Source organism: Pseudomonas sp. ok266 (assembly GCF_900110195.1).
In the GTDB taxonomy this organism is placed as follows: Bacteria; Pseudomonadota; Gammaproteobacteria; order Pseudomonadales; family Pseudomonadaceae; genus Aquipseudomonas; species Aquipseudomonas neuropathica.
The window spans coordinates 459,528-517,198 of the sequence record NZ_FOCU01000004.1 but is presented as its reverse complement, the minus strand read 5'-3'; the positions used below and the strand labels follow the sequence as shown (position 1 = coordinate 517,198).

At 59.0% G+C, this 57,671-nt stretch carries 48 protein-coding genes (2 of these 48 cut by a window edge); 22 read left to right on the top strand and 26 right to left on the bottom strand.

The genetic code is table 11. The annotated features are described in order from the left end of the window. Positions 1–98: the 3' end of a chloride channel protein gene (locus BMY54_RS10150; RefSeq protein ID WP_093431709.1), read on the top strand. 1,225 nt of this gene lie to the left of the window's left edge; the window shows 98 of its 1,323 coding nt (coding positions 1,226–1,323); its start codon lies beyond the left edge, outside the window; it ends in the stop codon at positions 96–98. Positions 99–346: 248 nt separating this feature from the next. Here BMY54_RS10150 and BMY54_RS10145 read toward each other — a convergent pair whose 3' ends face one another. After that, positions 347–991, bottom strand: a complete 645-nt coding sequence (locus tag BMY54_RS10145) for a dTMP kinase (protein WP_093431658.1) — start codon at positions 989–991, stop codon at positions 347–349. 57 nt (positions 992–1,048) lie between these two features. After that, positions 1,049–2,230, bottom strand: a complete 1,182-nt coding sequence (locus BMY54_RS10140) for a XylR family transcriptional regulator (RefSeq protein WP_093431655.1) — start codon at positions 2,228–2,230, stop codon at positions 1,049–1,051. Between the two features lie 175 nt (positions 2,231–2,405). Here BMY54_RS10140 and xylA point away from each other — a divergent pair, with 175 nt between their 5' ends. The 4 genes from xylA to BMY54_RS10120 all read left to right on the top strand — a co-directional run bounded on the left by xylA (position 2,406) and on the right by BMY54_RS10120 (position 7,726). Next, positions 2,406–3,722, top strand: a complete 1,317-nt coding sequence (xylA, locus tag BMY54_RS10135; RefSeq protein WP_093431652.1) for a xylose isomerase — start codon at positions 2,406–2,408, stop codon at positions 3,720–3,722. 155 nt (positions 3,723–3,877) lie between these two features. Continuing rightward, positions 3,878–4,879, top strand: a complete 1,002-nt coding sequence (gene xylF / locus BMY54_RS10130; protein WP_016986083.1) for a D-xylose ABC transporter substrate-binding protein — start codon at positions 3,878–3,880, stop codon at positions 4,877–4,879. A 153-nt stretch (positions 4,880–5,032) separates the two neighbouring features. Beyond that, positions 5,033–6,589: a D-xylose ABC transporter ATP-binding protein gene (gene xylG / locus BMY54_RS10125; RefSeq protein ID WP_093431648.1), complete on the top strand. Its 1,557-nt coding sequence runs from the start codon at positions 5,033–5,035 to the stop codon at positions 6,587–6,589. Continuing rightward, complete coding sequence (locus BMY54_RS10120) at positions 6,590–7,726, top strand: sugar ABC transporter permease (protein WP_093431645.1); 1,137 nt, start codon at positions 6,590–6,592, stop codon at positions 7,724–7,726. 10 nt (positions 7,727–7,736) lie between these two features. Here BMY54_RS10120 and BMY54_RS10115 read toward each other — a convergent pair whose 3' ends face one another. Continuing rightward, positions 7,737–8,660 (bottom strand): LysR family transcriptional regulator, encoded by a 924-nt coding sequence (locus BMY54_RS10115; RefSeq protein ID WP_093431642.1) that lies wholly within the window; start codon positions 8,658–8,660, stop codon positions 7,737–7,739. A 94-nt stretch (positions 8,661–8,754) separates the two neighbouring features. Beyond that, a complete protein-coding gene (locus BMY54_RS10110) occupies positions 8,755–9,954 on the bottom strand; it encodes an MFS transporter (protein ID WP_093431639.1) in 1,200 nt (399 codons plus the stop codon). 307 nt (positions 9,955–10,261) lie between these two features. Between BMY54_RS10110 and BMY54_RS10105 the strand changes: the two genes are divergently transcribed. From BMY54_RS10105 to BMY54_RS10080, 6 genes are all read left to right on the top strand, one after another. Beyond that, complete coding sequence (locus tag BMY54_RS10105; RefSeq protein WP_371914433.1) at positions 10,262–11,530, top strand: c-type cytochrome; 1,269 nt, start codon at positions 10,262–10,264, stop codon at positions 11,528–11,530. Next, positions 11,527–12,000, top strand: a complete 474-nt coding sequence (locus BMY54_RS10100) for a (2Fe-2S)-binding protein (RefSeq protein ID WP_093431633.1) — start codon at positions 11,527–11,529, stop codon at positions 11,998–12,000. The genes BMY54_RS10105 and BMY54_RS10100 overlap by 4 nt, the downstream gene beginning before the upstream one ends. Next, positions 11,997–14,231: a xanthine dehydrogenase family protein molybdopterin-binding subunit gene (locus BMY54_RS10095; protein WP_093431630.1), complete on the top strand. Its 2,235-nt coding sequence runs from the start codon at positions 11,997–11,999 to the stop codon at positions 14,229–14,231. The genes BMY54_RS10100 and BMY54_RS10095 overlap by 4 nt, the downstream gene beginning before the upstream one ends. Before the next feature lie 170 nt (positions 14,232–14,401). Beyond that, positions 14,402–15,514 carry an alkene reductase gene (locus BMY54_RS10090; protein ID WP_093431628.1) on the top strand — a complete coding sequence of 371 codons (1,113 nt, stop codon included), beginning with the start codon at positions 14,402–14,404 and terminating at the stop codon, positions 15,512–15,514. Between the two features lie 256 nt (positions 15,515–15,770). Next, complete coding sequence (locus tag BMY54_RS10085) at positions 15,771–16,730, top strand: EamA family transporter (RefSeq protein ID WP_093431625.1); 960 nt, start codon at positions 15,771–15,773, stop codon at positions 16,728–16,730. A 232-nt stretch (positions 16,731–16,962) separates the two neighbouring features. Next, positions 16,963–18,261 carry an MFS transporter gene (locus tag BMY54_RS10080; protein ID WP_093431622.1) on the top strand — a complete coding sequence of 433 codons (1,299 nt, stop codon included), beginning with the start codon at positions 16,963–16,965 and terminating at the stop codon, positions 18,259–18,261. Positions 18,262–18,303: 42 nt separating this feature from the next. Here the strand turns inward: BMY54_RS10080 and BMY54_RS10075 are convergent, their stop codons facing one another. Then, a complete protein-coding gene (locus BMY54_RS10075) occupies positions 18,304–19,419 on the bottom strand; it encodes an aromatic ring-hydroxylating dioxygenase subunit alpha (protein ID WP_093431619.1) in 1,116 nt (371 codons plus the stop codon). Positions 19,420–19,590: 171 nt separating this feature from the next. On the opposite strand from BMY54_RS10075, the gene BMY54_RS10070 reads away from it, so the two are divergent. Beyond that, positions 19,591–20,718, top strand: a complete 1,128-nt coding sequence (locus BMY54_RS10070; protein ID WP_093431616.1) for a pyridoxal-phosphate-dependent aminotransferase family protein — start codon at positions 19,591–19,593, stop codon at positions 20,716–20,718. 40 nt (positions 20,719–20,758) lie between these two features. On the opposite strand, the gene ppk2 is transcribed toward BMY54_RS10070, so the two are convergent. Next, positions 20,759–21,676, bottom strand: coding sequence for a polyphosphate kinase 2 (ppk2, locus tag BMY54_RS10065; protein WP_093431613.1), 918 nt, complete (start codon positions 21,674–21,676; stop codon positions 20,759–20,761). Positions 21,677–21,917: 241 nt separating this feature from the next. Between ppk2 and BMY54_RS10060 the strand changes: the two genes are divergently transcribed. Both BMY54_RS10060 and BMY54_RS10055 read left to right on the top strand, forming a co-directional pair. Continuing rightward, a complete protein-coding gene (locus tag BMY54_RS10060) occupies positions 21,918–23,015 on the top strand; it encodes a carboxynorspermidine decarboxylase (protein ID WP_093431610.1) in 1,098 nt (365 codons plus the stop codon). 29 nt (positions 23,016–23,044) lie between these two features. Further along, on the top strand, positions 23,045–24,289 hold the full coding sequence (locus BMY54_RS10055) for a saccharopine dehydrogenase family protein (RefSeq protein ID WP_093431607.1): 1,245 nt from the start codon (positions 23,045–23,047) through the stop codon (positions 24,287–24,289). An 81-nt stretch (positions 24,290–24,370) separates the two neighbouring features. Here BMY54_RS10055 and BMY54_RS10050 read toward each other — a convergent pair whose 3' ends face one another. The 6 genes from BMY54_RS10050 to pstS all read right to left on the bottom strand — a co-directional run bounded on the left by BMY54_RS10050 (position 24,371) and on the right by pstS (position 29,600). Beyond that, on the bottom strand, positions 24,371–25,003 hold the full coding sequence (locus BMY54_RS10050; RefSeq protein WP_371914432.1) for a hypothetical protein: 633 nt from the start codon (positions 25,001–25,003) through the stop codon (positions 24,371–24,373). After that, complete coding sequence (locus tag BMY54_RS10045) at positions 25,003–25,701, bottom strand: hypothetical protein (protein ID WP_093431604.1); 699 nt, start codon at positions 25,699–25,701, stop codon at positions 25,003–25,005. Before BMY54_RS10045 ends, BMY54_RS10050 begins: the two co-directional genes overlap by 1 nt. A gap of 100 nt (positions 25,702–25,801) precedes the next feature. Next, complete coding sequence (pstB, locus tag BMY54_RS10040; protein WP_217827632.1) at positions 25,802–26,563, bottom strand: phosphate ABC transporter ATP-binding protein PstB; 762 nt, start codon at positions 26,561–26,563, stop codon at positions 25,802–25,804. Positions 26,564–26,638: 75 nt separating this feature from the next. Beyond that, entirely contained in the window at positions 26,639–27,532 is an 894-nt protein-coding gene (pstA, locus tag BMY54_RS10035) for a phosphate ABC transporter permease PstA (RefSeq protein WP_093431597.1), read from the bottom strand. After that, the gene (pstC, locus tag BMY54_RS10030; RefSeq protein WP_093431594.1) at positions 27,532–28,497 is read right to left on the bottom strand and encodes a phosphate ABC transporter permease subunit PstC; all 966 of its coding nucleotides are present in this window, start codon (positions 28,495–28,497) and stop codon (positions 27,532–27,534) included. Before pstC ends, pstA begins: the two co-directional genes overlap by 1 nt. Positions 28,498–28,568: 71 nt before the next feature. Continuing rightward, a complete protein-coding gene (gene pstS / locus BMY54_RS10025; RefSeq protein WP_093431591.1) occupies positions 28,569–29,600 on the bottom strand; it encodes a phosphate ABC transporter substrate-binding protein PstS in 1,032 nt (343 codons plus the stop codon). A gap of 531 nt (positions 29,601–30,131) precedes the next feature. On the opposite strand from pstS, the gene BMY54_RS10020 reads away from it, so the two are divergent. Together BMY54_RS10020 and BMY54_RS10015 are read left to right on the top strand one after the other, a co-directional pair. After that, positions 30,132–31,571 carry an ATPase domain-containing protein gene (locus BMY54_RS10020; RefSeq protein ID WP_093431588.1) on the top strand — a complete coding sequence of 480 codons (1,440 nt, stop codon included), beginning with the start codon at positions 30,132–30,134 and terminating at the stop codon, positions 31,569–31,571. A 23-nt stretch (positions 31,572–31,594) separates the two neighbouring features. Further along, positions 31,595–31,957, top strand: a complete 363-nt coding sequence (locus BMY54_RS10015; protein ID WP_093431585.1) for a response regulator — start codon at positions 31,595–31,597, stop codon at positions 31,955–31,957. On the opposite strand, the gene BMY54_RS10010 is transcribed toward BMY54_RS10015, so the two are convergent. Beyond that, positions 31,952–32,815, bottom strand: a complete 864-nt coding sequence (locus BMY54_RS10010) for a fimbrial protein (RefSeq protein ID WP_371914435.1) — start codon at positions 32,813–32,815, stop codon at positions 31,952–31,954. The genes BMY54_RS10015 and BMY54_RS10010 overlap by 6 nt on opposite strands. Positions 32,816–33,234: 419 nt before the next feature. On the opposite strand from BMY54_RS10010, the gene BMY54_RS10005 reads away from it, so the two are divergent. Next, positions 33,235–33,774 (top strand): hypothetical protein, encoded by a 540-nt coding sequence (locus tag BMY54_RS10005; RefSeq protein WP_093431579.1) that lies wholly within the window; start codon positions 33,235–33,237, stop codon positions 33,772–33,774. 75 nt (positions 33,775–33,849) lie between these two features. On the opposite strand, the gene BMY54_RS10000 is transcribed toward BMY54_RS10005, so the two are convergent. The 6 genes from BMY54_RS10000 to BMY54_RS09975 all read right to left on the bottom strand — a co-directional run bounded on the left by BMY54_RS10000 (position 33,850) and on the right by BMY54_RS09975 (position 42,596). Continuing rightward, on the bottom strand, positions 33,850–35,478 hold the full coding sequence (locus BMY54_RS10000) for a methyl-accepting chemotaxis protein (protein ID WP_093431577.1): 1,629 nt from the start codon (positions 35,476–35,478) through the stop codon (positions 33,850–33,852). 115 nt (positions 35,479–35,593) lie between these two features. After that, positions 35,594–36,055 carry a hypothetical protein gene (locus BMY54_RS09995; RefSeq protein ID WP_093431574.1) on the bottom strand — a complete coding sequence of 154 codons (462 nt, stop codon included), beginning with the start codon at positions 36,053–36,055 and terminating at the stop codon, positions 35,594–35,596. A gap of 310 nt (positions 36,056–36,365) precedes the next feature. Beyond that, positions 36,366–36,749, bottom strand: a complete 384-nt coding sequence (locus BMY54_RS09990) for a hypothetical protein (RefSeq protein WP_093431571.1) — start codon at positions 36,747–36,749, stop codon at positions 36,366–36,368. 104 nt (positions 36,750–36,853) lie between these two features. Continuing rightward, complete coding sequence (locus tag BMY54_RS09985; protein WP_093431568.1) at positions 36,854–40,486, bottom strand: transporter substrate-binding domain-containing protein; 3,633 nt, start codon at positions 40,484–40,486, stop codon at positions 36,854–36,856. A gap of 7 nt (positions 40,487–40,493) precedes the next feature. Next, entirely contained in the window at positions 40,494–41,201 is a 708-nt protein-coding gene (locus BMY54_RS09980) for a response regulator transcription factor (RefSeq protein WP_093431564.1), read from the bottom strand. Between the two features lie 174 nt (positions 41,202–41,375). After that, positions 41,376–42,596, bottom strand: coding sequence for an EAL domain-containing response regulator (locus BMY54_RS09975; protein ID WP_093431561.1), 1,221 nt, complete (start codon positions 42,594–42,596; stop codon positions 41,376–41,378). A gap of 319 nt (positions 42,597–42,915) precedes the next feature. On the opposite strand from BMY54_RS09975, the gene BMY54_RS09970 reads away from it, so the two are divergent. From BMY54_RS09970 to BMY54_RS09960, 3 genes are all read left to right on the top strand, one after another. Continuing rightward, a complete protein-coding gene (locus BMY54_RS09970; protein ID WP_093431558.1) occupies positions 42,916–43,521 on the top strand; it encodes a fimbrial protein in 606 nt (201 codons plus the stop codon). 68 nt (positions 43,522–43,589) lie between these two features. Further along, positions 43,590–44,339, top strand: a complete 750-nt coding sequence (locus BMY54_RS09965; RefSeq protein ID WP_093431555.1) for a fimbrial biogenesis chaperone — start codon at positions 43,590–43,592, stop codon at positions 44,337–44,339. A gap of 197 nt (positions 44,340–44,536) precedes the next feature. After that, complete coding sequence (locus BMY54_RS09960) at positions 44,537–47,005, top strand: fimbria/pilus outer membrane usher protein (RefSeq protein WP_371914434.1); 2,469 nt, start codon at positions 44,537–44,539, stop codon at positions 47,003–47,005. Between the two features lie 73 nt (positions 47,006–47,078). On the opposite strand, the gene BMY54_RS09955 is transcribed toward BMY54_RS09960, so the two are convergent. Beyond that, positions 47,079–47,588, bottom strand: coding sequence for a nucleoside deaminase (locus BMY54_RS09955; RefSeq protein WP_008077533.1), 510 nt, complete (start codon positions 47,586–47,588; stop codon positions 47,079–47,081). Between the two features lie 31 nt (positions 47,589–47,619). Then, positions 47,620–48,951 (bottom strand): nucleobase:cation symporter-2 family protein, encoded by a 1,332-nt coding sequence (locus tag BMY54_RS09950; RefSeq protein WP_093431549.1) that lies wholly within the window; start codon positions 48,949–48,951, stop codon positions 47,620–47,622. Between the two features lie 214 nt (positions 48,952–49,165). On the opposite strand from BMY54_RS09950, the gene BMY54_RS09945 reads away from it, so the two are divergent. Continuing rightward, positions 49,166–50,080: a LysR family transcriptional regulator gene (locus tag BMY54_RS09945; RefSeq protein ID WP_093431546.1), complete on the top strand. Its 915-nt coding sequence runs from the start codon at positions 49,166–49,168 to the stop codon at positions 50,078–50,080. 52 nt (positions 50,081–50,132) lie between these two features. On the opposite strand, the gene BMY54_RS09940 is transcribed toward BMY54_RS09945, so the two are convergent. From BMY54_RS09940 to BMY54_RS09925, 4 genes are all read right to left on the bottom strand, one after another. Continuing rightward, positions 50,133–53,222 (bottom strand): efflux RND transporter permease subunit, encoded by a 3,090-nt coding sequence (locus tag BMY54_RS09940; protein WP_093431544.1) that lies wholly within the window; start codon positions 53,220–53,222, stop codon positions 50,133–50,135. Then, positions 53,219–54,328: an efflux RND transporter periplasmic adaptor subunit gene (locus BMY54_RS09935; RefSeq protein WP_093431541.1), complete on the bottom strand. Its 1,110-nt coding sequence runs from the start codon at positions 54,326–54,328 to the stop codon at positions 53,219–53,221. The genes BMY54_RS09940 and BMY54_RS09935 overlap by 4 nt, the downstream gene beginning before the upstream one ends. 326 nt (positions 54,329–54,654) lie before the next feature. Next, positions 54,655–55,281 (bottom strand): TetR/AcrR family transcriptional regulator, encoded by a 627-nt coding sequence (locus BMY54_RS09930; RefSeq protein ID WP_093431538.1) that lies wholly within the window; start codon positions 55,279–55,281, stop codon positions 54,655–54,657. 58 nt (positions 55,282–55,339) lie between these two features. After that, entirely contained in the window at positions 55,340–56,506 is a 1,167-nt protein-coding gene (locus BMY54_RS09925) for an MFS transporter (RefSeq protein ID WP_093431536.1), read from the bottom strand. Positions 56,507–56,600: 94 nt separating this feature from the next. Between BMY54_RS09925 and BMY54_RS09920 the strand changes: the two genes are divergently transcribed. Further along, the gene (locus BMY54_RS09920) at positions 56,601–57,506 is read left to right on the top strand and encodes a LysR substrate-binding domain-containing protein (RefSeq protein ID WP_093431533.1); all 906 of its coding nucleotides are present in this window, start codon (positions 56,601–56,603) and stop codon (positions 57,504–57,506) included. Positions 57,507–57,567: 61 nt separating this feature from the next. Here BMY54_RS09920 and BMY54_RS09915 read toward each other — a convergent pair whose 3' ends face one another. Beyond that, positions 57,568–57,671, bottom strand: the 3' end of a protein-coding gene (locus BMY54_RS09915) for a hypothetical protein (RefSeq protein ID WP_093431531.1). 226 nt of this gene lie beyond the right edge of the window; 104 of the gene's 330 nt are visible here — the last part of the coding sequence; its start codon lies off the right edge, out of view; its stop codon occupies positions 57,568–57,570.

The window sequence follows — 57,671 nt, the reverse complement described above, 5'->3', positions numbered from 1 at the left end:
TCAGTTCAAGAATGGGCCCTGAGTTGTACCAGCAATTGGCGCGAGGCTTTCTCGAGAATGCAGAAGCTGCCACTAAACCGAAGAATCCAACTCAATAAGCCTACCGTGTGATTCTGCTAGCCAGTGAGGTCAGTTGATCCTTTTCATGTTGCAGCGCCAACGAGCGATCATGTGCAATCCTTCAATGACTACGTCAATTGAGCACCGGGCGGCGCAGAAGTTTATTCGTAATGCCGAGAGTAGTTTGCGACCAAGCTATCAACTACAGCCTCTGGCCTTCCTGTGAATCGCACGTGGCGGCTGCCAGCGACACGGCGAACAAACTGTTCAAGGTCTATGCGATACCCTAAGCGCCAAGCCTGGCATCCACTTCGACGTTCAACCCAAGCACCTCATAGATCCGAGAAACCACCAGCATCGTCGCCTGCTCAACCGTTCCTTCATTACGGCACAACATCCAGCCGTGATCCTTGACCGCTTGCTCGAACATTTCCGTACACGCCACATGCTCTGCGTGCTTCTGGATCACAGTGCCGCCCAGTCCTCGTGATCGGTTAGCAGCCCTGGCCCATGAAATATCCGGATCGGTGACGACGCCGACATGCAGATCTGGCACCCGCACGTCTCGCTCCATATTCAATTGAAGAATCTCGGCAAACGGGATGGTTTGGCGAAACGCGGCATCCGAGGGATACCAGCGATCGATCAGGATGATGCTGTCCAGCGGCTGCTTCGTCAGAACGTTCTGGGAGATCCAGCGACGGCTATCCGCGAGGCGCTGACACACAGCCCACTCGAGATCCCGGCAAGGATTTCTCGCCAGAGTGTTAATCAAGGCCATGGTTTCACCCCTGAACGGATCGCTTTTTCTCTCGCAAAGCCGGATGACTTTCTGGTTGCCCGCCCTCAGTACTTGCGTAACGGCCTCCAACAGTGTGGTTTTGCCGGTGCCTTTGGGCCCATCCAGAGAAACGAACAGCGGACGATTCATTGTTCACGCAACAATCAAGACATTGATGCCCACTCTAACCTCATTTCCGGTATTCCATCAGCGCATCCCTGCCCCTTGCTGATACTCCCGCGGCGTACAGCCAAACTCCCGGCGAAACACCGTGTGCAGATACTGCGCAGATTTAAACCCGCAACTGCGCGCCACGTCGGCGATCACCGAGTCAGTATTTTTCAATCCGCTGGTGGCCGCTGCCAGTTTGAAACGCAGGATCTCGTCATGCACGCTGCAGCCTCGTTCGGCGCGGAAATGCGCCTCGAGTGACGAACGCGACACACCGACATACGCCGCCACCTGCGCCGTTTTGATGCCTTGGCAAGCGTATTGACGGATGAACAGCAGCGCTTGCATGACGTAGGGATTGCCCAAAGGCTGGTGCAAGCTCGACACCTGCACGTTGACCGCATCGGGAGGAATCAGGATTTGTGTACCGGTGGACGGCATGCCATGGAGCATCTGATGGAGTAATTGCGCGGCGGTGCGGCCCATGGTTTCGGTGCCCTGGATGACTGAACTCAGCGGCACGCGGGTCAGGCTGCGGGTCAGCGGGTCATTGTCGATGCCGATCAATGCCACCTGTTCCGGCACGGCGATACCGGCAGTCAGGCAGGCTTGCAGCAACTGGCGCGCACGGGCGTCGCTGACGGCGATGATGCCGATGGGTTTGGGCAGGCTTTGCAACCAGGCGATCAGTTGTTCGACGGCGCTGTCCCACAGCGGTGCGCTGGTGCCCATGCCGCGATAGATTTCGCCGTGCAGACCATCGCGCTTCATCAATTTGCGGAAGGCTTTTTCGCGCTCTTGCGCCCAGCGATTGGCTTGCGCTTCAGGCAGGCTGAAACAGGCGAAACGCTGCAGTCCCGCCTCGATCAAGTGCGTGTAGGCCAGCGTTATCAGTGCGTTGTTATCGGTGGCGACGTAGGGAATCGCTTTCGGATAGGCGCGCTTATCCTCGTACGAGCCCCCTACTGCCACCACCGGCAACTGAATGTCGGCCAACGCCTCGCCAATCAGCGGATCGTCGAAGTCGGCGATGATCCCGTCACCCTGCCAGCGCTCGATGCCTTTCAAACGACAGAGAAAATCCTCTTCCAGAAACAGGTCCCAGGAGGCCCGAGTGCTGCTCAGGTAGTTGCCGATGCCGCTGATGATGCCACGGTCGTAGATCTTGCTGCCGTTGAACAACAGAGCGATGCGGTGAACAGGCGGTACGGTTTTCATTGTTTTTATGCTTGTCCCGAGCCCCTTGTCACAGAGGCGATTGACACAGACTAGGCGCCTGGCCGAAGAAGCTCAATACGCAAAATCGCACCCCGTGTTGATGCTTTTCATAATCAGCGGGGTCGGGGCCGTTGCTAGTATCGAGACACCGCCAAGAACAACAAGGACAAGGTCCATGCAGTATTTCCCTGATGTCGAGCCGATTCGCTACGAAGGCCCAAACAGCGATTCCCCCCTCTCCTTCCGTCACTACGACGCCGACAAACTCATCCTCGGCAAACCCATGCGCGAACACCTGCGCATGGCCGCCTGTTACTGGCACACGTTCGTCTGGCCGGGTTCCGATGTGTTCGGTGCGGGGACGTTCAAGCGCCCTTGGCAACACGCCGGCGATCCCATGGAATTGGCGATCGGCAAAGCAGCCGCGGCCTTCGAATTCTTCTCCAAACTGGGTATCGACTATTACTGCTTCCATGACACGGACGTCGCCCCGGAAGGCCAGTCACTGAAGGAGTACCGCAACCATTTCGCACAGATGGTTGATCACCTCGAGCGACATCAGGAACAAAGCGGGATCAAGCTGTTGTGGGGCACCGCCAATTGCTTCAGCAACCCGCGTTTCGCTGCCGGCGCCGCGAGCAACCCCGATCCGGAAGTGTTCGCCTGCGCCGCTGCCCAGGTGTTCAGCGCCATGAACGCGACCCATCGCCTGAAAGGCGCCAACTACGTGTTGTGGGGCGGCCGCGAAGGCTATGAAACCTTGCTCAACACGGACTTGAAGCGTGAACGCGAACAGCTGGGCCGCTTTATGCGCATGGTGGTCGAGCACAAGCACAAGATCGGTTTCACCGGCGACCTGCTGATCGAACCTAAGCCGCAGGAGCCGACCAAGCACCAATACGATTACGACAGCGCCACCGTGTTCGGCTTTCTTCAGCAGTTCGGGCTGGAACACGAAATCAAGGTCAACATCGAAGCCAACCACGCGACCCTGGCCGGGCATAGCTTTCATCACGAAATTGCGACGGCCGTTTCCTTGGGGATTTTCGGCAGCATCGACGCCAACCGTGGCGATCCGCAAAACGGCTGGGACACCGACCAATTCCCTAACAGCGTCGAAGAGATGACCCTGGCCACCTATGAAATTCTCAAGGCCGGCGGCTTCAAGAATGGCGGTTTCAACTTCGACTCCAAGGTTCGCCGCCAGAGCCTCGATCAGATCGATCTGTTCCATGGCCACGTCGGCGCCATGGACGTTCTCGCCCTGTCGCTAGAACGCGCAGCGGCCATGGTGCAGAACGACGAACTGCAACGGCTCAAGGACCAACGCTACGCCGGTTGGCAGCAGCCGTTCGGGCAGGCGCTGATGGCGGGCGATTTCAACCTTGAGTCGTTGGCCGAGCACGCGTTCACCAACGAGTTGAACCCGCAAGCCGTCAGCGGCCGCCAGGAAATGCTCGAGAACATCGTCAACCGCTACCTCTATCGCTGATCGCTGATCGCTACGAGAATCTGCCGGCGCTTCGACGCTGTGACAATTGCACGACAATTCTGTGCCTGCGGCGTCTGCGGATTCTCTACAGTTTTACCAGCCCGATACTCATCATCAGGCCGTGTCTTTCCAACAACAATAAAAGGACGCCCCACATGAAGAACGTAAAACGCACGTTATTGGCCACTGCTCTGGCCTTGCTGTCGCTGCCGGTGCTGGCTGACGCAGCCCACCCGAAAATCGGTTTCTCCATTGATGATCTGCGTCTGGAACGTTGGTCGCGTGACCGTGACTACTTCGTTGCGGCGGCAGAAAAAATGGACGCCAAGGTCTTCGTGCAATCGGCGGATGCCAACGAGCAGAAGCAGATTTCCCAGATCGAAAACCTGATTTCCCGGGGCGTCGATGTCATCGTCATCGTGCCGTTCAACGCCACGGTGCTGACCAATGCGGTGGCCGAAGCGAAGAAGGCCGGGATCAAGGTCGTGTCCTATGATCGCCTGATCCTCAACGCCGATGTCGACGCCTATATTTCCTTCGATAACGAAAAGGTCGGTGAGATGCAGGCCAGCGGCGTGCTGAAAGCGGCGCCCAAGGGCAATTACTTTTTGCTCGGTGGTGCGCCCACCGATAACAACGCCAAGATCCTCCGTGAAGGCCAGATGAAAGTGCTGCAACCGGCCATCGACAAGGGTGATATCAAGATCGTCGGCCAGCAGTGGGTGAAGGAATGGAACCCGACCGAAGCGTTGAGCATTGTTGAAAACGCCCTGACCCGCAACGACAACAAAATCGACGGCATCGTCGCCTCCAACGACGCCACGGCCGGCGGCGCCATTCAGGCACTGGCGGCGCAGCAACTGGCCGGCAAGGTGCCGATTTCCGGGCAGGACGCCGACCTTGCCGCAGTCAAGCGCGTGATCGCCGGCACGCAAACCATGACCGTGTACAAACCATTGAAACTGATCGCCAGCGAAGCCGCCAAGCTCTCGGTACAACTGGCGCGCAACGAAAAACCCGCCTTCAGCTCGCAGTACGACAACGGCAGCAAAAAAGTCGACACCATCCTGCTCACGCCAACCCCGCTGACCAAGGACAACATCGACCTGCTCGAACAGGACGGCTTCTACACCAAGGCGCAAATTGCCGGGAAGTGATCTCCGGTAATGCGAAAAACCCTTGTGGGGGCGAGCCTGCTCGCGAATGCGGTGTGTCAGTCAACGAAGCATTGTCTGAACTGACGCTTTCGCGAGCAGGCTCGCTCCCACAGGCTTCGTGGTGTGTGAGTCTTTGATATACGAGCCCTCTCCATGTCCGACTATCTGCTGCAAATGAACGGCATCGTCAAAACCTTCGGCGGTGTCAAAGCGCTGAACGGCATCGACATCAAGGTCAGGCCCGGCGAGTGCGTTGGCCTGTGCGGCGAGAATGGCGCCGGCAAGTCGACGCTGATGAAGATCCTTTCGGCGGTCTACCCGCACGGCACCTGGGACGGTGAAATCCTCTGGGACGGGCAACCGCTCAGGGCGCAATCGATCAGCGAAACGGAAGCTGCCGGCATCGTCATCATTCACCAGGAACTGACGCTGGTGCCCGACCTATCGGTGGCCGAAAACATTTTCATGGGCCACGAGCTGACACTGCCCGGCGGACGCATGAATTACCCGGCGATGATTCACCGCGCCGAAGCGCTGATGCGCGAATTGAAAGTCCCCGACATGAACGTATCGCTGCCGGTTTCGCAGTACGGCGGCGGCTATCAGCAACTGGTGGAAATCGCCAAGGCCCTGAACAAGAAGGCCCGCCTGCTGATCCTCGACGAGCCTTCATCAGCCTTGAGCCGTTCGGAAATCGAGGTGTTGCTGGACATCATTCGCGACCTCAAAGCCAAAGGCGTGGCCTGCGTCTACATCTCGCACAAGCTCGATGAAGTCGCCGCCGTGTGCGACACCATTTCGGTGATCCGCGACGGAAAACACATCGCTACCACCGCCATGGCCGACATGGATATTGCGCAGATCATCACCCAGATGGTCGGCCGCGAAATGAGCAACCTCTACCCCTCCGAGCCGCACGCTATTGGCGAGGTGATTTTCGAGGCCCGGCATATCACCTGCTACGACATCGACAACCCCAAGCGCAAACGGGTCGACGATGTTTCCTTCGTGCTCAAACGCGGCGAGATCCTTGGTATCGCCGGGCTGGTCGGCGCAGGCCGCACCGAACTGGTGACCGCGCTGTTCGGCGCTTACCCCGGGCGCCACGAGGGCGAAGTCTGGCTGGACGGGCAAGCCATCGACACGCGCACGCCGCTCAAGTCCATCCGTGCCGGCCTGTGCCTGGTGCCGGAGGATCGCAAGCGCCAAGGCATTATTCCTGACCTGGGCGTTGGCCAGAACATCACCCTCGCCGTGCTGGACAACTACTCAAAACTGACCCGCATCGATGCCGAAGCCGAACTGGGCTGCATTGATCGGGAAATCTCGCGCCTGCACCTCAAGACCGCCAGCCCGTTCCTGCCGATCACCAGCCTCTCGGGCGGCAATCAACAAAAAGCCGTGCTGGCGAAGATGCTGCTGGCCAAACCCCGGGTGCTGATTCTCGATGAGCCGACCCGAGGTGTGGACGTAGGCGCCAAATACGAAATCTACAAGTTGATGGGCGCACTGGCCGCTGCCGGCGTGTCGATCATCATGGTCTCGTCGGAACTGGCCGAAGTGCTTGGCGTTTCCGACCGCGTGCTGGTGATCGGCGAAGGCCAGTTGCGTGGTGACTTCATCAACCATGAACTCACCCAGGAACAGGTGCTTGCCGCCGCCCTCAGCCAGCCTGGCAGCCATAACAATAATGATCGGAAATCCGCGTAAATGAATCAGGTCAAACAACTGTTCACCCGCTACAAAATGCTCGCGCTGGTGTTTGCCGTGGTGCTGATCTGGCTGTTCTTCAGCTGGCAGACCGAGGGCGGATTCCTCACCCCGCGCAATCTTTCCAATCTGCTGCGGCAGATGTCGATTACCGGGATTCTCGCCTGCGGCATGGTGCTGGTAATCATCAGCGGCGAGATCGATTTGTCGGTCGGCTCGTTGCTCGGTCTGCTCGGTGGCCTCGCGGCGATTCTCGATGTGGTCTACCACATTCCGCTGTTGGCCAACCTCAGTCTGGTCGCCCTGTGTGGGCTGATGATCGGCCTCGCCAACGGTTACATGGCGGCTTATCTGCGCATCCCCTCGTTTATCGTCGGTCTGGGCGGCATGCTGGCGTTTCGCGGGATTCTGCTGGGGATTACCGGCGGCACGACCATCGCGCCGGTATCGCCTGAACTCGTCTACATTGGCCAGGGCTACCTGCCCCACGCGATCGGCACCGGCCTGGGCATTCTGTTGTTCGCGCTGACGGTGTTCCTGACCTGGAAACAGCGGCGCAATCGCGCCCTGCACGGCCTCGCGGCGCATTCGTTGGTGCGTGATGTCGTCCGCGTGTTGGTGATCGGCGCCGTGCTCGCCGCTTTCGTGCAGACGCTGAACAGCTATGACGGCATTCCCGTGCCGGTCCTGCTGTTGCTGATTCTGCTGGGCGTGTTCAGCTACGTGACCAGTCAGACCGTGTTCGGGCGGCGCGTCTATGCCGTGGGCAGCAACATGGAAGCGACGCGCCTGTCCGGGATCAATGTGCAGGCGGTGAAGCTGTGGATTTTCGGGATCATGGGCGTGATGTGCGCCCTCGCCGGCGTGGTCAACACCGCGCGCCTCGCCGCCGGTTCGCCCTCGGCCGGGAGCATGGGCGAACTCGACGCCATCGCCGCCTGCTTTATCGGCGGTACTTCCATGCGCGGCGGTTCCGGCACGGTGTACGGCGCCCTCCTCGGCGCGCTGGTCATTACCAGTCTGGACAACGGCATGTCGATGCTTGACGTCGACAGCTATTGGCAGATGATCGTCAAGGGCAGCATTTTGGTGCTGGCAGTTTGGGTGGATGTGAGTACGCGGACCGGGCGCCGTTGAGCCGCAGGGGTCACGCTGCGGGCGTGGTTGCGGCCACCGGGCTGAGAATTTCCATGAGGAAATCGATAAACACATTGATCCGGCTGGACCCTCGGTGATTGGGTAAATACAACGCGTTGATGCACGTGCTGGCGCTGCCGGGATTGACCTCGTACTGCTCAAGCAAGCGGGTCAGCCGGCCGGCTGCCACGTCGTCGCGTACCAGCCAGTCGGCCAGCAGCGTCACCCCGCCGCCGCCGATGGCGGCTTCGCGCAGGATGTCGGCATTATTGCTTTGCAGGCGCCCGTGGACGTTGAGCTGGATGGGCGCGTCTTCATTCTGAAAAGTCCAGTGCTGGTGGGTGGCGCCGTAATCGAAACGCAGGCATTGATGCTCCAGCAAATCCCGTGGGTGACAGAGCGCTGCGCTACGCGCCAGATACGCCGGACTGGCCACCACCCAGCGTTCGAACTGCCCCACGCGTTTGCTGACGATGTCTTCACTGACCACCGACGATCCCAGCCGCACCGAAACATCGATCTGCTCGCTGAGCAGGTCGCTGACCTGATCGCTCAGCGACAGACTGATCTCAAGTCCCGGATGCCGCTCAAGCAAGCGGCTCAGGTGCGGCGCAATCAGGCGCCGGCCGAACTCCACCGGCACGCTGATACGCAGACGGCCCTGCGCTTCGGCGCCACGATCGGCAACGACGGCATCGGCTTCGTCAATCGCGTCGAGAATCGCCACGGCTTTTTCGAAATAGGTCTGGCCGGCAACGGTCACGCTGGTGTTGCGCGTGGTGCGATTGAGCAGGCTCGCGCCCAGCTCGTGTTCCAGCCCCGCGACTTGCCGGGTCACTGACGACGTTGATATCCCGAGTTTGCGCGCTGCCGAGGAATAGCCCCCGCAGCGCACGGTTTCCACAAACATCTTCAGTGCCAGCAACTTATCCATAAGCGGAGTCCGGTCGAAAGGGAACGCGGATGATTGTGCATCACTGTTCCCCCCTCGTCTTGTACCGCCGTGCTTGCCCGCACTCGCCGGTTGTTCAGACATCGGCCTGGCGACTCAGGAACAAGCCAAGCGCCAGCGCTGGCAACAGCGCCACAGCGACGGCGGACAGGTTCCAGCCGAAATGCTCGTACAACGGGCTCGCAACCAGCGACCCCAGCGCGCCGCCGACGAAAATACTGGTCATGTACACCGCGTTCAGGCGCGCACGGCTGTGCGGATCGAGGGCGTACACCTCACGCTGGCCGAGCACCATGTTCAATTGCACGGCGAAATCCAGCAGCACCGCGCACACCACCAGCCAAACATAGCCGCTGCCCGGGAGCGCGGCGATCAGCAGCGAAACCGGCGCCAGCAGCAATGCGACCAGCGTGCCGCGACGACCATGCCCGGCATCGGCCAGACGTCCGGCAATCGGCGCCGCAATGGCACCCACCGCACCGACCAGCGCGAAGATCGCGACTTGTGCCTGAGTGAAGCCGTGGTGACGCATCAGTTCAATCGGCGCGAGAGTCCAGAACAGGCTGAAACTGGCAAACAGCAGCCCTTGATACAACGAGCGCTGACGCAACAGCGGATAGCGCCGGGCCAAGGCAAACACCGAACCGATCAATGCAGCATACGAAGCTTTATGCGTCGGCAGCCGACGCGGCAGCGCCACCGCAGTGACCAGCGCGATGACCGCCATCAGGGCCGCCGCGCTGTAAAACACCCCGCGCCAGCCGAACACTTCAACCAACAGGCTCGACAGTGGCCGCGACAACAGAATACCCAGCAGCAGACCGCTCATGATATTGCCGACGACGCGGCCACGACTGGCCTCGGGCGCCAGGTGTGCCGCCAACGGCACAAGGATCTGCACGGCCACCGAGGTCAGACCGATCAGCAAAGACAACAGCAGGAACATCGACGGTGAATGGGTCAGCCCGGCGCACAGCAATGTGACGCTCGCCGCCAGGGTGAAGCCGACCACCAGCCGGCGGTTTTCCATCAGGTCGGCCAGCGGCACCAGCAGTAACAGGCCCAGCGCGTAGCCAAATTGCGTCAGCGAAACGATCAGGCTGGCATTAGCGCTGGACAGACCGATCTGCGGTGCAATCAGTTCGACGATCGGCTGCGCGTAGTAAAGATTGGCCACGACCGCGCCACAGCAAAATGCCAGGAACGCGACCATCAGGCCGGACAGTGAAGTTGGCTGTTCGGCATTTGCCGCAACGGCCGGGTTGCCCGTGAGCATGATGACACCTCATTGAGTTCAGGAAAGTGCTGCCAAGGCTACGGCCCTGTGGCGACGCGCAGAATCCACGCGGCGAGCAACGCAGTGATGCGTCCGGTGCAACGGCGCAAGCGTTGCTTCTCGCGCAACGCGCTGTTGCGCGCGCGGGTGATTCTCCCGTGATGACGGTTTCTCTACGCTTTGGCCCTTGGCGCCGTCGTTCCCAGGGGCGCCCTTCCCCGGCTGTTACAAGGAGCGTTGTCATGACCCGTATCCCATCCGTTCTGCCATTGCCTGCCGCGTTTTTCTCCGTCTCATGAACCGCCACTTGCTGAAGTCCAGAACGTTATGGATCAGCGTGGCCGTCGTCGCGGTGCTCGGCCTGATCGGCGCCGTTTGGCTGATGTGGCGCCCGGCAATTGCGCCGATCAAGCGCCCGACGATGTTCGATACTGCGCAGTTGCAACGCGGCGCGCGGGTGGTCGAGGCCGGCGATTGTGCGGTCTGCCATACCCGCCCCGGCGGTGAATATCTGGCCGGTGGGCTGCCGCTGGTGACGCCATTCGGCACGCTGTACAGCACCAACATCACCCCGGATGCTGAGACCGGTATCGGCCAATGGTCGCTGCCGGCCTTCGAGCGGGCGATGCGTCAAGGCATTGCTCGCGATGGTCACTTCCTCTATCCGGCGTTCCCCTACGTGCACTACCGGCGCATGAGCGCAGCAGACATCGCCGACGCCTATGCCTACTTGATGAGCGGCCCCGCCGTGCACGCGCCGGCCGAGCACAACCAGATGAATTTCCCGATGAATATTCGTCCGTTGGTGGCGTTCTGGAACCTGCTGTTCCTGCACGGTGAGCCACTGACGCCGCTGGCGGGGCGTAGCGCGGCGTGGAATCGCGGACGTTATCTGGTCGACGGCCCGGGCCATTGCGCCGGCTGCCATTCGCCGCTGAACCTGATCGGCGCGGAGAAGTCCTCGGAATACCTACAGGGCGGCAGCGTTGACGGCTGGTACGCGCCGGCGCTAGTCGGCATGGGGCAACGCAGCAACCCGTGGAGTCGCGAGCAACTGGTCGGCTATCTGCGCGCCGAGATCGTTGATGGCCACGGCACACCCGCCGGGCCGATGCGTCCGGTCAGTATGAGTCTGGCCCGCTTGCCCGCCAGTGACGCCGAGGCGATTGCCGAGTATTTGCTCAGCCTGGAAAACCCGTACCCACTGACGCAACCGCCGCCAAAGACGCCTGCCAGTGAAGCGGCAGACCACTCGACCGGCGCCCTGCTCTTCAGCAGCGCCTGCGCCGGTTGCCATGGCCCGGCGGCGCCGATGCGCACCATCGATGGTCGCCCGGGCCTGCAAAACACCTCGGCGCTGCAAGCGGCCAGCTCGCGCAATTTCCTCAAAACCGTGCTTGAAGGCTTGCCCGCCACAGCCGGATCGCCCGGTCCGCTGATGCCTGCATTCGCCGCCAGCCTCGACAACGCGCAACTCGGCGCACTGGCCGCGTATCTGCGCCAGCAAGCCCGCCCCGATCAGCCGTGGGCCGACCTCTCTTCCACTATTGAAGCGTTACGTCAGGAGACGAAATGAGCCAGATCACTCTCAACGTCAACGGAGCCGCGCAAGCGCTTGAGCTGGAGCCGGACATGCCGCTGCTGTATGCGCTGCGCAACCACTTGAACCTCAACGGCGCCAAATACGGTTGCGGTCTCGGTCAGTGCGGCGCCTGCACGGTGATCGTCGACGATCAACCGGTGTTCGCCTGCCTGACGCCCTGCGCCGGCCTCGAAGGCAAAAAAATCCGCACCGTGGAAAGCCTCGGCAGTGCGGTAAAACCTGGCCCTCTGCAAGCGGCGTTCATCGAGAAACAGGCCGCGCAATGCGGCTACTGCATTGCCGGCATGCTGATGCGCGCGCAGGCGTTGCTTGAGCGTAATCGCCACCCGGATGAGGCGACCATTCGCGAGCACATGGCCGGCAACCTGTGCCGCTGCGGTACGCACTTGCGGATCATCGAGGCGATCAAGCAGGTGGCCGGGCACAACGGGAGCCTGACATGAGTGAGTCGAATGAATTGAACCCGAGCCGACGCGCCTTCCTGCGTGGTGGTGCTCTGCTGATGGCGTTCACCCTGATGCCGGTGGCGCGGCGTGTGTTGGCGGATACGGAAGTCGATACGCTCGGCACCGTGGTCCTCGCGCCCGACCTGCCCGGAAGCCTGCGCACCAACCCGTTTCTCGACGCCTGGATCCGCATCGGCGCCGACGGCATTACCGTCTTCACCGGCAAAGTCGAACTGGGCACCGGGGTCAAAACCGCGCTACTGCAAATCGCCGCCGAACGTTTGCAGGTGCCGGCGACCGCCATCAACCTGCTCACCGCCGACACCGCGCTGACGCCCAACGAAGGCTACACCGCCGGCAGCCACAGTATTTTCGACAGCGGTACCGCGTTGTATAACGCCGCCGCGCAGGTGCGCGAAATGCTCGTCGATGCCGCCGCGCGCAGTTGGCAGGTTGATGCAGCACTGCTGAGCACCCGCGACGCTGTGATCGTAGGCCCGGCCGCTCAACGGATGAGTTACGCCGACGCGGTCAAGCATGTCGATGTGCACCAATACGCCAGGGCTCAGTCACCGGCGATGGCCGCTGCTGACTTCAAACTGATCGGCCATTCGTTGCCGCGCCTCGACATCCCGGCGAAGGTCAGCGGTGGCGCAGCATTCGTCCAGGACATGCGCCTGCCGGGCATGCTGCATGCGCGGGTGATCCGCCCGCCCCGTCCGGGCTGCACGTTGCAAGCATTCGACGCGGCGTCCATCGAAGCGCTGGCTGGCGTGGTCAAGGTGATCCGCGATGGCAACTATCTGGCGGTGGTCGCCGGTGATGAGTGGCAAGCGATCAAAGCCATGCGCCGTGCCAGCGAGGTGACGCAATGGAGCGGCGGCGAGGCGATTCCCGAGGCGACCGAGATTCATGGTCTGCTCAAACGTCTGCCCTCACGGCGCTATCCGATCAGCAACAGCGGCACGCTAAGCGGCGCGGCCGACACGCGTTTTCAGGCGCGGGTCACCAAGCAATATCTGATGCACGGCTCAATCGGCCCGTCTTGCGCAGTCGCCTGGTTCAAGGACGGCACGCTTACCGTCTGGACCCACACGCAAGGTGTTTACCCGCTGCGCGCCGGGATTGCCGAAATGCTCGGTCTGCCGCCTGAACGGGTGCGCTGTATTCATACCGAAGGCTCAGGGTGTTACGGGCATAACGGCGCCGATGATGCCGCCGCCGATGCAGCATTGATTGCCCTGCGCGTGCCTGGGACGCCGGTGCGCGTGCAGTGGATGCGCGAGCAGGAAAATCTTTGGGAGCCGTATAGCTCGGCGATGGTCTCCGAAGTCGACGCCGGCCTCAGCCACGGTCGACTGCAGGACTGGGCCTACGAACTCTGGACCACTCCGCACAACGAACGCATCGTCAACGCCGGGCGGCTGTTGCCGGCACGCTTGCTCGCGCGGCCTTTTGCCTCGGCGCCATCCGTGCCAATCGCTCAGCCTGAGGGCGATGGTGATCGCAACGCGGTGCCGTTGTACGAGTTGAACTCGACGCGCATCAACATGACCTTCGTCACCGAGATGCCCTTTCGCACCTCGGCCATGCGTTCGCTCGGTGCGCACATCAACATCTTTGCCATCGAGGCGAGTATCGACGAACTGGCGATCCGGGCCGGCATCGACGCGGTTGCTTTGCGTCTGGCCCATCTCAGCGACCCGCGTGCTCGCGCGGTGGTGGAACGTGTGCGTGACGAGATCGGCTGGCCGCAAAAAAGCAGCGAGCCCGGCGCCGGTATCGGTTTCGCCTTTGCCCGCTACAAAAACATCATGGGTTACTGCGCCATCGCGGTGAAACTTCGAGTGCATCCGCAGACCGGCGAGATCCGTATCGATCACGTGGTGACGGCGGTGGACGTCGGCCAGATCGTCAGCCCCGATGGCCTGCGCAATCAGGTCGAGGGCGGCATCGTCCAGTCCGCGAGCTGGACCCTGTACGAAAAAGTCGCCTACGACGCGGGAGGCATTCGCAGCTACGACTGGAGCGGCTATCCGATTCTGCGTTTCACGCAACTGCCGAAAAAAGTCGATGTGCATTTGCTCGACCAGCCGGGAGAACCCTTCCTTGGCGCCGCTGAAATCGTCCAGGGGCCGATGGCCGCCGCCCTTGGCAACGCCGTCGCCAACGCCACTGGCCGGCGCTGGCTGAACCTACCGCTGACGCGCTCAAACCAATCCGCCTGAGCCACGTCCGTGTTCATCGCTGATGAGCACGGGCGCCATTGCGCCGTGCGCAAAACAGCGTAGCGCCGGTCACCGATTATCACCCTCACGACACCCGGTTAAGTTAGCGGCACTGGTTCGCGGCCCCACTGCCGCGCTTGAATTCCTTTTATTGAAATCTGGAGCTACCCATGACCCGTCGTCTGTTCCAACCCCTCGCACTCGGTCCTTACACCCTCGCCCATCGCGTGGCGATGGCGCCGTTGACGCGCTCACGCGCCGGCCAACCGGGCGATGTACCGACGCCGATGAACGCCGAGTACTACCGCCAACGGGCCAGCGCTGCGCTGATCATCACCGAGGCCACACAAATCTCCCGGCAGGCTCAGGGTTACGCCTGGACACCGGGCATCTACAGCTCCGAGCAGGTCCGCGCGTGGCGTGACGTCAGCGCGGCGGTGCATGAGGCCGGCGGGCTGATCTTCATGCAACTGTGGCACGTCGGCCGGGTGTCCCACCCCAGCTTTCAACCCGATGCTGGCCTGCCGGTTGCGCCCAGCGCGCTGCCGGTGCCTGGCAAGACGTTTATCGTCGACGAAAATGGTAACGGCGTCTGGGGTGATGTGCCGGTGCCACGCGCGCTGGAAACCGCGGAAATCGCCGGCATCGTCGAGGACTACCGCGTGGCCGCGCGCAACGCATTGCAGGCGGGCATGGACGGTGTAGAGATTCATGCCGGCAACGGTTACCTGCTCGACCAGTTTCTTAACAGCAACAGCAACCAGCGTGACGATGCCTATGGCGGCAGCGTGGAGAACCGCGCGCGGTTTCTGCTGGAAGTGGTCGCGGCCGTGGCTGAAGAAGTCGGTGCCGAAAGGGTCGGTGTACGCCTGACGCCGATGGGGCGCTTCATGGGCATGGGCGATGACACCCCGGAGGCGACCTTCGGCCACTTGGTCGAGGCGCTCAACCAATGGAATCTGGCCTACCTGCACCTGGTCGAGCCAGCGATGGTCGGCACAGTCAAAGACGAGAACTTCGACCCGCGCTGGGACGCGATCATTACCCAGTTGCGCAAGACCTGGAACGGCGTGCTGATCCTGGCCGGCGGCTACGATGCGCAATCTGCGGAACAGGCGCTGATTGCCGACCGTGCCGACATCATCGCGTTTGGCCGTCCGTTCCTGGCCAACCCGGACTTGCCGCGTCGACTGCACGATGGTCTGACACTCAACGTGCCAGACCCTGGCAGCTTTTTCGGCGGGGATCAGCGTGGCTACATCGATTATCCATTTCATGCCTGAGCAGAAGCTGACCACCCGCCTCTCATGAATGTGTAAATCCCTGGAAGCAGGGGCCGATGCGCCCCTGCCCGATCAAGTCATACGATCTCTACATTTAGTCGAAGATGTGAAAAATCCACCGTAACGCCGAGCACAGTGCAGCTGTGCGCTTTCAGGTCTATTGCCCGACGTCGCCGAATGCGATAAAACGGGCTAGTTGTACGATAACATAATAAAAACCAAGTCGTTCGAACGGCTAACAATCCTGAGATCTGCCATGCCTCGCCCTACCACTGCGCAAATCGTACCGCCGCCCTTCCCCCGCTATCTGGCTGTGATCATTCTGTTGTGCATGGGCTGTGCGTTTGCCGGCAATCATGTGGCGGCACGAGTCGCCTTTGATGATGGTGCGGGTGTGTTGCTGGCGATTTTGATGCGTTCCGGCGGGACCTTGCTGGTGCTCGCCATGCTGGTGCTGTGGCAAAGACAAAGCCCGCGTTTGCCGGCGGGCGCATGGCGCTGGCAACTGCTGCTGGGGTTGCTGATCACTGCGCAGAGTCTGTGTCTGTATTCCGCTGTCGCACGGGTGCCGGTGGCGCTGGCCCTGTTGGTGGCAAACGTATTCCCTATTCTGCTGGCATTGCTCACCTGGGCACTGGGTGGCCCGCGACCGAGCGCACGCACCGCGACGTTGATGGGTTTGATTCTGTTGGGTCTGGTGTTTGTGCTGGATGTCCCCGGGCGTCTCTCGACCACGACAGACGTCAGTGCGCAATGGCTGACCGGCGTCGCGCTCGCGTTCTGCGCCGCCAGCGTGTTCGCCTGCGCGCTGTGGATCACCGACCACAAACTGTCTCAGGTACGTGGCTCTGTGCGCAGTCTGCTGACCATTTTCATCGTGTTCAGCAGCGTCAACCTGGCAGGGCTGACGGGCGCCCTTCCCGGCGGATTGAACCTGCCCGCCACCTCGACCGGATGGCTGGCCCTCGCCACTCTGGTGGTGCTGTACGGCACAGGTTTTATCGTCTTGTTCATTTCCGTACCTCGACTCGACATGCCGCGCAATGCGCCGGTGATGAACATCGAACCATTGGCAACGCTGCTGATGGGCTGGATTGTGCTGGATCAGATGCTCAGCAACGGACAGATTCTCGGCGGGGTGATTGTGGTCACGGGCATCGTCTTGCTGACTTATCGTAAATCAGTGGTCAAGGCTGAGGTTAAAGCAGCAATTTAGCACTTGGATGATGGCAAAAAGCTGTTTTTCTCCGGCCACTCAGGACCAACATAGGTGGCAACACCTGCGTCCCAACGTCGCAGCAAACAGCTCTTGGCAAATCCTGCACAAGCCTTAGAATCCCGCGCTCTCTTGCAGCCCCCTCGGTGTCTGCCTGCACCACAACACACTTCGGCTTGGCAATCGCATGCGCAGCGGCGCACGTTGCGCTGTTCGTCCTCTAGAGGTTTTTATGTCTCCGCGTTTGCTGGCCATGGCGCTGGCGCCCCTGCTCGGGCTATTCATTGTTGCGCTGGGCAACGGTTTCATGTCGTCGCTGACCACCCTTCGACTGGACGCTGCCGGTGCCTCGACCACGATGATCGGCATCGTTTCCTCGGCCTACTTCATCGGCCTGACCCTGGGTGCGGTGTTCAATGACCGTTTGATTCTGCGCATCGGCCATATCCGCGCCTACGGCAGTTTCGCCTCGCTGATCGCCGTGACCATCCTGCTGCAGGGCTTGTTCTATGACACCTGGGGCTGGTTCGCCCTGCGCCTGATCAACGGCTGGGCCACGGTCGGCGTGTTTCTGGTGATCGAAAGCTGGCTGCTGCTGGCGGGCGACGCGAAGATTCGTGGGCGCTTGCTCGCGCTGTACATGATCGTCTTGTACGGCGCCGGTGTGCTGGGCCAGGCAACGTTGGGCAAAATCACCGGGTTGAGCGACAGCGCACCGTTCATGGTGGCCGGCATGCTCGCCTCGTTGTCGGTGCTGCCGATCGTGATCCTGCCGCGCGTGTCGCCGCTGCTCGATCAGGTCGAGCCGCTCAAGCCACGACAACTTTTGGGCGTGACACCGACCGGGCTGGTCGGCTGTTTTGGCTCGGGTGTGACTATTGCGGCGATTTACACCTTGCTGCCGCTGTACTTGCAGCGCAGTGGTCTGAATGTCGGTGAAGTCGGCAGCATGATGGCCTGGACGATCCTCGGCGCGATGCTCCTGCAGTACCCGGTCGGGCGCTGGTCCGACCGCAAGGATCGTTTGCAGGTGCTGACGATTCTGACAGTGGCGTGCACCGTGTTGTCGCTGGTGATCGTCCTGGTGCCGTTGTCCTCGACGCTGCTCGCGGTGATGTTGTTTCTGCTCGGTGGCGGTGTGTTTGCGCTGTACCCGGTTGCCGTCAGCCATGCTGCCGACCGTGCGCCTGCCGAAGCGTTGGTGCCGATGATTCAGGGCTTGCTGCTGATCAACTCGCTGGGCTCGGCAATCAGCCCGATGATGATTTCGCCGGTGATGAACTCGTTCGGTGCCAATGGTTTGTTCTGGGTCTTTGCGCTGGTCAATCTGTGCATGGTCACCTTCTTCCTGTGGCGCCGGGGCAAACGCCCGGTTCCGGCCAATCCCGCGCCGTTTGCAGCGGCAGCAACCTTCTCGCCGACAGGTGCGGAACTGCGGGTGACTGAAGATCTGCGTCAGGCAGTGCAGGAACATCCGCCGATGGTGGATGCATTGAGCGGTGAGCCTTCGCCGCAGTGTGAGACGCGCTAAGGGTTGCGCCAGTCTGTGCCAAGCGCAGACTGGCTCGCACCGCTATTCAGATTCGTGGGTGATGTCCACGAGCGGAATCGGCTCAATCGCCCAAGCGCGAATCTGACGACGTTCAGGGCTGGGTATCGCGCAAGCCTTGCGTCCGGTGAACGTTCGCGCAAGACGCTCTTCATCGATGCGCCAGCCGCGCTGCTCCAGTGCCTGCACGTCTTTGCGAAAGGCAATCTGCAGCGCATCGGATTTCAACGAAACCTCCTGCTGAAAAGAGTCCGGCACACGCTCTGGTCGGACGTTTTTCAGCACGGCATGATCCTGTTCGAAGATACGGATATTGCTCGCAATGAACCTGCGATCCAGCAGTCGGGTGCGCAGGAAGGTTCTGCCCATCATCCACCAGGTGCGCGTGCGATTGGCGTCAATCGGCACATGCGCCGAGACGATGTAGATCCGCCAGCCGTTGGGCAACTCAAGCTCAAGTGTTGTGCAAGGACCGGACAAATGAAAACCCGGAACGGTGGCCACACTGACAAACTCGGTGGAGGATTTGCGCCGCAGCAGCCCTTTGCGTGCCGGCCTGCGCATGAGCATTCGGGCGCTGCCACTCCACGCATCGCTGTCGACCTCGAACGATTCAATCTCGGGATGATCCGGATCACCGAAGGTTGAACCATGGACAAACGGTGCGTGGGCGAAGTCCAGACCGTTTTCGATAATCCGGTCCCAACTGGCCTGCCAGTCAAAGTGACCCGCGACCACACGGATGGCGGGATCGTCGATCCAGTCGAGCGTGGGCAAGGCTGGACGCTCAGATTCTGGCAGATCACCTAAAAACGCCCAGATCCAACCGTATCGCTCCAGCGTCGGGTACGCATCGACGCGGGCCTTGGCGGGAATCCGCAGGTCGGGCTGCGCCGGTATCTGCGTGCACACACCATCAGCGCCAAACCGCCAGCCGTGATAGGGACACTGCACGCTGTTGCCGACCTTGCTGCCGGCCGACAGTGAGCCGCCGCGATGCACGCAGATATCCGACAGCACGTGCGCGACGCCAGCGTCATCGCGGAACGCTACGAAAGGTTGTCCGAGCAATCGAACCGGCATCAGTCCATCAGTCAACTGTGACGATGGGAGAACGACATACCACAGGTTTGTAAGCATGGGGGGCGTGCGATCCGTCAGTACGGTGAGTTCAAGTCAGAAAAACCCTGGAATGCAAAACTAAACCAGAGGGCTCCGCTTGGCCAACGTGAATTGCCAGTGCCCTTGCCCCGCCCTTTGCCTACACTTGCTTGCCAATGATGTTTACCTCTCTGCCGAAGGAGCACGCCCATGTCAAAGCTCTATCCCAGTATCGATCCTGAGGGGCTGGTCGAGTACTCGGTTGTCTATACCGACCGCTCGCTCAACCACATGTCGCAGTCCTTCCAAGGCGTGATGAAGAACATTTCCAAGACCCTGAAACAGGTCTACCACGCCGAGGCGGTTGCAGTGGTTCCGGGCAGCGGCACATTCGGCATGGAAGCGGTGGCGCGGCAGTTCGCCACCGGCCAGCAGTGCCTGGTGATCCGCAACGGCTGGTTCAGTTATCGCTGGAGCCAGATCCTTGAAATGGGCAATATCCCGGCGGCGACCACGGTGCTCAAGGCACGGCCGGTAGAGCCGGGTCGCCAGGCAGCCTACGCCCCGCCGCCGCTGGACGAAGTGCTGGCCGCCATCGCGGCGCAGAAACCGCAGGTGGTCTTCGCGCCCCACGTTGAAACCTCATCCGGGATTCTCCTGCCCGACGACTACCTGCGAGCGGTCGGCGACGCCGTGCATGCAGTGGGTGGCCTGTTCGTGCTGGACTGCATCGCCTCGGGTACGATTTGGGTGGATATGCACAAATGCTCAGTCGACCTGCTGATCAGCGCTCCGCAGAAAGGCTGGAGCGCCTCCCCTTGCTGCGCCCTGGTGATGTTCAGTGCTTTGGCGCTTGAGCGCATCGAACAGACGCAAAGCAGCAGCTTCGCCTGCGACCTGAAAAAGTGGCTGCAGATCATGCAGGCCTACGAACAGGGCGGACATGCCTATCACGCGACGATGCCCAGCGATTCCCTCGCGCGGTTCAATGACGTGATGAAAGAGACGCAAGCGTATGGGTTCGACAAGATTCGCGATGAACAACAGGCGCTGGGTGATCGAGTGCGTGCGCTGTTGACCGGCAAAGGCATCAAAAGCGTCGCCGCAGAAGGCTTTCAGGCCCCCGGCGTCGTGGTGAGCTACACCGATGATGCCGATATCAAGAACGGCAAGAAATTTGCCCAGCACGGCCTGCAGATCGCTGCCGGCGTGCCGCTGCAATGCGACGAACCCGCTGACTTCCAGACCTTTCGCCTCGGTCTGTTCGGACTCGAAAAACTTCAAAATATCGAGCGCACCATCAGCCTGCTTGAGCAGGCACTGGATGAGGTCATTTAGATACCCGGCGACCCGTCGTCGGGCCGCCCGGTTCGGCCGTTTAATAGACTTGAGGCACCATGAGTTCCGGTGGCGTAGGACTGCGAGAGTAGTCCTCCTCGCGCACGCGCTGCGGCAGTTCGATCTGCGGTAACTCGACTTCTTCGTAAGGCATTTGGCCGAGTAGATGATTGATGCAGTTAAGTCGGGCTTTTTTCTTGTCGTCGGCTTGCACCACCCACCAGGGTGCTTCGGCAATGTGGGTGCGTTCGAGCATGATTTCCTTGGCCTTGGTATAGGCCTCCCAACGCCGACGTGACTCCAGATCCATCGGGCTGAGTTTCCACTGTTTGAGCGGGTCATGGATGCGACTTAGGAAGCGCAGGTGTTGTTCTTGGTCGGAAATGGAAAACCAGTACTTGATCAACTGAATGCCGGAACGGGCGAGCATTCGTTCAAACTCTGGCACGGTCCGGAAAAATTCTTCGTACTGATAGTCGTTGCAAAATCCCATAACCTTTTCAACACCGGCGCGGTTGTACCAACTGCGGTCAAATAGCACGATCTCACCTGCTGCCGGCAGGTGCGAGACATATCGCTGGAAGTACCATTGGGTTCGTTCGCGGTCGTTGGGCGCGGGCAAGGCAGCGACACGGCATACCCGGGGGTTGAGCCGCTGGGTTATGCGCTTGATTACCCCTCCCTTGCCAGCGGCATCGCGCCCTTCGAACAAGATCACTACCTTGTGTCCGGTCTTGACCACCCAGCTTTGCAACTTCACCAGTTCACCCTGCAGGCGAAACAACTCGCTGAAATAAAGCCGTCGGTCGTCCTTCTCGATACCATTCGGAACGTGGTCATCGAACAGTGTGTTCAGGTCATGCCCGTCTTCGGACAACTCCAACTCCAGTTCCTCGTCACTGTGGTCGAGCAGCTCGCGCTGAATGCGGTGTATCAACTGATCTTGAGCTGAGGGCATGGTAAAGACCTCGGGGACGGGATGGTACTGCCATACTGACGGCGATTTATGACTGAGCAGTTACCGGGGTTCTCGGGATTGCTGATTGCTTGAAGCAGACGTTGTATCCCGGCCGGACGTCCCGAGCGTTCAACCTTTCGGGGTATTTGCTGCACCAGTCATACGCTCTGCTCTTTCGATATGTGGTCAGTCCGGGCACAATGCGCATCCTTTTTTGGCTGGCCTTGCCGGAGGCCTCGAAATGATCAAGACACCGTACTACCTCATCGACAAACAGAAACTGCTGACCAACATGCAGAAGATCGCCTATGTGCGCGAACAGTCCGGGGCCAAAGCCCTGCTCGCGCTCAAGTGCTTCGCGACCTGGTCGGTGTTCGACTTGATGCAGCAATACATGGACGGCACCACGTCGTCGTCGCTGTACGAACTCAAGCTCGGTCGTCAGAAGTTCGAAGGCGAAACCCACGCCTACAGCGTGGCCTGGGCTGACGATGAGATCGAGGAGATGCTCGACAATTGCGACAAGATCATCTTCAACTCCATCAGCCAGCTGCAACGTTTTGCCGAGCGCTCTGAGGGCAAAGTCCGTGGCCTGCGCGTTAACCCGCAAGTCAGCAGCTCCGATTATCTGTTGGCCGACCCGGCGCGTCCGTTCAGCCGTCTAGGCGAATGGGACCCGGTGAAGATCGAAGGCGTTATCAGCCAGATCTCCGGTTTCATGTTCCACAATAACTGTGAGAACGGTGACTTCGGCCTGTTCGACCAAATGCTCTGCACCATCGAAGAACGCTTCGGTGAGCTGCTGCACAAAGTCAACTGGGTCAGCCTCGGCGGCGGCATTCACTTCACCGGTGAAGGCTATGCGCTGGATGCGTTCTGCGCTCGTCTCAAGGCGTTCTCGCAAAAGTACGGCGTGCAGGTCTATCTGGAGCCTGGCGAAGCGGCGATCACTAACAGCGCTTCGCTGGAAGTCACCGTGCTCGACACCCTCTACAACGGCAAGCACCTGGCCGTCGTGGACAGCTCCATTGAAGCCCACTTGCTCGACCTGTTGATCTATCGCCTGAACGCCAAGCTGGCGCCGAGCGAGGGTGAACACACCTACATGGTGTGCGGCAAATCGTGCCTGGCCGGAGACATCTTCGGCGAGTTCCAGTTTGACCGTCCGCTGGCCATTGGCGATCGACTGTCATTCATCGATACCGCCGGCTACACCATGGTCAAAAAGAACTGGTTCAACGGCCTGAAAATGCCATCCATCGTGGTGAAACAACTCGATGGTACCGTCGAAGTGGTTCGCCAATTCGGTTACGAAGACTACCTGTCCAGCCTTTCTTGAAACGGACAGACAAAGGAGAGAAAAAGCAATTGAAAAAGAACGTTCTTATCATTGGTGCAGGAGGTGTCGCTAAGGTGGTGGCCCACAAGTGCGCGCAGCATAACGATGAACTCGGTCGTATCGCTATCGCGTCGCGCAACATCTCCAAATGCCAGGCCATCATCGACAGCGTCAAGGCCAAGGGTAGCCTCAAACAACCCGCCGATATCAAAGCCTTCTCGCTCAATGCGCTGGACGTCGAGGCGACCAAGGCGCTGATCCGTGAAACCGGATCCCAGATCGTCATCAACGTCGGCTCCGCGTTCCTCAACATGTCGGTGTTGCGTGCCTGCATCGATACCGGCGTCGCTTATCTCGACACCGCCATTCACGAAGAGCCGGGCAAGATCTGCGAAACCCCGCCTTGGTATGGCAACTATGAGTGGAAGCACCTCGCCGAGTGCCAAGAGAAGAACATCACCGCCATTCTCGGCGTGGGCTTCGACCCGGGTGTGGTCAACGCCTATGCAGCACTGGCACAACAACAGTATTTCGACCGCATTGATTCGATCGACATTCTTGACGTCAATGCCGGTTCCCACGGCAAATATTTCGCCACCAATTTCGATCCGGAAATCAATTTCCGTGAATTCACCGGGCAGGTGTGGAGCTGGCAGAACAGCCAGTGGACCAGCAACACCATGTTCGAAGTCAAACGCACCGACGACCTGCCGGTCGTGGGCTCGCAGAACCTGTACCTGACCGGTCACGATGAAGTGCACTCGCTGTCGAAGAATCTGGGCGTACCCAACGTACGTTTCTGGATGAGTTTCGGCGAGCACTACATCAACGTGTTCACGGTCCTCAGGAACCTCGGCCTGCTGTCCGAACAACCGGTCAAGACCGCCGAAGGCCTGGAAGTCGTGCCGCTGAAAGTGGTCAAGGCTGTGCTGCCTGATCCGAGCTCGCTGGCGCCCGGCTACACCGGCAAGACCTGCATCGGTGACCTGGTCAAGGGCACCAAGGATGGCCAGTCGCGCGAAGTGTTCATCTACAACGTGGCCGACCACGAGGAAGCCTTTGCCGAAACCGACAGCCAGGGCATTTCCTACACGGCCGGCGTACCACCTGTTGCCGCTGCCCTGCTGGTCGCCCGTGGCGAGTGGGATGTGCAGCGCATGGCCAACGTCGAGGAACTGCCGGCTGAGCCGTTCCTCAAGGCGCTGGACGTCATGGGCCTGCCGACCCGCATCAAGGATGAAAACGGAGATCGTCCCTGGAACGGCGTAGCCTGAGGCTCGCAATAACCTGCGACGCGTCACTGCCCGCTACAAAAAACGCCGCTCATTGAGCGGCGTTTTTGTCTGCACTGAAAATCAGGACACGGCTTCTGGACATTGTTGCGCCGGATTCCTGTTCCTGCCCTGTTGTTGCCGGGCGAGCAGTGCCTGTACGTCAGCGACGGCATCCAGAACCCGCTGCGCCCAATGCTCATCCTCCGGGTGCACGACCACAACGCGAAAACCGTGATCATGGCCTTCCGAGCGCACACCTTCGGAGTCATCGACATGCAAGTCGATATCGAAGGCCGGGGGGAATTTCGACGGACCGTTTGCCAACCCGTTTGTCACCAATGCCTGGTTATGCACCACACTGTTGACCACCCCGTCGACGCGGATGCCATACAACAACAGCCAGCGCCTGATATAGGCCGGGGTCCGACCGGACGACGTGTAAACCCAGATACTGCAGCCCTGACGCCGTAACTCGCGGGTCAATGAGCGCGTGCCGCATCGCAGTGGCTCGCCGAGCCAACGATGCAAGCACGCCGGCAACCAGCTCTGCTCGACGGCACAGTGATGCAGCTGGCAGGCCAGCGTGTCATCGATATCGAACGAAACCCGTATGCGCTGGCGAGCGAATACGCTCATGGGAATAGCACCGAGCATGGCTTGCCAAACGCGGCTGACGGAAGCCTGGTACCTGGCGGAAATGGGTTGCCCGCTCATCAATCTCCCCCTTGCAAGACGGGCGAGGTCTTGTCTTTGAGTAAAAAAATCATCGACTCAGGCGCCTGACCTTCGAGGAAGGCCGCATACTTTTTCTTGATTTTGGGCAATTCATACAACGCCTTTACCCCATGCTTGGCGGAGTTGCGGATGACCGAGGACGGATTGAAGTAACCCCCGGCATTTTCCAGCGTCAGCACGAATGGAGGTAATCCCGCGCGCATGAGCAAATAGCTGACGATGAGTGAGCCACTGCGGTTATTACCCTCGATAAACAACTGCGGTTTGCTGAGGATTCGAACATAAACGCCAGCCGCTCGCTTCCAGACTGACTCGCTGCGATACGCGCAATACCAGTTGAACAGGTCCTTTATCCCCCCCTCAACGTTGTTGAAGAAGTGCTCTTCGGTCGCCGCCAGGTGTTGAGCGTACTCCAGTCGGCGAACCGGGTCCCGGCCACAGAGGACGGTAGCGTTGATCTCCAGCATCAGGTTCAGTTGCTGAAGGTCGAACAGGTCGACACCACGAGCGACATAGTCATCAATCAGCGCATAGCCTTCAAGCACATTGTGCAGCACTTCGTCAGTGAAGGGATCGCGAGGCTCGGTAAAGTGCCTGCTGAGTTCGGAGAAACGGCCCTGAACCTCTCGCAATACCCGTTCAATCGCGGGCAAATCAAGACGATGCGTTGCAGACATTGGCAATCCTGAGAACGGTAGATAAAAGGGTCAAACGGCCGGATGCCAGTACCGCACCCTTGTCCATGGCCGCTTGCCGTCTTGACTGGATAATTGCTGCTTAGCTGAACTTGCCGCTGATGTAGTCTTCGGTCATTTGTTCACGCGGTTTATCGAATATCTGGGTTGTCGGCCCCATCTCGACCAGATAGCCGGTGCGCGTCCCCTGGGAAATATCAACCGAGAAAAAAGCAGTCGTGTCAGCGACGCGGATGGCCTGCTGCATATTGTGAGTCACCAGGGCGATGGTGTAGTCCTTCTTCAACTCGATCATCAACTCCTCGACCCGCCGGGTCGCGATCGGGTCGAGTGCCGAGCACGGCTCGTCCAGCAACAGCACTTCCGGTTCGGTCGCGATGGCACGGGCGATGCAAAGCCGTTGTTGTTGACCACCGGAGAGTGACAGGCCGCTGACCTTGAGCTTGTCCTTGACCTCATCCCACAGCGCGGCACCCTGCAAGGCATGCTTCACGCGGTCGCCCAGATCGCCCTTGTAGCGATTGAGGCGCAGGCCGAATGCAACGTTGTCGAAAATGCTCATCGAGAACGGATTCGGCTGCTGAAACACCATGCCGATATAACGACGCACGACCACTGGATCAACGCCCTTTCCATAAACGTCTTGCCCGAGGAAATGCACGTGCCCTTCGAAGCGAAATCCCTTCACCAGATCGTTCATCCGGTTGAGGCTGCGCAGCACGGTGCTCTTGCCGCAACCCGATGGACCGATGAAACCGGTGATCTTGTTTTTTTCGATCGGAACATGGCTGTCACGCACGGCCAGGAAGTTACCGTAGAAAATCTTGTCCAGCTTGCAGTCCATGACCACTGGCGCCTGAGTGACAAACGGAGCCGCGACTTGCAGATTTGATGCGTTCAAGGATCAGATGCTCCGTTCTCAGTACTTGGGCTTGCCGAAAATACGGCTGACAATATTGACGACCAGCACGATCATCACCAGCACCAGCGAGGCCGCCCATGCCAGTTCGAGTTGGTTGTCGAAGGGCATGCCGGAAAAGTTGTAAATCAGCACGGCGAGCGAGGCCGTCGGATTCATGACCGCCAGGCTGCCATCGTGGTAGATCCAGTAGTTGCTGAACAACGCCGTGAACAACAAAGGGGCGGTTTCGCCCGCAGCGCGGGCCACGGCCAGCATGACCCCGGTGAGGATCGCCGGCATGCCCGTCGGCAAGACAATTTTCCAGATAACCTGCGAACGGGTGCAGCCCATGCCGTAGGCGGCATCTTTCATGATCTTGGGCACCATCCGCATCGACTCTTCAGCCGTCAGCACGACAATCGGCAACATCAGCACGGCCAGTGCCACGCCACCGGCCGGCGCCGAGTAAGTACCAGTGGTCATCACGACCAGCGCGTAGGCGAATACCCCGGCCAGAATGGAGGGCAGCCCCGTGAGCATCTTGGCGGCAAAGCGCGCGGCGTTTGCCAGCTTGCTGTCAGGGCCCAGTTCCGCCAGAAAGATGGCCGCCATGATGCCGACCGGCACCGCGATCGCCGCTGCGATACCGACCATGACGAAAGTGCCGGCCATCGCGTTGCCGAAGCCACCGCCCGTCTCGAAACCGGTGGGCGGAAGTTCGGTGAAGACCTCCAGATTCAGACGTGCGCCGCCGCGAGTGATCAGCATGTAGAGCACGGAGATCAATGGCACGCTGGCCAATAGCGCACCGCCCCAGACCAGCATGGTCAACACCAGGCTGCGCAGCGCGCGACCTTCAAACTTGCGCTGCAGGCTAGGAAATGCAGCCTCAGAGGACGTGATGTCAGTCATTATTTAGTACCACGCTGGGCATAGACCATGATCATGGAACCGATGATGTTCACCAGTAGCGTGATGAACATCAGGACCAATGCGGCGTACATCAACACTTCAATCTCATTCGGCCCTGCCTCGGGGAAATTCAACGCCAGCAAGGCCGCCAGCGTATTGGCCGGGGCAAAGAGAGAAAGGGAGATGTTGTTTGCGTTGCCTACCAGCATGGCCAGCGCCATGGTTTCACCTAACGCGCGGCCCAGCCCCAAGACGAGGGAACCAAAGATGCCGGTGGCGGCAGATGGCACCATCACTTTGAGAATGGCTTCCCAGTGGGTGGTGCCCATGCCGTAGGCCGCCTGCTTGGTTTTCATCGGTACGCCGGTTAGGGCGTCCTGCGACACGGCAGCAATGGTCGGCAGAATCATGATTGCCAGCACCAGCGCCGCCGGCAGCAGTCCAGGTCCGCTCAACGACGTGCCAAAAAAAGGTATCCAGCTGAGTTCGCTGTTCAGCCACTCCGCCAGCGGCCGAATTGCCGGAATCACCACGTAGATCCCCCAGAGACCATAAACGACGCTGGGGATGGCTGCCAGCAACTCGACGATGGTGCGGAAGACGGCAGCGAGCTTGGCGGGCAGGAAATCCTGGGTTAGAAAAATCGCCATGCTGACACCGAAAAAACCGGCGATCAGCAGCGCAATGAAAGCACTGTAGAGCGTCCCCCAAATGGCCGGCAGAATGCCGTATTTGCCCTGATTGACATCCCAGACGGACCCCAAAAGCACATCCAGGCCGTGCTTCTCAATGCCGGGAATGGCCTTGCGCCCTACTTCGAATATCAGCGCAAAGACCAGCGCCAGAATCAGCACCACGCCTATTTGCGCTAGCGCACGGAAGACGCGGTCGACCAGAAAGTCCTTTGCGGACGGTGGTTGGCACGCAGAAGCCGGATTAACCGGTACGACAAAAGGTGTGTTCATTGGCTAATTCCGGAATGAAGGGAAACTCTCCCGGCGCTGAAAGCAGGCGCCGAGAGAGGCCTCACGAGCGCTTACTGGATGTTGGCAGACGCTTTGCGAACCTGATCGACGACCGACTGTGGCAAAGGTATATAACCCATCGAGTCGGCGATTTTCTGCCCTTCGGTCAAGCTGTACTCGACCATCTCGCGCATGGCTTTGGCCTTGGCCGGGTTACCGTTGTCCTTGCGAAAGATCATCCAGGTGTAGGAAGTGATCGGGTAAGACTTGGCGCCGTCCGGATCTGGCAGCCAGGCCACCAGGCTCTCGGGCATTTTTACCGCAGCGAGTGCCTCGGCGCCGCTTTCCGCGTTCGGTACCACGTACTGACCGGCCTTGTTCTGCAACTGCGCGAAGTCAACCTTGGCAAGTTTGGCAAAGCCGTATTCGATGTAACCGATGGCACCCGGCGTCTGGCGTACGGTGGCTGTCACACCGTCATTCTTGGGCGATTTGATGAATTTGTCGCTGGCCGGCCAGTTGACGGTGTTGCCCTCACCCAGCGCCTGCTTGAATTCCGGATTGATGGCCGCCAGGTGCTTGGTGAACACCGCAGTGGTACCGCTGGAGTCCGCTCGCACAACAACCGTGATCGGTGTATCGGCCAGTTTCAACTCGGGGTTGGCTGCGGCGATCTGCGGGTCGTTCCAGCGCGTGATCTTGCCCAGGAAGATGTTGGAGTAGACGTCGCGTGGCAATTTGAGCCCTTTAGGATTGCCCGGCAGGTTATAAGCCAGCACGATTTCACCCGCCGTCATTGGCAGCAACTGCACGCCCTCGCCCACCTTGGCAATGTCTTCGTCTTTCATCGCAGAGTCACTGGCGGCGAAATCAACGGTTTTATTCAAAAAGTCCTGTACACCCGCACCGCTGCCCTTGGATTGGTAATCCACAGTGACACCCGCCGACTTTTTGCTGAAATCCTTGAACCAGGTGAGGTAGATCGGTGCCGGAAAACTGGCTCCGGAACCTGTCAGCCGGACGTTTTCCGCCGCGAATGACATTGAGGTAGCCAACAGAGATGCAGTCACAACGAACGCAGCAGACTTGATCAATCGTTTCATCAAGGAAACTCCTTATAGGGGCTCCTTAACTCTGCAGCAATCTCGTTAAGTTTTTATGAACGTTGGATGGCAGGACCCCGCCTCAATCGTTTTGACCCCTTGCTACCCTTACTCATCGTCCCCCCCTCCTCGCACATACCTATTGCGCAGTAGTACCGACGCACATGACTTTCCAGGACTCTCAAGGCAATGGGTGTCCATCCAGGCGACAGTGGATCTGAATTTTTACTCGCCCGCTGCGGCGGCAGGCGCGTGAGAATTCTGGCCGTCGCCATGCGTCCGAATCCCATCGCCTGCGTTATCTCAGGTCAGGCAAAGCCCTGCCTGTTCCGCCTTTGTCTTTCGCCGGACTTGGCAATCGAATCTTCTTGCGCGCGGGTTGTCCTTATTCCCGGATTGCGTGCCGCCATTCGCCAAGCGCCACTTTCCAACGCTACTTTGCCTCCACCGCCATGGCTCCAAAATGGAAATGGCGTTAGCATTTCATCCATCCGGCTTAACAAGCCTGTTTTTTCAGATCAGGGTCGCATAGTGGAAAAGCTAAAACGCCTTCAAAGCGGAATCGAAGGGCTCGACGCGCTGCTTCAGGGTGGCCTGGTCGCGGGTGCTTCGTACATCGTTCAGGGCCGCCCCGGTTCCGGCAAGACCATCCTCGCCAATCAGCTCGGCTTCAATCATGCCCGCAATGGCGGTCGCGTTCTGGTCGCCACGTTGCTGGCCGAGTCTCACGACCGACTGTTTCAGTTTCTGTCGACCATGAGTTTTTTCGACGCCTCGCGAGTGGGCGCTGAAATACAGTTTGTCAGCGCTTTCGATACGCTGGAAAACGAAGGGCTCGATGAAGTGGTGAAACTGCTGCGGCGCGAAATCAGCCGGCAGAAAGCGACGGTCATGGTCGTCGACGGTTTGCTCAACGCACGCTCCAAGGCCGACTCACCGATCGACACGAAAAAATTCATCTCCGAACTGCAAGGCCATGCGGCATTCGCCGGTTGCACCGTGCTGTTTCTCACCAGCTCGCGCCTGGACGACGGCAGCCCGGAACACACGATGGTCGACGGCGTCATCGAAATGGGCGAAGAGCTGTTCGGCACGCGATCGGTGCGCCGCATTCACCTGCGCAAGACCCGCGGCAGCGGCGCTTTGACCGGTGTTCACGAGTGTGAAATCACCGAAAAAGGCCTGGTGGTCTATCCGCGCCTGGAAAGTCTGTACAAACGCCCTTCCGCCCCCGACAGCGCAGACATGACACGCATTCCCAGCGGCATCGTTTCGCTGGATGACATCCTCGGTGGCGGCTTGCACAGCTCCAGCGTCACGCTCGTCATGGGGCCTTCCGGGATCGGCAAAACCACGCTGGGGCTGAAGTTTCTCGCGCAGTCGACGGCCGAAGCGCCGGGCCTGCATTTCGGCTTCTATGAGAGCCCGCAACGGCTGCGACTCAAAGGCCGTTCGCTGGGCATCGATATTGAACAAATGGAACACAGCGGTGCGCTGAGCATTGCCTGGCAGCCGACCACCGAGGGCTTGCTCGACGCCCTCGGTGCGCGCCTGCTGAGCCTGGTCGATGAAAAAGGTATCAAGCGCCTGTTCATCGACAGCCTCAGCGGTATGACTCGGGTTTCAACCACACCGGAACGCATCACCGACTTTTTCAGTGCGCTGATGAACGAGCTGCGATCCCGAGGCGTCACGGTCTTCGCCTCCTGGGAAATGCGCGATCTGTTCGGCTCCGAGGTCAGCGCACCGAATTCCGACCTGTCCAGTATTGCCGACAACCTGATTCTCATGCGTTTCTTTGAAAATCACGCTGAACTTCGCAGGACGCTTTCCATTCTCAAGATACGTGATAGCTCCTACAACCCTTCGCGGTTCGAGGTAGTCATCCGTGATCAAGATGTGTTCCTGGAAAAGGCTTTGAGAAATGAACCTTCCGTCTCATCTGAGTCATTGCCTGGTTCAATATCGTAAGTCTTCGAGCGGGTTGAAATAACATGACCACCATCCTGGTAGTCGACGACGAGTATCTGATTGCTGACATTCTTGGCTTTGCGCTGGAGGATGAAGGCTTCATGACGGTGACGGCCAGCAATGGCAAGAAAGCGCTCGAAGTGCTCGAGAGAGAACGGCCAGCACTGATCATCACGGACTTCATGATGCCGGTCATGGACGGCCTCGAATTCGCCGAAGCCGTGCGTGCCCAGCCTTGCGTCAAACACCTGCCGATCATTCTCATGAGTGGCGCGCAGGCGCACATTGGCATGCAGCGCTCGGATCTGTTTGACGTGGTGCTGCCCAAGCCTTTCGACATTGAAGTGATTGTGGCTGAGGTGAAGAAGCTGTTGGCCTCCTCATAGATACTCAACGACAAAGGCAATTTCGGCATTGGCATTGCCCGCTCTCATTAGTGAATTCGCGGGTTCAACGCGCACGAAGCGCGCTTGCAAGTCTACAGATGCATTCCCGCCTTCCGATGTAGGCGCTTTCATTATGTAGTTCTGATTCAGCTTGAGTGGCTTCCCGTCTCTGAAGCGCATCTGCAATGCCAAACCTTTGGCAGTGGAACTACTGTTCAGATTTACCATGCCAGTATTAGCGTCCCACAGAGGGCTGCCCGCAGTGGGCGAAAAGGAGTAGCGGAAGTTGTTTATTCCGGTAGGACAGTTTTTCATACTGAGAAAAAAGTATTGCTCCTTGGCATAGGCACCGTTCTTCGGGAAATCGCTCAAGTTATAGCTACCCATATCAACTTTTACATCGGGTGTTTCGCAAGACTGTGAGACCACCCGCGTGCCACTTGTATTCAATGCCAGAGGCTCGATTTCAGCAGCGACAAATTTCCCCAATTGGCCTGAGGGTATCGTCGCACTACCGGAAATCTCACCCGTTTTTACAAGACGCAAGATGTGCTGAGTGCCATTCCACCCCCAACCGCCAGCAACGTCGGTGTCTCCCGGAAAGCCTTTCCATGCTTTGCCCGATGGCGGTCGAATCCATTGCCAGCCGATCCCGGTATTTCCAACAGGAAAAATCTGCGCGCCTGATTGGGTGACGCCCACAGAATTGCGAACACCTTCATTGTGTACCGCAGAGCACCTGAACGAACTGGGAATGGCTCCCAGGGTCACGATTGGGCTTTCATAGATAACCGTGCCGTTCGGCGTGTCCCGCGGCACCGAGATCGTGGCCGGAAGGACAACTCGGAGGTCGCCCATGGAATTGTCGGGATAAAATTCGCATACCGCCGCCATTGTATTTGACGACAGCATATACAAGAGTCCGACAATTGATATACGGGATAACTTCATAGCACTCTCTCTGACTCTGCATTGCATGCAAACAACTGAATGATTGACGATGGCGCGAATATTTAATCGGCTGCAAAATCACCACAATCGAAACGAGAAGATAATAAATAAACAGCACTTGCGCAAAAAGTTTATTTATTCAACAAACAGACAATTCTCATAGATTTATAGCTAACTAGCCAAATCGGAAAAACCTATAAAAGGACACGTTATTGAACACCATCCTTTACCAGCGCAGATAACCAACAGACAATTTAAGACTCGTCTTAAAGGCGCAACGGAAATCGGTCATTACACTGTCCACTCTTGAAAGGAGAAACGATTCCGTGAGAGCCCTCGATACCCTCAATAGCCCAAAACCCCAGAGCAACGCCGCCATCTATTGCCTGACGATTCTGGCACTGGCGCTGATCGCCATGACTGTCGCCGCCGGTTATGAGCTCAACAATCTGTTTCCACTGAAGGCCGTGGTGCAAAAGCAGGAGATTCAGCTCACACAGCGAGCCGATGCCATCCAGTCAATGAGCGCAGAACTCAAGCGTCTGGCAGAACAAAAGCAGGCACTGGAGACTGACCTGCTTACCGCGAAGGAACAGGCGAAGGCCGCCGAGACGGCAAAGACGGAGCTCGAAAACACTCAACGCGCGGCGCAAACCAGCGCCGCGTTAGAGGATGAAGATTCACTGTGCGCGATCATCGAGCAAAATATCCGCCTCGTAGCGGACCAGCTCAGTCGCGATGACTTCTTTCGCTTGCGTGATGAGCGCGAAGCTGAAGCCGAAGCGGTGCTTGAAAGCTATGAAAAACAACTCGCCACCTGTATTGAACAACTGACGGCACAAACCGAGCAGCCAACACAGAAATGAGGTAGCGGCCGCTGCACAACAGGATTGACCGCGGATCAAACAAAGCCCTGGTGATCAGGGCTTCCTGCTCACTCTTTACAGCTTGAATTCCTTGGTCAACTTATTCAGCGATGCTGCTAATTGCGAAAGCTCCGCCGACGCAACGGCGGTCTGTTTCGAGCCCTCTGCAGTTTCGCAAGACAGGTCGCGAATGCTGATCAGGCTGCGATCCACTTCGCGCGCAACCTGAGCCTGCTCTTCGGCAGCGGTCGCCATCAGCAGGTTTCGTTCATTGATAAGATTCAGAGACCCAGTGATGTCAGTCAGCACTTCGCCGGCGATATTGGCCATCTCGAGTGTTCTTTCAGCTTGAGAGCGGGTGTGACTCATGGAAGAAACCGCCCTGCTGGTGCCCGACTGAATGGAGCTGACCATGGACTCGATGTCCTCGGTCGATTTCTGCGTACGCTGCGCCAGCCCTCTCACCTCATCTGCAACCACGGCAAAGCCGCGGCCCGCCTCCCCCGCCCGCGCCGCCTCGATGGCCGCGTTCAACGCGAGCAGATTGGTTTGTTCGGCGACTTCTCGGATCACGTCCAGCACGCTGCTGATATCGCTCGCCATCGTAGAAAGCGCCTGCACTTCTGCCGAGGTGCCATGCACGCTGGAAACCATCAGATTGATTGCCGCGACCGTTTCGCTGACCTGGGCTTTACCGGCAATGGCTGCGGCGCTTGATTCCGACGTCAGTTGCGAGGTCGATGCGGCGTTGTCCGCGACCTGCTCCACCGCCGCACTCATTTCAGTCACGGCGGTGGCGGCCATTTCGATTTCATGACTCTGACGCTGAGTGATACGCGAAATATCTTCGGTGACGCCGTGCATGACTTCCGAGGTTTCGGCCAACTGCGTGGACGAGTCACGGATCATGATCAGCGCATCACGCAAACTGGCTTGCATCGCGGCCAACGACGACAGCATCTGCGCCGCCTCATCGGAACCATCCAGCGCGATGGTTTCGCTCAAATCGTTGGCGGCGATGCACTCCGCTACCCTTAGTGAGCCTGCAATCGGCACCGTCAGGCTGCGCGTGTACAACACCGCCAGGGCCAAGGAAGCACCGATGGCAATGATAATGAACACACTGACGATCCACAGCGTGTGTTCGTAGACATTGTCGGCCTGCTTGCCCGCTTCATAAGCTTCGATCTCATTGAGAGCAATCAGCTTCTTGAGCGCGACCTGCACGCCGTCCGAGGCGGCACGCATCTGATTCTTTGACAGCGCAATGGCCGCTTCAAGCTGCCCTTTTGCCACGGTTTCAAGGTATTGGTCCTGCGCCTGATCATTGACTTGTTGTGCTTTGGCGAACGCCTCGAAGGCCTCACGCCCGGCGTCAGTTGCCAGCAGATCAATGAGTGCGCGCTGATGTTTTTTGATGAGCTGACGCGACTGTTGAATGTCCATCAAGGCCTGAGCCTTACGCTCAGGTGTTTCGATAGGGTTGCGCAGGCGGGCGTTATTGCCCTTGATTTCGATGAGTTCACGATCCAGTTGTCCGAGTAGCTTGATACTCGGCACGATGGTCGTCTCGACATAGGTCTCCGCCTTATTGAGCAAGTCGACTTGCTGCAAGGCGATCAATCCGATCGCGATAATCATGAGACAGAACAAGCCAAAACACAGCGCCGAACGCGGCGCGAGATTGAGTTTACGAAGCAGCATGATGCCTTACCTTAGAGTGTATTCAAGACAATGGGGCAAACGAGCGGGCAGCAAAGCAGGCGCTGAGCAATAGCACCTCAAAGCACAAGCGGATGACCGCGCGAAGGCGCAACAGCTAGCGGTTTGCGCCCGAAGAAAGCGTGGAGTCGGATGAGGCCGGCTCCGCCAGCTCCTTGAGCGTCGGGTCGGCCAGCATCAGAAAATCCGCCAATCGCGGCAGATCGATTTTCGAGACCAGACGCATCCAGCGTTGCGGATGCGGATTGAAGACGGTCTTCGACCACTGATGATCATCACTGGGGTTGAAAATCAGCAGGTGACGAATCAACGGGTTTTCCCCAAAAAAATCGAGCGGATCCATCGCCATCTCGTTGAGCAACTCAGCATTGACGACGACCAGGCTGAGCCGTTGGGGGCAGTAATACGTCAGTACTCTCAGGTCACGATAAGTACAGACGTTCACTACGCTGAGACAGCCCAGCTTGTTGAACTGTTGTTCAATCGACAGACCTCTACGCACGTCGTTATCGGCGATCAGGATCCGCAAGGATCGACTTCGGTTATTTTCAAGAAACATCGGACACCTTTGGCAGCTCCATTCTTCCTTTCAAGAAAATAACCAAAGGGCCAACCTGGCCGATATGAGACTTGTCTCAAAATGACCGCAGGGATCGCTGAGCGAAAACCACACCTAGATGACAAGCCCGCGCTAGCGATGCCCGGCCTGGTTCAAAGTCTTTGGAGGGAGGGATTTTGCAACGGTGGCGAGCGGCGCAATGCCAGAAGCGCGGGACGGTCGTATACGAACCAGACAATTCTCATTATTAACGCCCCTTTTTGTCAGTAACCTTGAAACAAGGGGCGCAAACTCATTCTTTCTCAGCCCATCAAGGCAGCGTCAGCGTCACGACGTAATTGCCAGTCGTTATCTGATGGCCCTTGTTGTCCGTGAGCAGCAAACGCTGGTCGTAATATTTTTCCTGCTCGTGGGTATCGGCAATCATCTTCACGAACACTTGCTGGCGCGGCTCACCCCGCCCTGCCGCACTGACGTTGGTCACCGAGAACATCTGACCAGTGCTCGCCTGCGGACAATCAAGCAGCTCGACAGAAGCAGAAGCACGGCTGGCGCCACTCGCCATGCAACTTGTCTCGACGATCTGTCCGCTGAAGCGAATCACTCCGCTGACAGGCGCAGACTGGGCCGCGCTGACGGTGTCAAAACTCAGCAGGCAGAGACAGGCAATCAATAAAGGACGTCGAATGATCATCGCGAAACTCCATGGTTATTAACCAAGGTATCGCCCGTTGCAAAATGATCTTTAACGTCCCCCTTCAATGCAAGGCCAGTCAGCAGAGCCCTGCGCCAATACGGTTACAGTTCGACCCGTTTGATTTTCTTGATCAGATCAGCCTGTGCATGCTCCAGCTTCAACGCGCTGCGATTGATATCCAGTGGATCGATGACCGGCGCTTCGCACTCGGCCTCAAGGTCGTTACACGCCTCGATGACCTGATGCTCGGCGACAATGCGCGCCGCGCCCTTGATCCGATGTGCCAGGTCAGCCAACAACCCGGGATCGCTTTCGGGTATCAGCGAATGCAGCTCCTCCAGATCCTTCTCACAACTCGACAGCGCCTCGCGCAGCAGTTCTTTCATCATGTCGAGATCGCCTCCGGTGAGCTCGGTCAGACGCTCGCGAATCGACCCCAGCTCCTTGATGCCCGCCGCAGGCGGGCTTTCAACTGGCTCGGTTTCGACGTCCTTTTCCCAGCCGGCAAGCAGGGTCGACAAGGTGCTGAGGCTGATCGGTTTGAACAGACAGTCGTCCATCCCCGCCTCTCGGCATTTCACTTTTTCTTCCGGCTGCGCGTTGGCTGTGAAGCCCAGCACGATACAGCGCGCTCCACCACTGTCGCGTTCGTCCTGGCGAATGGTGCGGGCCAGTTCGTAGCCGTTCATGACCGGCATGTTGCAGTCCGTGATCACAATGTCGAACGGCTCCGAGCGCCACAACGCCAATGCCTGGGCACCATCGGCAGCATCACGCACCGCCTGGCCAAGAAAACTGAGCTGCTGCGTCAGCAACAAACGGTTGGCGCTCTGGTCGTCCACTACCAGAATCCGCAGCGTCGGCACTGGCTTGTCCTGGACAACCGAAACAGGCAGCACCTTGCCGCCGAGCGGACTGAGGATATTGAAGAACAGCGACACTTCCAGGCAGGTGCCTTTGCCCAGCGTACTGGTGATGTTCAGTCGCCCGCCCATCAACTCGCACAACGAACGTGAAATCGCCAATCCCAGACCGGTGCCGCCCCGGTTCGAGGGGCCGTGATTGGCTTGCGAAAACGGCTGGAACAGGTTCTGCAGATCAGCGCTGGAAATGCCGATGCCGGTATCCTCGACTTTGAGATCGACCTGCAAACGTTCGTCAGCAAGGCGTTGGCCGCGAATCGAGACGCTGACATGCCCGGTATCGGTAAACTTGATGGCATTGCCGACCAGATTCGAGAGCACCTGCTGGAAGCGCATCGGATCAACCAGTACGTCACAGCCGACAGTGGCGTCGATATCGAGCTTCAATACCAGACTCTTCTGCCTGGCCAAGCCGTCGAACACCCGCGCCACGGACTCCACAAGTTCGCGCAGGTTGGCACGTTTCGGCGAAAGACTGACATGCCCAGACTCGATGCGAACCACATCGAGGATATCGCCGATCAGCTCCAGCAGGCCTTTCGCCGAGTCGTAGGCGACTTCAATCGCCGGTCGATCAAAGTGGCCCTGCTCGGCGCGCTTGAGGGTGAGTTCGAGCATGCCGATCACGGCACTCATCGGCGTACGGATCTCGTGGCTCATGGTCGCGAGGAACGTGGTTTTGGCGCGGCTTGACTCATCGGCCAGCTCTTTCGCCGAACGCAACTCCTCGATCAGTTCGCGGCGTTCGCTGATGTCGATCCAGCCGCAGATCACGCCTCTGACTTCCCCCGTCGTGTCGTGATAAGGCTGGATCCAGTGATAAATGATCAGCCGCGTATCACCGACATGCAGCGTGCGATCCACCTCGTAAGGTTCGTCCCGCTCGATGACGCGCAGATAGTCATCGTGAAATTGCAACGCTTCCTGGCGATTGCGCTTGCCGCTTTCGAGCACGGTCTTGCCGATCACGTCTTTTTCCAAAAGGCCAAACGTCTGCAGATAATTGTTATTGCAGGTGACAAGCCGACCTTCCCGATCGCGTACGTAAATGGGATGCGGCGTGCCGTTGATCAGAGCTCCCATGAACTTCAGTTGATCGCCGAGCAAGCGTTCTGCTCGACTGCGCTCGCGGATCTGCCGGCGAATATAGAAATTCCACGCCAGCGATCCGAGGATAACCAAGAAGGCACCAGCGCTGATTTGATAGATCAACACCTTGTAATCGCGCCACGACAGTCCCGAGAACGCGGCAATGGGACGCCAACGGTTGAGAATCACGTCCAGCTCATCGGGTGGAATGCTCAGCAGAGCCTTGTTCAGAATGCTGACCAGTTCGGTATCGGCGCGCCGGGCGGCGAAGGCGAGGAAACCCTTGTTCATGCCGACGATGTTGGAGATGCGCAAACTGTCACTGTAGATGTGAGCGATGTAGTAGCGCGCACCGTGCAACGTGGTAATCATCGCGTCCGCTCGCCCATCCTTCACGTCAGCCAGCGCCCCCAGCACTGTCTCGCTGTCGACAATCTCGATGTCGGGATAATCCTTGAGCAACTCACGCTCCGCCGAACTCTCGGGAACGGCGACGCGCTTGCCGCGTAGCTCCTGCAGGCTTGAAGGCGCACCTGCGTCCTTGGCGGTGACGATCACAAAGGGACTGGCGAGGAACGGGTGAGTGAAACGCATACCGACTTCACGGGAGACCGTTGGCGTCAGCAACGAGATATCGGCGCTGCCATCCAGCAGGCGTGTGCTCAAGCTGGAAAAACTGTCAGTACGCTCCACATCGATCTGCAAACCGGTGCGCCGCTGAATCAGTTCCAGCAGATCGGCGCCGATTCCGCCAAAGTTGCCATCGCCATCAAAGAACGCAAATGGCGCCTGATCATCATTGATCACGAACCGCGCGACCGGGTGCAGCTCAAGCCAGCGTGCTTCGCCGGGTGTCAGATCGATACGTTTGGGTGTCAGTGCCCCGCCGCCACCGGACCAGCGCTTGGTGATTTCGGCTATCTTGCCCTCACCCATCGACTCGATGACCGAGTCGATCAGACGCAGCAGTTGATCATTACCTCGGCGCAGGGCAAAGCTGAAACCGTTGGTTTGCGTTTTGACGAACGAGTGCAGGCGCACATAGTTGAAGTAGTTGAGGTTGATCAGATAGTTGCTGGACACCGTATCGCCCAGAAACAGATCGACTTTGCCAAACGCCAGCGCGGCCAGTGCCAACTCGTTCGATGGAAAAAGTACGAACTCGGCATTGGGATACAAACCATGGAGCTGACTGGATGGCAGGTAATCGTCGGCAACCGCAATACGCAAACCGGCCAGATTGGCCGGCATCGGTCGCCGATCATCGCCGCGCATGAACATTGCCGGCACGTCTTCGACATAAGGCTTGCTGAGCGCGACGAGGCCGTCGATCAACTCGAAACTGTTGGAGCTGCCCAACATGTCGATGTCGCCGCGTTCAAGCGCCGCCATGGCATCGCGACGGTCGGGATATGCCTTGACGGTAACTTCGACATGCAAGGCCTGGCCGATAATGCAGGCGATGTCGGCGGCAATGCCCTCATAACGCGTACCGCTGGCGGTCATGACATAAGGCGGGAAATCCGGAAGTGCCGATCCCAATACGAGGCTGCGTTTCTGCCGCAGCCAACTCCAGTCTTCATTGCCCAGATCGACCTGCAGCGTCTTGCAGTCTGATCGACCGAACACCTGCAGAGTGCGCGGCTCTGCTGCCCACAACGACCCGCTACCGAATACGAAAAGCACACTGACGAGCAAAACACCGCGCAACAGTTGAAACATAAGCGTGTTATCCCTGGTTGTCGGCTGTCAGGCTGTGCTGCAACTTGAACAGCTCTGCATCACCACGAATGCCAAGCTTTTTGAAAGCGGCCTGTTTTTGCCCACTGATGGTTTTGCGACTGCGCGAGAACTTCAAAGCAATCTGCGTCACCCCCATACCCTCGAGGCAGCAACGCAAGACTTCTTTCTCTTTCGGCGACAGCAAAGGATTGCTCAGGAAATCGTCGCTGTGCGCCGCGCCGTCATCGTTGGCACCAGCAGGTTCATCGACCGACGCAGGCAGCACATCAAGCTCGAAGGCCATTGCCGGCGACAGGTACAACTGGCCGGACGCTGCGCAACGGATGCCCGTGATCAGGTCATCGACTGGCTGGGACTTGCCGAAGAACCCGCTGACGCCCGCTCCGATCGCCATGTTCACCACCGCCGGGCGCTCTTCAGAGGATGAGACGAGGATGCGCATGTCTGGATATTGCTTGCGCAGAAGCCGAATCAGATTGAGCCCGTCCAGCTCACCATCGTGCAGCTTGTAGTCGAGTATCAGCAGGTCGATTTCGACCTCGCGCAATCCAGCGAGCAACTGCGCGCTGCTCCCGTACACGCCCACGACACTGAACTCGGCTTCGCGCGTCAGCCGCGATTTCATCGCCAGACGTATGAGCGAGTGATCATCAAGGATGGCAACGCGTAACGGATTCACGACTGACCAATGCATGAGCGACTCCATGATGAGGAGGGTTGAAGGATCATCAGCACTTGGCAACCGCAGCAGATCCCGGGCATCACCGAAGCTTTCAGGTGCATCTGATTGATTTCTCGGCACATGATGATTGTTTTGAAGACACGACGAAATAGGGCTTTGTCCCAAAAGTCAGACCGCGAGCGCGCATCAAAGGTCGGACGTACCTATTGCGCGGCGCCAGGACGACTTTTGACCCTCGAAGCGCCAATCGACCAGATGCGCCCAATTCATGGGGCGAGCGTAGAAGAAGCCCTGCCCCCACTGGCAACCGAGTAGAGCCAGGTGATGAACCTGGTCTGCGGTTTCAATACCCTCTGCCACCACACGCATGTCCAGCTCGCGCGCCAAGGCCAAGGCACCGTGGATGACCGCACTGTAGCGAGCCTGCTGGAAATTCTGCACGAAGCCGGCGTCGAGTTTGATTTCGTTGAACGGCATCTGACACAGTCGCTCCAGCGAAGAATAGCCGACACCGAAATCATCGATTGCCAGGCTGAAGCCGAGCATGCGCAGACGCACCATGTTTTCCATGCTGATCTCGGGCATCTGCAGCAGACCGGTTTCCGTCAGCTCGAATATCAGCCCGGCTGGCGAGGCACCGTGAATGCGCAACAGCGCCTTGATCCGATCGACAAGATTCGGGTTGGCCATCTGCGTCACGTCGAGATTGAACGCGAGCTTGAACGGTTTGCCGTGGGACTGCACGAAACGCTGCAGACTCAATCCTTGCGTGAGCAGGCTGAAAAACATTTCGTCAAGCAGCCCGCAACGCTCGATCGTGGGCAAGAACATGCCCGGTGAAAGTAACCCGCGACTGGGGCTTTGCCAGCGCACCAGCACCTCGGCGCCATCCACTTCACCACTGCGCAGATGAAACTTGGGCTGGAAGTACGCGCGAAATTCCTGCCGACGTATCGCTTCAAGCACTTCGTTCTCCGAAGGCTGATCGAGATGACTTTCCGCCACTTTGACATCGACCTGGCTGTGCGGGCGATAGCGCGCCAGCAATGGCGCCAGCACATCGACCATCAACGGCTTTGCGACACTGCCGAGCAATTCCAGGCCCTGCAACGTGACAATTCGATCAACCGTGCGCAATAAGTCTTCAGGCAGTGAACTGCAGATGATCACTGCGCGAATCAATCCAGCCTCTCTCGCCAGGCGCAAAAAGGTCAAACCATCCATCCCGGCCATGCTCAGGTCACACAACGCAACGTCCACGCCCCCTGCCTGGGAGATCACAGCCAGCGCATCTTTGCCGTCAGCCGCCTGAAAGATATTTTTGTAACCCAGACTATTAAGCGCGCTGACCGCAGCCGTGCGCTGGAAGGCGTGATCTTCCAATACCAATATACGAAGCGTGTTCACAAACCGGGAACCTCTTTCTATCAGCCATTAATAGCGAAAAGCCTGAATCATCTTCCAACAGAAAGATCGCTCACAAACTTTGCATTGACTGAGAATTTCTGCCTCCGCGAATACTAATCAGATAGAGCTCGCGCGACTTTGAGAATTGTCTCATTTAATTCGCTGTACTTTACTGAGAATATAAATACGCACTTCCGATATTGCCGCCTTGTTCGCACTTGCCACGCTTTAAGACAAATCTCAAAGACCCATCGCTATCACCGACCTAACATGGCCTGGCATTTCAATGCAGCACTTCACAATAACTTCGGATATAAACATGAAAAAGTTCGCTTTCGCAGTACTCACTCTTTCCGTACTGGCTGCCTCCACTGGTGCACTGGCTGAAGAAGAAGCCGCTAAAGCCGTCAAGGGCGGCAGCGGTCAAATCAGCTTTACCGGCGTCATCAACAACGATGCGTGCTCGGTAGATGGCGCTTCGGGTAACGACAAGATGATTGCCGTGGACATGGGCAGCGTATCGATCAAAGACATGGGCACCGATTCTGCCCCGGGTGCTGGTCGCGTGGCTGCCAACGATTTCAACCTGAAAGTGAACTGCAACGCCGGCACCAAGGTGTCGATGCTGTTCAAACCAACCGTCAACGGCGGTTCGGGCCTGGTTGATGGCAAGAAAGTTCTCAAGCTGCAAGGTACTGATGCGGCCAAAGGCGTAGGTATCGCGCTGCTGGACAGCAACGGCCAGTTGATCGACCTGAGTTCCGAAGCCACAGCCAAAGTTCAGACCAGCCTGACTGGCGACGGCACCACTGGCGGCGACGGCACCCTGTCGTTCGCAGCCGCTTACGTCACCACCGGCGACAAGGCCACCGCTACTGCAGGTACCGGTAACGCCACTCTGCCGTTCGTTCTCGAATACGAATAAGCAGCGCGCAATACCTGGACGGGGCCGCTGTGCCTCGTCCTTCCCGACCAGATCAATCGGTGAAAACTATGTTAAGTCGCTATTTTCCGCTGTGTCTGGGGCTTGCCGGGGTGTTGATGACGCACTCGGCATTCGCCAGCATCTCCTTGAGTTCCACCCGGGTCATCTTCGATGGCGCGCACAAAGAGGCAAACGTCACCGTGCGCAACGGCGGGCAAACCATCCTGGCGCAATCGTGGCTGGATGCCGGCGACACCGCTGGCAGCGCGCCGCCATTTGCGGTGACTCCACCGCTGGCCCGACTCGAACCCAATCAACAGCAACTGTTGAGGATTCTCTATGAGGGCCGGGGCATGCCTGCGGACAAAGAGTCGGTGGTGTGGCTGAACGTGCAGGAAATCCCTCAGGCCAGTGCTGCCGATGTCAATACGCTGCAACTGGCGGTACGTCAGCGCATCAAGGTGTTCTTCCGTCCGGACGGACTGACCGGTGACGCTGCGCAAGCGCCGGTGCAACTTGTATGGCAATTGGTCACGCAAGCTGGCAAGTCGGTACTGAAAGTAAAAAACCAGAGTAATTACCATGTGTCGCTGGCCGACCTGAAAGTCGCTGCAGGAAAAAAAGCAGAGTTAGTGATTGATTCGACAATGATCGTTCCGGGCGAAGTTCGTTCATTCAACTTGAAAGAGTTGCCACCTGGATCTCCGCGCCTGACGTTTTCAGCCATTAACGATTACGGCGCACAACAACGATTCGATGCACCACTCAGCGCTACCGAAAGTCATGCCGAGCGCGTGAAAGATGCATCCGCCCAGTAACTTCCCCGCCCCACCCCGCCAATTCACAAGCTATTTACGAGTTCCGGACTCCGGTTGAAGCAACACGGACTGATAAGGCAAATTGCATGTTTTCCTCCCAACACCACACATCTGCAAGTTGTGTAAAGCATCACGTTGCGCGCCATAAAAACAAAACGGCGTTGGGCTGCCTGCATCCATTGTGCTTTGCCATCAATATGGCCATTTGTGGATTCGCCATGGGTGCCGATGCCCCCGCCGCGGTAGCGGGTGAAGCTTTCAATACCTTGTTTCTTGAAGGTTCATCGGCGGTCGATCTGCAACCCTTGTTGAATGCCAACAGCGTTCTGCCGGGCCGATATCGCGTTGACGTGTTCAGCAACGGCACGCTGGTCGGTCGTCGCGACGTTGATTTCGCGGCCAACCCGCTCAACGGCAAAGTCGAGCCACGTATCACCCTGGAATTGTTACAGCAGCTGGGCGTAGACATGCGCAAACTGCGTGAGCAAGGCCTGGTTGATGAGCAACGGCCGGCCGATCACTACGATCTTGCGTCGATGATCGAACAAGCCAGTCTCAGTTTTGACGCCAACCGCCTGCGCCTCAATATCAGCGTGCCGCAGGTCGCGATGGCGCGCGGCATGCGCGGCTATGTGGACCCAGAGCTTTGGGACGATGGCGTGGCCGCCGGGTTCATCAACTATCAGTTGAGCAGCACCCGCAGCAAAACCGATTACTCGACGCAAATCTCAAATAACCTGGGTCTGCGCAACGGCATCAACTTCGGTGCCTGGCGTTTGCGCAACGAGTCCAATCTGAGCAGTGCCACCGGCCGGCCCAACCGGTTTGTCAGCAACCGCACGTTCATCCAGCGCGACCTCACGGCGATCAAGGGGCAACTGAGTGCGGGGGAAATATTCTCCGATTCGGATCTGTTCGACAGCGTGCGCTATCAAGGCGTCAAGGTGGCGTCTGATGAAGGCATGCGCGCAGACAGTGAGCGCGGCTATGCGCCGATCATTCGTGGCGTGGCTGAAACCAATGCGAAGATCGAGGTCCGCCAGGATAACTACATTCTTTACACCACCAACGTGCCGCCGGGGCCGTTCGAGATCAGTGATATCTATCCATCGGGCTCCAATGGTGATCTGGAGATCACCGTTGTCGAAGCGGATGGTCGGCGCAAGGTCACCCGGCAGGCGTTCTCCGCCTTGCCGACGATGGTGCGTGAGGGTCAATTGAAGTACAGCCTGTCGAGCGGCAAATTCAACAACAACAGCGAAGGCTACGACAAGCCAGCCTTCCTGGGCGGCACTTTCGCCTACGGCTTGACCAGCAACCTGACGGGCATTGCCGGCATTCAGGCCAGCAACGGTTTCAAAGCGCTTTCAGTCGGTGCGGCGAAGAACACGTCGATTGGCGCTATGTCGCTGGACCTCACGCAATCGTCCAGCAAGGCATTCGGTAAAACGACCCAGGGCAGCAGCGTACGCGCGCTCTATGCAAAGACCTTCACCGGCACCGATACCAGCTTCACCCTCGCCGCCTATCGTTATTCGACCGAGGGTTACCGCACGCTGACCGACCACGTTCAGGACACCAGCACCGGCGCTACGCGGCGCGCAGGTAACGCCAAAACCCGTACCGACCTCACGGTCAACCAGACCCTGGGCGAAGCGCGCCAGTACGGGTCGCTGTACTTGAATGCCAGTGATCAGCGCTATTGGGATCGCGGTGGCTCGCGCAGCTTTTCTGCCGGTTACAACAATAATTGGCGCGACCTGAACTACAACATCAGTTTGAGTAAAACCGAAGAGTTCGGCGCACGCGGTGACACCACTCACGACACCCAACTGAGCGTTTCGATTTCATTCCCACTCGGATCGACACCTCGCGCACCTCGCGCCTATATTTCCAGCAATCATCAGAATACCGGCACCAGTACACAAGCCGGGATCAATGGTTATCTGACTGAAGACAGTGACACCTACTATTCCGTACAGACCGGGCGCAGTGTGCAAGGTGATCGCTCTGGCTCACTGAGCCTGAGTACCCGTACAGCGATGGGTGATCTTGGATTGGGCTATAGCCGAGGCAGCGGTTATGAATCACAGAACCTGAGCGCGGCCGGATCAATCGTGGCCCACGCGGGGGGCATCAACATGGGCCAGACCGTCGGCGAAACATTCGCACTGGTCGCGGTGCCTGGCATGTCAGGGGTAGAAGTCAGCAGCTACTCCGGCGTAAAAACCGGCCTCAACGGCTATGCCGTCGTTCCAAATGCACAGCCCTATCGCGTGAACTGGGTGACGTTGGATACACGCAATCTCGGCGGTGAAATCGAGTTGGACAACGCCACTCAACAACTCGTACCGAGACGAGGTTCAGTCGTGCTCGCGCGCTTCGAGGGCAGCAAAGGTCGACGGATCCAGTTCGAACTCTACGATGCCGAGGGCAAACCCCTCCCATTCGGAGCCGTACTGATGGACGCCGATGGTAAACAACTGGCGCTTTCCGACCCCACCGGCAAGGCGTTAGCGCTTGTTACCAAAGATCAAGGCATCATCACAATCAAGTGGCAGGGCAAGAGTTGCCCCGCCCCTTACAAGCTGCCAGAAAGGCTAAAGGATTTGAACTATGAGCATTACAGGCTTTCTTGCTCAACCAGCGTAGACACATCGAAATAACACATTCAATTCGTCAGTCTTAAACGACAAGGCTCTGATTTATTCAGAGCCTTGTCGTTTCTGGAGCTCCCTGTTACGACCAAAAACCCTTGTGCGGCTCAGCCGCCTCGCCCTCCAGCATCGGCCCCAACACACTGACCTTGCGCTGCCCCTTGGCGAACACCTCGCGGCACGGCAGCGAGAACGTCGGGTTCTCCGGATGGTCACCGGTCAATCCCAGTAACGCATGCTCCGACAAGGCATAAACCACCCGCCCGATGCCCGTCCAATACACCGCGCCGGCGCACATGCAGCAAGGTTCGGCGCTGGTATATAGCGTGCACAATTCCAGCTCTTGCGGTGACAGCAGTTTTGCCGCTGCTGCGGCCGCCACCAACTCGGCGTGCTGAGTCGGATCGCCTTCCGGTGGCATCGAATTGTTCCCGGCTTCAACAATCACCTTGCCGTTGCGATCGGCCACCAATGCCGCGAACGGATGGCGACCGCGTTGTTTCGATGCCTCAGACAAGGCGATGGTCTGGCGCAGCAAGGTCAGATCAAGCTCGCTGACGCCGGCCGGGATGAGCTGAGTGAATTGATTCATGGGTAACTCCTGGGCAGTGGAAAACAAACTGTCAGTCGGCCAGTTCAGCGCCGATGGTTTCAGTGGATTTTTTATCGTTGTTGAGCAGGATGTTGAGGACGATGGCGGTGATCGCACCGAGGAAAATCCCGCTGTCGAGCACCAGTTTCAGGGTCGGGCCGGCGTGCTCGAACAGCGCCGGAAAGGACATTGGCAGCACGCCGACGCTCACCGATACGGCGACGATGATGCCGTTGCGAGTGCCCTCGAATTGCACCCGTGACAGTTCCTGAATCCCCGCCACCGTGGTCATGCCGAACATCACGATCGCGCAGCCACCGAGCACTGGCGTCGGCACTGCGGCGATCAACGCGCCGAGTTTCGGGAACAAGCCCATCAGCACCATGATTGCCCCGGCCGCGGCCACGACGAAGCGGCTTTTCACGTTGGAAAGCGCAATCAAACCGGTGTTTTGAGTGAAAGCGTTGTAGGGAAAACTGTTGAACAAGCCACCCAGCATGGTCGATAGGCCATCGGCGCGGAACGCGTTGCCGAGGGTCTGTTGCGTGGTGGCTTTGCCGGTCAGTTTGCCGATCGCCAGACAGTTGCCGGTGGTCTCGGCCATGATCACCAGCATCGCCAGGGTCATGATCAGAATCGGCACCGGCGCGAATTCCGGGGCGCCGAAGGCCATCGGCGCACTCAGCTCAAACCACGCCGCTTCGCTGACCCGACCGAAGTGAGTCATGCCGCAAGCCGCTGCGATCAGGCTGCCGACGAACAGACCAATCAGCACGCTGAGGTTGCCAATGAAACCCTTGAATTTGGCGTAGATCAGCAACGTCACGCTGACTGTGGCCAGGCCCAGCAACAAGTTCGCGGGATTGCCGAAGTCCGCCGAGTCGGGATTGCCCCCGCCCAGCCAGATCGCCGCTGCCGGCATCAGCGAGATGCCGATAATGGTGATCAGACTGCCAATCACCACCGGCGGAAAAAACCGCAGCAAGCGGCTGAACACCGGTGCCAGAGCAATGGTGATAAAGCCTGCCGCGATCACCGCACCGAAAATCTGACTGAGGCCGAATTCCTTGCCGATCATGATCATCGGCGCCAGGGCTATGAACGAGCAGCCCTGAATCAGCGGCAGCCGCGCGCCGAACTTCCAGAAGCCAAGGGTTTGAATCAACGTCGCCACACCCGAGGTCAACAGGTTGGCGTTAATCAGTAAAACGATCTGCGCCGAGGTCAGCCCCATGGCATTGCCGAGAATCAGCGGCACTGCCACCGCTCCCGCGTACATCACCAGCACATGCTGCAAGCCAAACGTGAACAACTGTCGCAGTGGCAAAACCTCGTCCACCGGATGAATGCGTTGTGTAGTCATTTCACACGCTCCTGAAGGTGCGGCATCTGTTGAGATCGCGGGCATGCTCAGGGGCGCTTGAAAGTCAGATCCGCCCCGGAGATCGTTTGACGCGGGGCCATAGTTGAACGTTTATTACGATGAAACAAATTAGCAACCATCGTTTTTTTCGATGGCACAATCAGGCATTCGTTAGCCACTCCAAACCTTTATTTTCGACCCGGGAGTTCACCGCTTGCGCTTCTCACTCGATCAACTGTTGATGTTCGTCCAAGTGGTCAAAAGCGGATCGTTTTCCGCCGCCGGGCGCCAACTGGGCAAGACCCAATCGACCATCAGCGCGGCGATTGCCAACCTCGAAACCGACCTTGGCGTCGACCTGTTCGACCGCAGCAACCGCAGCCCTGCCCTCACCGCCAGCGGCCACAAATTGCTGGTGCAGGCCGAAGCCGTGCTCGAACGCTGCATGACCTTCGAAGCCCACGCCGATTGCCTGTCTGACAACGTCGAAACCAGCCTGACGCTCGCCATTGAAACGCCGTACGGCCCGATCATGCCGGTGCTCAAAGCCTTCGAAGCCGCGTTCCCCTTTGTCGACCTGATCATCCGCCATCCGGTGTATGGCGACGTCAGCGAACTTGTCAGCAGCGGCGAAGCGGTACTCGGTGTGGCGTTTTCGCAGCCCGGCTACCCCAAGGAACTGGCGTTCCAGCAACTGGGCAAACTGATCATGCTGCACGTCTGCCACCCCGAGCATCCACTGGCGCAACTCGACAACGTCACCTTCGACGACCTGCACGTCCATCGCCGCCTGGCCTTCAGCGCCCACGCAAGCAAACTGCCAAGCAGCGAATACCTGCGCTCGACCCAGTTGTGGCAAGCGGAGAGCTATCTGGCGTTATTGGAAATGGTCCGCGCCGGGCTCGGTTGGGCCACCCTGCCCCGCCAGCTCGTTCAGCGTGAACTGGCCAAGGGTGAGCTGGTGGAACTGCAGCTCTCGGCGTATCCGCATACGGACTGGCAGATCGGTGTGGATTTGTTGTGGGCGCGGCAGCGACCGCTGGGCAAGGCCGAGCGGTGGCTGAAGGAGAAATTGCAGGGCAACAAGGTGTATGAGCTGGACCGCAACGGACAGATCACCACACTTTGACGGGGGGGACAAAGAGGCCCGCGAAAGCGGGCCTCGATTGCAGGCGTTGTTACTACGCCAGTCTGACTGTTCCAGTCTGAGCCTGGTGCTCAGGGCGGATCTTGAACCAGATGGAATACATCGCCGGCAGGAACACCAGCGTCATGATGGTGCCGACGAATGTGCCACCGATCAGGGTGTAGGCCAGCGTCCCCCAGAACACCGAGTGTGTCAGGGGGATAAAGGCCAGGATGGCCGCCATTGCCGTCAGCAGTACCGGACGTGCACGTTGCACCGTGGCCTCGACAACGGCGTGGAACGGGTCCAGCCCTTCCAGCGTGTTGTGATGGATCTGCCCGATCAGAATCAGCGTATTGCGCATCAGGATCCCCGACAGCGCAATCAGACCGACCAGCGCATTGATGCCAAACGGCTGATTGAAGATCAGCAGCGTCGGCACCACGCCAATCAAGCCTAGCGGTGATGTGAGAAAAACCATGATCATCGCCGCGATCGAACGCACCTGCACGATGGTGATCAGCAACGTCATGGCGATCATGATCGGCAGCAAGGGCAAGATCGCCTTGCCCGCCTTGCCGGACTCTTCGATAGCCCCCGCCTGCTCGATCCGGTAACCGGAGGGCAGTGTCTCGATGATCGGCTGCAACTGCTTGAGGATCACGCTCGAAACATCCGGTGGCTGCAAACCTTCGGCAATGTCGCCACGCACAGTGATCGTGGGTGTGCGATCACGGCGGCGCAGAATCGGGTCCTCCATGCGCACATCGACCTCGCCAATCTGCGATAACGGGATGCGTTGTCCCGACGCGCCGACCAAAGTGAAACCCTTGATCTGCGCCGGGTCGAGCCTGATATTGCCCGCCGCACGCCCGACGACCTGCACAGAACGAATATCCTCGCGCACCGCCGTGATCGGCACTCCGCTCAGCAGAAACTGCAGTTGCTGGGCGACCGCATTGGAGGTCAGCCCCACTGCCTGCAGACGGTCCTGATCGAGACTGAAATGCAAGGTCGGGGTCAGCGGCCCCCAATCAGTGTTCACCGTTCTCATCATCGGGCTGTCTTGCAGCACGCTCCGGACCTGCTCGGCGATATCGCGCAGCTTCACCGGATCAGGGCCCATCACCCGGTAGGCAACCGGAAACGGCGAATACGGACCGAACACAATTTGCGTGGCCCTGACACGGGCTTCCGGCGCGAGTCCTTCGGCAACTGCTTCGCGCAGCCGGAATTTGAGGGTTTCGCGTGCTTGCTGACTGTCCGTCAGCACCACGATTTTCGCAAACGAAGGGTCGGGTAATTCTGGCGCCATCGCCAGGAAGAAACGCGGCGCACCCTGGCCGATATAGGCCGTGACGATTTTGGCCTCATCCTGCTTTTGCAACCAGGCTTCGACCTTGGCGGCCGTGGCGCTGGTCTGCTCGATCGAGGTGCCGTAGGGCATTTGCACCTCGATCATCACCTCGGGGCGGTCAGAGGTCGGGAAGAACTGTTTCTTCACCAGCCCCATGCCTGGCACGGCGACGAAAAACAGCGTGACCACCGCGCCTGCTACTAACCATTTGCCGGCGATCACCGCGGTCAGCAGCCGGCGGAAGCGGTTGTAATTCGGCGTGTTATAGATCGCCGCGTGGCCACCTTCGACCTTCTTGATGTCCGGCAACAATTTCACGCCCAGATACGGGGTGAACGCCACCGCGACGACCCAGGAAGCGATCAATGCGATGCCGACGATCCAGAACATGTTGCTGGTGTACTCGCCGGCAGTGGACTGGGCAAAACCGTTGGGCAAAAAGCCGATTGCCGTCACCAGCGTACCGGACAGCATCGGCGCCGCCGTATGGCTCCAGGCATAGGCAGACGCCTTGATGCGGTCGTAGCCCTCCTCCATTTTCACCACCATCATTTCAATGGCGATGATCGCGTCATCGACCAACAGCCCGAGCGCAAGGATCAATGAGCCGAGGGTAATGCGATCGAAGTTCTTGCCAGTGGCGGCCATCACCACGAACACAATCGCCAGGGTCAACGGCACAGCCGCGGCGACCACCACCCCTACCCGCCAGCCCATACTCAGAAAACAAACGAGCATGACCACCAGCAGCGCGACAAAAAACTTGACCATGAACTCGCCGACCGCCGAGTCGATATTGACCGCCTGGTCGGTGACTTTGGCGAGGGTCATGCCCAATGGCATTTCCGCATTGATCCGCGCGGTCTCCGCATCCAGCGCCTTGCCCAGATCGAGACCGTTCCAGCCCTCGCGCATCACCACGCCCAGCAGCAGCGCGTCTTCACCGTTATTGCGCACAACAAAGGTCGCCGGATCTTCGTAACCGCGTTCAACCGTCGCCACATCAGAGAGCTTGAGTGTGCGCCCCTGCACGGAGACCGGTGTGTCGCGAATTTTCTGCACCTTGTCGAAGGCGCCGTCGAGACGCAGAAAAACCTGCGGCCCATTGGTTTCGATGGAGCCGGCGGGCGTCAGCACGTTCTGACTGTTCAGCGCGGCGAAGATGTCCTGCGGCGACAAGCCGAGGGTCGCCAACCGGTCATGGGAAAACGAAACGTAGATGCGCTCGGCTTGCTCACCGATGATGTTGACCTTCTTCACCCCCGGCACGTGCAGCAGACGCTGGCGCATGGCTTCCGCATCACGCACCAGCAAGCGCTGTGGCTCGCCTTTGGCTTTCAAGGCGAACAGCGCAAAGGTCACATCGGAAAATTCATCGTTGACCATCGGCCCGATCACACCGGCCGGCAACCTGATGGCTTCATCGTCGAGTTTCTTGCGTGCTTGATAAAACTCTTCCTGCACTTGCGAGGGCGGCGTGCTATCGAGCAACGACACCATCGTGAACGCCAGTCCAGGGCGGGTGTAGGTTTCCGAGCGGTCATACCACTTGAGTTCTTGCAGGCGCTTTTCAAGGGGTTCGGCGACCTGATCCTGCATCTCTTGCGCCGTCGCACCGGGCCACGCGGTAATCACGGTCAACTGCTTGACCGTGAACGGTGGATCCTCCGCACGCCCCAGTTGAAAGAACGACAAAGTCCCCGCAACGGCAATCAGAAAAATCAGGAACACCGTGATCGCCCGCTCGCGCACGGCGATGGCCGAAAGGTTGAAGCGTCCCTGGCTCATGGACGACTCCCGGCCGCGCTGGCTTCGCTCTGCTGCGGCAATCGTACTTCTTCGCCATCGCGCAGCAGATGGGCGCCCAACGCTACAACCTGCTCACCGGCAGTGAGGTCGCCGGCGATGCGCGCCGAATCATCGCTCAACCCCAGCACCTGAACCGCTCGCCAAGTCACCTTTGCCGGCGTTCCGGCGATCAGCCACACACCGGGTCCTTTGCCTGGGTCGTAAACGGCGGCGATGGGGACTTGTAACGCCTGTGTCTGGGTGGCGCCCTCGGCAATGCTGAGGGTCACGGTCGCACCGATCGGTGCGTTGGCCAGTGGCCCTTCGAGCACATAGCGCGCTTCGAACGTGCGCGTTGTGCGGTCTGCCGAGTCCGAAAGCAGCCGCAGTTTCGCCGTCACCGCCGCAGAATTCACCCCGTAAAGGCTGGCTTGCGCGGTGGAACCGGCGGCCGGACGCAGGGTTTCGGGCAGATGCACGATGGCTTCGCGCTGACCTGCACGGGCCAGTCGAACCACCGGTTGTCCCGGACTGACGACTTGTCCCGGTTCAGCGAGTGTTTCCACCACCACGCCGTCCGCATCAGCGACCAGCAACGCATAACCTGAAGCATTGCGCGCTACGTCGGCCTGCGCTTGCGCGGCGTTGAGCTGCGCCTTTGCCGTCTCCGCGGCGGCTCTGAACTGATCGTAGGCTGATGCCGATATGGCGCCAACGCCGACCAGTTTGCGATAGCGAGCCTCATCGTCGGCTGTCTGTTTGGCACGGGCGCGAGCCGCTATCACCTCCGCCTGCTGCGCCCGCGCTTGCAGCCCGAGGTCGACCGGGTCGAGACGCATCAGCGGCTGCCCTTGCTTCACGGCCTGTCCTGTATCAACCAAGCGTTCGAGCACTTTGCCCGATACGCGAAAACCCAGGTCGCCCTGAACGCGCGCCGCGACCACTCCGGTGAAAGAACGAGCGACATCGGGTGACGCCTGAACAGCAGCGGATCTGACCAGCGGCGCCTGTGTGCGGGGATCTGCACCGCTGGAAGACTCGCCACAGGCGCTCAGGGCAAGAGGCAACAAGCATGCGGCAATGGGGAAAGGTCGGAGCCGGCGCATAGGTTCCCTTACTGAGGAATAGGATGATCATCATATTCTCCGACCTGTGACCAAAATCGTCAATGGTCACATCTCAGGAAACGACTGCATCCTGACCAGCAGCAATATAGGACTGTCCATCGACTGACTGGCCCGACTCGCTATTGTTATGGTTACCTGGCATCTAGACTTGCATATAGCCATTCATTTATATGACCAATTCTGATAATGGTCACTTCCAGTTAAATGTATAGCTCGCCCGCCACTCATGTGCAGGGAACAGGAAACTTGATAAGGGGGGATGTCGCCTTGACTCGAATCGCCTGAAAACTTTGCTTAGCGATGGGTCAAGGCATGAGGCTGCGCAGGATGAGGTTGGTGGTCAGCGTGGGCGCTTGTTCGATCAGATCCAGATTGTGTTGCAACAGCAGCGGGTTGACGAAAGGTCGCAGCGCCAGATTGATCGCCTCGACGGTCTCGTCCAGCGGGGTCTTGCGCTCGAACTCGCCCGCTTCTCGCCCCTGACGCACGATGTCGAGGATAAAGCCCTTGATCTGCGCTTCGTACACCTGGGCGCTGTTCCAGCGCTCCGAAGCGGAAAACGCCGCGATGTCGTAGAGCTTGCGATCGTTGAAGAACAGATCCACACCCGTGGCGATCACGGTTTTGACCAGCCTGCGCAAACGCTCGGTGGCTGAAAGCGCTTCTGCGTTAACCGCTTGTTCGACGGCTGCAGCGATTTGGCCCAGGCAGTTGGCGCAAATGGCCTCGCCAATCGCCTGCTTGGAATCAAAGAATTTATAGATGTACGCCTTGGAAAAACCGATGGCCTTGGCCAGGTCGGAAACCGTGGTTTTACCGTAGCCGTATTGGCTGAAGTGCTCGTTGGCCGCGGCGACAATCTGGTCACGAATGTCGTGTTCGGCGGGGCCACGAGTGCTCGGCGAGGAGGCAGATAGGGATGGCTGATTCATGGGGGCAGCTTACTCACCCTATGAATGACTGACAACTCGCCGAGCATTGTTGAACGTGTTACACCACGGCGGCTTCAACCGCTCTGGAACGCCACGCAAATCCCAACACCATCAGCAGCCCCAGGCCCGCCATGGCCGCGCCGGCCAGGGAGATCGCCGGATAACCCAGCCCGCTGCTGATCACCGCGCCGCCCAGCGCCGCGCCAATCGCGTTGCCGAAGTTGAAGGCGCCGATGTTCACCGCCGAGGCCAGATTGGGTGCGTCCTTGGCCGCTTCCATTACACGCATTTGTAACGGCGGCACCAGAGCGAAGCTGGCGATACCCCAGATCAGGATGGCCACGGCGGCTGGCAGCGGCCAACGCATCAGTACGGTGAACGCCAACAACACCAGAATCAGCACGCTCAGCGAGACGATCAGGGTGCGATCGATCGAGCGGTCAGCAGCCTTGCCGCCCCACATGTTGCCCAGCGTCAACCCGACACCGTAAAGCATCAGCATGGCGGTGATGTAAGCAGTGGACGCATGGGTCTCGCTGCTGAGGATCGGTGCGATGTAGGTGAAGACGGTAAACATCGCGCTCGAGCCGACGACGGTCAGGGCCAGCGCGGCGAGCACCGGGCCGCGCCCCAATACCCGAATTTCCGCCATGACACCGACGCTTTGCGGCGCCCGCACGTTGGGCAAAGCGAACCACAACGCAGCCATGGTCAGCACGCCGAGGCCGGTAATGCCCCAGAAAGCCGTCCGCCAACCAAACATTTCGCCAAACCAGGCAGCCAGCGGCACACCGCCGATGGTAGCCAGGGTCAGGCCCATGAACATCGCCGCAACCGCCCCGGCACGTTTTTCCGGGGCGACCAGGGTGGCGGCGACGACGGAGCCGACGCCAAAAAAGGCACCGTGGTTCAGTGAGGTGACCACCCTGGCGACCATGAGGCTGTAGTAATCGGTGGCCAACGCTGACATCAGATTACCCAGGGTGAAAATCGCCATAAGCCCGATCAGCAGATAGCGCCGGGGAATCCTGCCGGTGGTCAGGGTCATCAGCGGTGCGCCGAGCAATACGCCCAGCGCATAAGCACTGACCAGCAAACCGGCAGCGGGAATGGAAACGCCCAGATCCGCAGCGATACCCGGCAACATGCCCATGGGGGCGAATTCTGTGACGCCGATGCCGAAGGCACCGATGGCGAGTGCAACAAGTGGTGGATTGATACGCATGGAAAGCTCCTTATCTATGCCGCCAATGCTACGATCCCGTCTTTTCAGGCGGTAGATAGCATTTTTGGCAATCACCTTTGCGCAGGAGGCACAAGTGGATTTCAACGGCAGATCAGGTGAAATGAGCGTATTCACCACCGTTGCGCAGGAAGGCAGCCTGTCGGCCGCCGCGCGTGCACTGGGCCTGACACCCTCGGCAGTCAGTCGGATCATCGCGCGCACCGAGCAACGGCTTGGCACCCGCCTGCTGTTGCGCACCACCCGAGCGATCACCTTCACCGCCGAGGGCGAAGCGTTCCTGCGCGGCGCCCGACGAATCCTCGCCGACATGGATGAAGTCGAAGAAGCCATCGCCGATCAAGGCGTGCCCAAGGGGCGACTGCGGGTCAGTGCCGCCCTTGGCCATGGACGGCTGGCCATCGTTCCCTTGATCGCAGCCTTCAGCGCCCGTTACCCGAACATCGTCGTCGACCTCAACCTCGGCGACGAAGTGGTCGACATTCTTGGCGGGCAAGCCGACGTCGCGGTGCGCTTCGGCCATCTGCCCGACAGCCCGCTGACCGCACGCAGGATCGGCACCACCGGCCAGGTCGTGGTGGCATCGCCGAAGTATCTGCAACGCCACGGCATCCCTCAGGAACCGGAAGACCTGCTCCAACACAACTGCCTGCGCTTCAATTTCAAGCGTGCCGAACCCAACTGGCCATTTATCCGCGATAGCAAAGCGTTTGCCCTGAAGGTCAGCGGCAACATCGAATGCAGCAGTGGTGAAGCGCTGGCGCAATTCGCGCGAATGGGCGCCGGCATTGCCCGTATCGGGGAGTTCAGCGTGAGTGAGGATCTGCAGCGCGGCAAACTGATTGCGCTGCTGGAAGCGTGGAACCCGGGGGACCAAGAACCGATTCATGCGGTATTCGTCGGTGGCGCGGCAATGCCGGCGCGGGTGCGGTTGTTCGTGGACTTCTTGGTGGAACATCATCGGATGTCAGCCGAGACTTAAGCTGATATTTGCGGATATTCGTGATGTTGAATTCAACACATGTCGGCCTGGAGAGCGTGGATCAACTTAAATACCCTATCGCTCCCAGAGACTCAATCAAACGCACCAATGCCGGCTTGTCGGCTGGTTTTTCGCCGATGCAACACACATCTGGGTCGCTGAGAG

Excerpts from the sequence above, each read along its gene's own strand:
- xylG (WP_093431648.1), top strand. The coding sequence starts at position 5,033 with ATGTCCGACTATCTGCTGCAAATGAACGGCATCGTCAAAACCTTCGGC.
- BMY54_RS10050 (WP_371914432.1), bottom strand. The coding sequence starts at position 25,003 with ATGAGCGGGCAACCCATTTCCGCCAGGTACCAGGCTTCCGTCAGCCGC.
- BMY54_RS09980 (WP_093431564.1), bottom strand. The coding sequence starts at position 41,201 with ATGCATTGGTCAGTCGTGAATCCGTTACGCGTTGCCATCCTTGATGAT.
- pstC (WP_093431594.1), bottom strand. The coding sequence starts at position 28,497 with ATGAACACACCTTTTGTCGTACCGGTTAATCCGGCTTCTGCGTGCCAA.
- BMY54_RS09935 (WP_093431541.1), bottom strand. The coding sequence starts at position 54,328 with ATGCGCCGGCTCCGACCTTTCCCCATTGCCGCATGCTTGTTGCCTCTT.
- BMY54_RS10095 (WP_093431630.1), top strand. The coding sequence starts at position 11,997 with ATGAGTGAGTCGAATGAATTGAACCCGAGCCGACGCGCCTTCCTGCGT.
- BMY54_RS10070 (WP_093431616.1), top strand. The coding sequence starts at position 19,591 with ATGTCAAAGCTCTATCCCAGTATCGATCCTGAGGGGCTGGTCGAGTAC.
- BMY54_RS10045 (WP_093431604.1), bottom strand. The coding sequence starts at position 25,701 with ATGTCTGCAACGCATCGTCTTGATTTGCCCGCGATTGAACGGGTATTG.
- BMY54_RS10060 (WP_093431610.1), top strand. The coding sequence starts at position 21,918 with ATGATCAAGACACCGTACTACCTCATCGACAAACAGAAACTGCTGACC.
- BMY54_RS10015 (WP_093431585.1), top strand. The coding sequence starts at position 31,595 with ATGACCACCATCCTGGTAGTCGACGACGAGTATCTGATTGCTGACATT.
- BMY54_RS09985 (WP_093431568.1), bottom strand. The coding sequence starts at position 40,486 with ATGTTTCAACTGTTGCGCGGTGTTTTGCTCGTCAGTGTGCTTTTCGTA.
- BMY54_RS09940 (WP_093431544.1), bottom strand. The coding sequence starts at position 53,222 with ATGAGCCAGGGACGCTTCAACCTTTCGGCCATCGCCGTGCGCGAGCGG.
- BMY54_RS10140 (WP_093431655.1), bottom strand. The coding sequence starts at position 2,230 with ATGAAAACCGTACCGCCTGTTCACCGCATCGCTCTGTTGTTCAACGGC.
- BMY54_RS10080 (WP_093431622.1), top strand. The coding sequence starts at position 16,963 with ATGTCTCCGCGTTTGCTGGCCATGGCGCTGGCGCCCCTGCTCGGGCTA.
- BMY54_RS10000 (WP_093431577.1), bottom strand. The coding sequence starts at position 35,478 with ATGCTGCTTCGTAAACTCAATCTCGCGCCGCGTTCGGCGCTGTGTTTT.
- BMY54_RS09955 (WP_008077533.1), bottom strand. The coding sequence starts at position 47,588 with ATGAATCAATTCACTCAGCTCATCCCGGCCGGCGTCAGCGAGCTTGAT.
- BMY54_RS10075 (WP_093431619.1), bottom strand. The coding sequence starts at position 19,419 with ATGCTTACAAACCTGTGGTATGTCGTTCTCCCATCGTCACAGTTGACT.
- pstB (WP_217827632.1), bottom strand. The coding sequence starts at position 26,563 with ATGGACTGCAAGCTGGACAAGATTTTCTACGGTAACTTCCTGGCCGTG.
- BMY54_RS10145 (WP_093431658.1), bottom strand. The coding sequence starts at position 991 with ATGAATCGTCCGCTGTTCGTTTCTCTGGATGGGCCCAAAGGCACCGGC.
- BMY54_RS10085 (WP_093431625.1), top strand. The coding sequence starts at position 15,771 with ATGCCTCGCCCTACCACTGCGCAAATCGTACCGCCGCCCTTCCCCCGC.
- BMY54_RS09960 (WP_371914434.1), top strand. The coding sequence starts at position 44,537 with ATGGCCATTTGTGGATTCGCCATGGGTGCCGATGCCCCCGCCGCGGTA.
- pstS (WP_093431591.1), bottom strand. The coding sequence starts at position 29,600 with ATGAAACGATTGATCAAGTCTGCTGCGTTCGTTGTGACTGCATCTCTG.
- BMY54_RS09995 (WP_093431574.1), bottom strand. The coding sequence starts at position 36,055 with ATGTTTCTTGAAAATAACCGAAGTCGATCCTTGCGGATCCTGATCGCC.
- BMY54_RS10110 (WP_093431639.1), bottom strand. The coding sequence starts at position 9,954 with ATGCTCACGGGCAACCCGGCCGTTGCGGCAAATGCCGAACAGCCAACT.
- BMY54_RS09950 (WP_093431549.1), bottom strand. The coding sequence starts at position 48,951 with ATGACTACACAACGCATTCATCCGGTGGACGAGGTTTTGCCACTGCGA.
- xylA (WP_093431652.1), top strand. The coding sequence starts at position 2,406 with ATGCAGTATTTCCCTGATGTCGAGCCGATTCGCTACGAAGGCCCAAAC.
- BMY54_RS09970 (WP_093431558.1), top strand. The coding sequence starts at position 42,916 with ATGAAAAAGTTCGCTTTCGCAGTACTCACTCTTTCCGTACTGGCTGCC.
- BMY54_RS10090 (WP_093431628.1), top strand. The coding sequence starts at position 14,402 with ATGACCCGTCGTCTGTTCCAACCCCTCGCACTCGGTCCTTACACCCTC.
- BMY54_RS09930 (WP_093431538.1), bottom strand. The coding sequence starts at position 55,281 with ATGAATCAGCCATCCCTATCTGCCTCCTCGCCGAGCACTCGTGGCCCC.
- BMY54_RS10010 (WP_371914435.1), bottom strand. The coding sequence starts at position 32,815 with ATGGGCGACCTCCGAGTTGTCCTTCCGGCCACGATCTCGGTGCCGCGG.
- BMY54_RS10120 (WP_093431645.1), top strand. The coding sequence starts at position 6,590 with ATGAATCAGGTCAAACAACTGTTCACCCGCTACAAAATGCTCGCGCTG.
- BMY54_RS10115 (WP_093431642.1), bottom strand. The coding sequence starts at position 8,660 with ATGGATAAGTTGCTGGCACTGAAGATGTTTGTGGAAACCGTGCGCTGC.
- xylF (WP_016986083.1), top strand. The coding sequence starts at position 3,878 with ATGAAGAACGTAAAACGCACGTTATTGGCCACTGCTCTGGCCTTGCTG.
- BMY54_RS10100 (WP_093431633.1), top strand. The coding sequence starts at position 11,527 with ATGAGCCAGATCACTCTCAACGTCAACGGAGCCGCGCAAGCGCTTGAG.
- BMY54_RS09925 (WP_093431536.1), bottom strand. The coding sequence starts at position 56,506 with ATGCGTATCAATCCACCACTTGTTGCACTCGCCATCGGTGCCTTCGGC.
- BMY54_RS09990 (WP_093431571.1), bottom strand. The coding sequence starts at position 36,749 with ATGATCATTCGACGTCCTTTATTGATTGCCTGTCTCTGCCTGCTGAGT.
- ppk2 (WP_093431613.1), bottom strand. The coding sequence starts at position 21,676 with ATGCCCTCAGCTCAAGATCAGTTGATACACCGCATTCAGCGCGAGCTG.
- BMY54_RS09965 (WP_093431555.1), top strand. The coding sequence starts at position 43,590 with ATGTTAAGTCGCTATTTTCCGCTGTGTCTGGGGCTTGCCGGGGTGTTG.
- pstA (WP_093431597.1), bottom strand. The coding sequence starts at position 27,532 with ATGACTGACATCACGTCCTCTGAGGCTGCATTTCCTAGCCTGCAGCGC.